General features: G+C 32.0%; 41 protein-coding genes (1 of these 41 running past the window's edge). 11 read left to right on the top strand and 30 right to left on the bottom strand.

The window, feature by feature from the left end:
- The 4 genes from Q4Q40_RS15195 to pdxA form a co-directional block, all read right to left on the bottom strand.
- Window positions 1-307: the 5' end (the start) of a beta-ketoacyl-ACP synthase III gene (locus Q4Q40_RS15195; RefSeq protein WP_303302754.1), read on the bottom strand. Its footprint begins 695 nt before the window's first position; 307 of the gene's 1,002 nt are visible here — the first part of the coding sequence; the start codon lies at window positions 305-307; its stop codon lies beyond the left edge, outside the window.
- Between the two features lie 179 nt (window positions 308-486).
- Complete coding sequence (gene rpmF / locus Q4Q40_RS15190; RefSeq protein ID WP_303302753.1) at window positions 487-687, bottom strand: 50S ribosomal protein L32; 201 nt, start codon at window positions 685-687, stop codon at window positions 487-489.
- Between the two features lie 9 nt (window positions 688-696).
- On the bottom strand, window positions 697-1,233 hold the full coding sequence (locus Q4Q40_RS15185) for a YceD family protein (protein WP_303302752.1): 537 nt from the start codon (window positions 1,231-1,233) through the stop codon (window positions 697-699).
- Window positions 1,234-1,311: 78 nt separating this feature from the next.
- Window positions 1,312-2,352 carry a 4-hydroxythreonine-4-phosphate dehydrogenase PdxA gene (pdxA, locus tag Q4Q40_RS15180; RefSeq protein ID WP_303302959.1) on the bottom strand — a complete coding sequence of 347 codons (1,041 nt, stop codon included), beginning with the start codon at window positions 2,350-2,352 and terminating at the stop codon, window positions 1,312-1,314.
- A 110-nt stretch (window positions 2,353-2,462) separates the two neighbouring features.
- Between pdxA and Q4Q40_RS15175 the strand changes: the two genes are divergently transcribed.
- The gene (locus tag Q4Q40_RS15175; protein ID WP_303302751.1) at window positions 2,463-3,053 is read left to right on the top strand and encodes a riboflavin synthase; all 591 of its coding nucleotides are present in this window, start codon (window positions 2,463-2,465) and stop codon (window positions 3,051-3,053) included.
- A gap of 2 nt (window positions 3,054-3,055) precedes the next feature.
- Here Q4Q40_RS15175 and Q4Q40_RS15170 read toward each other — a convergent pair whose 3' ends face one another.
- A complete protein-coding gene (locus tag Q4Q40_RS15170) occupies window positions 3,056-3,262 on the bottom strand; it encodes a PID-CTERM protein-sorting domain-containing protein (RefSeq protein ID WP_303302750.1) in 207 nt (68 codons plus the stop codon).
- Between the two features lie 920 nt (window positions 3,263-4,182).
- Between Q4Q40_RS15170 and Q4Q40_RS15165 the strand changes: the two genes are divergently transcribed.
- Both Q4Q40_RS15165 and Q4Q40_RS15160 read left to right on the top strand, forming a co-directional pair.
- The gene (locus tag Q4Q40_RS15165) at window positions 4,183-4,590 is read left to right on the top strand and encodes a DUF134 domain-containing protein (RefSeq protein WP_303302749.1); all 408 of its coding nucleotides are present in this window, start codon (window positions 4,183-4,185) and stop codon (window positions 4,588-4,590) included.
- A gap of 110 nt (window positions 4,591-4,700) precedes the next feature.
- Window positions 4,701-6,773, top strand: coding sequence for a hypothetical protein (locus Q4Q40_RS15160; protein WP_303302748.1), 2,073 nt, complete (start codon window positions 4,701-4,703; stop codon window positions 6,771-6,773).
- 517 nt (window positions 6,774-7,290) lie between these two features.
- On the opposite strand, the gene pafA is transcribed toward Q4Q40_RS15160, so the two are convergent.
- From pafA to Q4Q40_RS15135, 5 genes are all read right to left on the bottom strand, one after another.
- The gene (gene pafA / locus Q4Q40_RS15155; protein ID WP_303302746.1) at window positions 7,291-8,928 is read right to left on the bottom strand and encodes an alkaline phosphatase PafA; all 1,638 of its coding nucleotides are present in this window, start codon (window positions 8,926-8,928) and stop codon (window positions 7,291-7,293) included.
- Window positions 8,929-8,940: 12 nt separating this feature from the next.
- A complete protein-coding gene (locus Q4Q40_RS15150) occupies window positions 8,941-10,629 on the bottom strand; it encodes a sialate O-acetylesterase (RefSeq protein WP_303302745.1) in 1,689 nt (562 codons plus the stop codon).
- Between the two features lie 211 nt (window positions 10,630-10,840).
- Complete coding sequence (locus Q4Q40_RS15145; RefSeq protein ID WP_303302743.1) at window positions 10,841-12,373, bottom strand: RagB/SusD family nutrient uptake outer membrane protein; 1,533 nt, start codon at window positions 12,371-12,373, stop codon at window positions 10,841-10,843.
- A 10-nt stretch (window positions 12,374-12,383) separates the two neighbouring features.
- Entirely contained in the window at window positions 12,384-15,782 is a 3,399-nt protein-coding gene (locus tag Q4Q40_RS15140) for a SusC/RagA family TonB-linked outer membrane protein (RefSeq protein WP_303302742.1), read from the bottom strand.
- Between the two features lie 249 nt (window positions 15,783-16,031).
- A complete protein-coding gene (locus Q4Q40_RS15135) occupies window positions 16,032-17,198 on the bottom strand; it encodes a FecR family protein (RefSeq protein WP_303302741.1) in 1,167 nt (388 codons plus the stop codon).
- Window positions 17,199-17,332: 134 nt separating this feature from the next.
- Between Q4Q40_RS15135 and Q4Q40_RS15130 the strand changes: the two genes are divergently transcribed.
- The gene (locus Q4Q40_RS15130) at window positions 17,333-17,926 is read left to right on the top strand and encodes an RNA polymerase sigma factor (protein WP_303302739.1); all 594 of its coding nucleotides are present in this window, start codon (window positions 17,333-17,335) and stop codon (window positions 17,924-17,926) included.
- Window positions 17,927-18,132: 206 nt separating this feature from the next.
- Here the strand turns inward: Q4Q40_RS15130 and nagB are convergent, their stop codons facing one another.
- From nagB to Q4Q40_RS15085, 9 genes are all read right to left on the bottom strand, one after another.
- The gene (gene nagB, locus Q4Q40_RS15125) at window positions 18,133-20,067 is read right to left on the bottom strand and encodes a glucosamine-6-phosphate deaminase (RefSeq protein ID WP_303302738.1); all 1,935 of its coding nucleotides are present in this window, start codon (window positions 20,065-20,067) and stop codon (window positions 18,133-18,135) included.
- Window positions 20,048-22,963, bottom strand: coding sequence for a serine hydrolase domain-containing protein (locus Q4Q40_RS15120; RefSeq protein WP_303302737.1), 2,916 nt, complete (start codon window positions 22,961-22,963; stop codon window positions 20,048-20,050). Before Q4Q40_RS15120 ends, nagB begins: the two co-directional genes overlap by 20 nt.
- A complete protein-coding gene (locus Q4Q40_RS15115) occupies window positions 22,941-23,978 on the bottom strand; it encodes a dipeptide epimerase (protein ID WP_303302736.1) in 1,038 nt (345 codons plus the stop codon). Before Q4Q40_RS15115 ends, Q4Q40_RS15120 begins: the two co-directional genes overlap by 23 nt.
- 1 nt (window position 23,979) lies before the next feature.
- A complete protein-coding gene (locus tag Q4Q40_RS15110; protein WP_303302735.1) occupies window positions 23,980-26,901 on the bottom strand; it encodes an FAD-binding and (Fe-S)-binding domain-containing protein in 2,922 nt (973 codons plus the stop codon).
- Window positions 26,885-27,721, bottom strand: coding sequence for an N-acetylmuramic acid 6-phosphate etherase (murQ, locus tag Q4Q40_RS15105; protein WP_303302734.1), 837 nt, complete (start codon window positions 27,719-27,721; stop codon window positions 26,885-26,887). The genes Q4Q40_RS15110 and murQ overlap by 17 nt, the downstream gene beginning before the upstream one ends.
- Window positions 27,711-29,174 carry a sodium:solute symporter gene (locus Q4Q40_RS15100; RefSeq protein ID WP_303302733.1) on the bottom strand — a complete coding sequence of 488 codons (1,464 nt, stop codon included), beginning with the start codon at window positions 29,172-29,174 and terminating at the stop codon, window positions 27,711-27,713. The genes murQ and Q4Q40_RS15100 overlap by 11 nt, the downstream gene beginning before the upstream one ends.
- A gap of 28 nt (window positions 29,175-29,202) precedes the next feature.
- Window positions 29,203-30,387, bottom strand: coding sequence for an exo-beta-N-acetylmuramidase NamZ family protein (locus tag Q4Q40_RS15095; protein ID WP_303302732.1), 1,185 nt, complete (start codon window positions 30,385-30,387; stop codon window positions 29,203-29,205).
- Window positions 30,388-30,659: 272 nt separating this feature from the next.
- Window positions 30,660-32,009 (bottom strand): RagB/SusD family nutrient uptake outer membrane protein, encoded by a 1,350-nt coding sequence (locus Q4Q40_RS15090; RefSeq protein ID WP_303302731.1) that lies wholly within the window; start codon window positions 32,007-32,009, stop codon window positions 30,660-30,662.
- 26 nt (window positions 32,010-32,035) lie between these two features.
- Entirely contained in the window at window positions 32,036-35,038 is a 3,003-nt protein-coding gene (locus tag Q4Q40_RS15085) for a SusC/RagA family TonB-linked outer membrane protein (protein WP_303302730.1), read from the bottom strand.
- Window positions 35,039-35,244: 206 nt separating this feature from the next.
- Between Q4Q40_RS15085 and Q4Q40_RS15080 the strand changes: the two genes are divergently transcribed.
- The 5 genes from Q4Q40_RS15080 (at window position 35,245) to Q4Q40_RS15060 (ending at window position 42,108) form a co-directional block, all read left to right on the top strand.
- Window positions 35,245-36,000: a DeoR/GlpR family DNA-binding transcription regulator gene (locus tag Q4Q40_RS15080; protein WP_303302729.1), complete on the top strand. Its 756-nt coding sequence runs from the start codon at window positions 35,245-35,247 to the stop codon at window positions 35,998-36,000.
- 85 nt (window positions 36,001-36,085) lie between these two features.
- Window positions 36,086-36,313, top strand: a complete 228-nt coding sequence (locus Q4Q40_RS15075) for a DUF4291 family protein (RefSeq protein ID WP_345027326.1) — start codon at window positions 36,086-36,088, stop codon at window positions 36,311-36,313.
- 68 nt (window positions 36,314-36,381) lie between these two features.
- Window positions 36,382-36,519 (top strand): hypothetical protein, encoded by a 138-nt coding sequence (locus tag Q4Q40_RS15070; protein WP_303302728.1) that lies wholly within the window; start codon window positions 36,382-36,384, stop codon window positions 36,517-36,519.
- Window positions 36,520-37,311: 792 nt separating this feature from the next.
- Window positions 37,312-40,464, top strand: a complete 3,153-nt coding sequence (locus tag Q4Q40_RS15065) for a SusC/RagA family TonB-linked outer membrane protein (protein ID WP_303302727.1) — start codon at window positions 37,312-37,314, stop codon at window positions 40,462-40,464.
- A 30-nt stretch (window positions 40,465-40,494) separates the two neighbouring features.
- The gene (locus Q4Q40_RS15060) at window positions 40,495-42,108 is read left to right on the top strand and encodes a RagB/SusD family nutrient uptake outer membrane protein (RefSeq protein WP_303302726.1); all 1,614 of its coding nucleotides are present in this window, start codon (window positions 40,495-40,497) and stop codon (window positions 42,106-42,108) included.
- A gap of 413 nt (window positions 42,109-42,521) precedes the next feature.
- On the opposite strand, the gene Q4Q40_RS15055 is transcribed toward Q4Q40_RS15060, so the two are convergent.
- The 6 genes from Q4Q40_RS15055 to Q4Q40_RS15030 all read right to left on the bottom strand — a co-directional run bounded on the left by Q4Q40_RS15055 (window position 42,522) and on the right by Q4Q40_RS15030 (window position 53,149).
- On the bottom strand, window positions 42,522-42,692 hold the full coding sequence (locus Q4Q40_RS15055) for a hypothetical protein (protein WP_303302725.1): 171 nt from the start codon (window positions 42,690-42,692) through the stop codon (window positions 42,522-42,524).
- Between the two features lie 184 nt (window positions 42,693-42,876).
- Window positions 42,877-45,687 (bottom strand): M16 family metallopeptidase, encoded by a 2,811-nt coding sequence (locus Q4Q40_RS15050; protein ID WP_303302724.1) that lies wholly within the window; start codon window positions 45,685-45,687, stop codon window positions 42,877-42,879.
- A gap of 217 nt (window positions 45,688-45,904) precedes the next feature.
- Window positions 45,905-47,074, bottom strand: coding sequence for a TlpA disulfide reductase family protein (locus Q4Q40_RS15045; protein WP_303302723.1), 1,170 nt, complete (start codon window positions 47,072-47,074; stop codon window positions 45,905-45,907).
- 55 nt (window positions 47,075-47,129) lie between these two features.
- Entirely contained in the window at window positions 47,130-48,491 is a 1,362-nt protein-coding gene (locus Q4Q40_RS15040) for a RagB/SusD family nutrient uptake outer membrane protein (RefSeq protein ID WP_303302722.1), read from the bottom strand.
- A 19-nt stretch (window positions 48,492-48,510) separates the two neighbouring features.
- Window positions 48,511-51,849: a SusC/RagA family TonB-linked outer membrane protein gene (locus Q4Q40_RS15035; RefSeq protein ID WP_303302721.1), complete on the bottom strand. Its 3,339-nt coding sequence runs from the start codon at window positions 51,847-51,849 to the stop codon at window positions 48,511-48,513.
- Window positions 51,850-52,003: 154 nt separating this feature from the next.
- On the bottom strand, window positions 52,004-53,149 hold the full coding sequence (locus tag Q4Q40_RS15030) for a FecR family protein (RefSeq protein ID WP_303302720.1): 1,146 nt from the start codon (window positions 53,147-53,149) through the stop codon (window positions 52,004-52,006).
- 130 nt (window positions 53,150-53,279) lie between these two features.
- Here Q4Q40_RS15030 and Q4Q40_RS15025 point away from each other — a divergent pair, with 130 nt between their 5' ends.
- Window positions 53,280-53,849: an RNA polymerase sigma factor gene (locus Q4Q40_RS15025; RefSeq protein ID WP_303302719.1), complete on the top strand. Its 570-nt coding sequence runs from the start codon at window positions 53,280-53,282 to the stop codon at window positions 53,847-53,849.
- Window positions 53,850-54,285: 436 nt separating this feature from the next.
- Here Q4Q40_RS15025 and Q4Q40_RS15020 read toward each other — a convergent pair whose 3' ends face one another.
- From Q4Q40_RS15020 to Q4Q40_RS15000, 5 genes are all read right to left on the bottom strand, one after another.
- Window positions 54,286-54,621, bottom strand: coding sequence for an avidin-fold protein (locus Q4Q40_RS15020; protein ID WP_303302717.1), 336 nt, complete (start codon window positions 54,619-54,621; stop codon window positions 54,286-54,288).
- Between the two features lie 91 nt (window positions 54,622-54,712).
- Window positions 54,713-55,054, bottom strand: a complete 342-nt coding sequence (locus Q4Q40_RS15015; RefSeq protein ID WP_303302716.1) for an OB-fold protein — start codon at window positions 55,052-55,054, stop codon at window positions 54,713-54,715.
- Window positions 55,055-56,240: 1,186 nt separating this feature from the next.
- Window positions 56,241-56,540 (bottom strand): type II toxin-antitoxin system RelE/ParE family toxin, encoded by a 300-nt coding sequence (locus Q4Q40_RS15010; RefSeq protein WP_303302715.1) that lies wholly within the window; start codon window positions 56,538-56,540, stop codon window positions 56,241-56,243.
- Complete coding sequence (locus Q4Q40_RS15005; protein ID WP_303302714.1) at window positions 56,533-56,784, bottom strand: type II toxin-antitoxin system ParD family antitoxin; 252 nt, start codon at window positions 56,782-56,784, stop codon at window positions 56,533-56,535. Before Q4Q40_RS15005 ends, Q4Q40_RS15010 begins: the two co-directional genes overlap by 8 nt.
- A 271-nt stretch (window positions 56,785-57,055) precedes the next feature.
- Entirely contained in the window at window positions 57,056-57,271 is a 216-nt protein-coding gene (locus Q4Q40_RS15000; protein WP_303302713.1) for a helix-turn-helix domain-containing protein, read from the bottom strand.
- Window positions 57,272-57,411: 140 nt separating this feature from the next.
- Between Q4Q40_RS15000 and Q4Q40_RS14995 the strand changes: the two genes are divergently transcribed.
- Window positions 57,412-57,615: a hypothetical protein gene (locus Q4Q40_RS14995; protein ID WP_303302712.1), complete on the top strand. Its 204-nt coding sequence runs from the start codon at window positions 57,412-57,414 to the stop codon at window positions 57,613-57,615.
- Window positions 57,616-57,671 lie beyond the last annotated feature (56 nt).

The following is a 57,671-nucleotide window of genomic DNA, read 5'->3' as shown; positions in this document are numbered from 1 at the left end:
CTATATTAGATGCCGTAAAAGCTGCAGTTGAAGCCGCTTTCATATCTGGTGTTGCAGTAGCAACAATAATAAGTTCTATATCTTTAGGGTCTATACCCTTTTTATCAATAAGATTTTGGGCTGCTTTAACAGCCAAATAAGAAGTGCCTTTTCCTTCGTCTTTAAGAATTCTACGTTCTTTAATTCCTGTACGAGAGGTAATCCACTCATCATTTGTGTCAACCATAGTCTCAAGAATTTGATTAGTTAACACATATTCTGGCACATATGCGCCTACAGCTGTAATTGCTGCTGAAATTTTACTCATAACTTTATAGTTAATTCGACCAAAAAATCATTAAAATTGGACAAAAAAGTTCTAATTTGGGTGAAAACTACTAAATTTTCGTTTAATAACACACTAATTAATTGTTTTTGTCTTAGAAAAAATACTTCATAAAAAAAAACGCCCACAGGTGAGCGTTTTATTATATGCATGCATAGTATTTATGCTACGTTTTCTACTTCTGAGTTGTCAATTAACACTTGACCTCTGTGATATAACTTTCCTTCAAACCAATGAGCTCTGTGATATAAGTGAGGCTCACCTGTTGTTGGACATGTAGCAATCTGTGGCGCAGTTGCTTTGTAATGAGTTCTTCTTTTATCTCTTCTTGTTTTTGAGATTTTTCTCTTAGGATGTGCCATTTTTTATATTTATTTATCCGTTAATAGTTTCTTTAATGTATTCCAACGAGGATCGATATCCTCTTTTTCTTTATCTTCTTTAAGCCTTGGGCTTAATTCTTCTAATTTTTTAAGTATGTCTGAATCTAAAGTTCCATCTTCAACTCCTGGATGTATTCTTTTAGTAGGTACAGCAAGTACAATTAATTCGTAAATGTATTGTTCTATACTAATTTCATAAGTTCCATGAGGAACTATAAGAATATCAATATACTCATCATTAAACTCATCACCAAAATTCACCACTAAATCAAACTCATTTTCTATAATTTGATTAAATGGCTCGTTTGTTACATCGCAATTAACATTAACCCATCCTGAAACTTCAAAATGTAATTCAAGTAGTGTCGCCTTTTTTTCTAGCACAACATTTACATTGATATTTACACCATTAAACTCTTCATACTCAAAATGTTCAAAGAACGCTTGTTCAATTTTGTACTCAAAAAGATGTTTCCCGATTTTTAACCCTACAAATGGAATTGTAAACTCTTTCAATGGCTTCATTCTCTCATCTATTTTGAGCCTGCAAATATATGAATTTTTATTTACGCGACATACTTATAAACATTTTTTTGTTTATATCTATTTCTTTATCTTCTTTAACGGATTTGAGGTAAGCACTTCATAATCAAATCTATTCTTAAATATCTGTATGGCAGTAAAAACAGCTTCCTTAAATGAGCTTGAATCTGCTTCTCCTTTTCCTGCTATTTCGTAAGCGGTACCATGATCTGGGGACGTTCTTACTTTGTTTAGCCCTGCTGTAAAATTAACACCCTGACCAAAAGATAGTGTTTTAAAAGGAATTAAACCTTGATCGTGATATGTTGCAATTATAGCATCGAAATTTTTATAATTACTAGATCCAAAAAAACTATCTGCAGCATAAGGACCATAAACTAATTTCCCTGCTTCTTTAATTTTTTTAAGTGTAGGTCTTAAAATAGCATCATCTTCACTACCTATTACACCATTATCACCAGTATGTGGATTAATGCCCAAAACAGCTATTTTAGGTTTATTTATTTTAAAATCTTTTTTAAGAGACTCATAAACTATATTTATTTTTTTCACAATTAAGTCCTCCGAAATATGCTCAACAATATCTTTTACTGGCACATGGTCTGTTAAGAGTCCAACTCTTAATGATTCGGTTACCATAAACATTAGGCTTTCTCCTTCTAGCTGTTGTGCTAAATAATCGGTATGTCCAGGAAACTTAAAGTCTTCCGACTGAATATTATGTTTATTTATAGGTGCTGTGACTAAAACATGAACATCATTGTTTTTTAATGCTTTTGTTGCTACCTCTAAAGATTTTATGGCATACGTTCCTATTTTAACATTCTCTTTTCCAAAATCTATCTTAACAGGTTCATTCCAACAATTAAATACATTAACTTTCCCTATAGCTAATTGATTTATATTATTAATATTATGGAAATTAATATTAGATTTAAAATGGGTTTTAAAAAAATTCATAGTTTTTGCAGAAGCAAAAATTACTGGTGTACAGAAATCTAAAATTCTAGCATCTTCAAATGTTTTTAAAACGATCTCACCTCCAATACCATTTAAATCTCCAATTGATATTCCTACTATTATATTTTCTGCTTTCATCATTAAAATAACAACTTTTGTTTGTAATTTTGATCTCATACCAAATAAGCACAATAACCTATCATATTTGTTTATTTGGTATCGCAAATTTAACCAAATAAACAGAGAATAATATGTTTACCGGAATTATTGAAGACATAGGTGTTGTTTCTAACTTAAAGGAAGAGCTAGATAACCTTCATATATCTATTAAAAGCAATATTACAAACGAACTAAAAATTGACCAGAGTGTTGCTCATAATGGCGTATGCTTAACAGTTGTACATATAGACAATGATGAATATACAGTTACCGCTATAAAAGAAACCTTAGACAAAACAAATCTTCATACTCTAAAAGCTAAAGATAAAGTGAATTTAGAGCGTGCCATGAAACTAGGAGACAGACTTGATGGGCATATCGTACAAGGTCATGTAGACCAAACGGCAACTTGTATTAATATTGAAGAAGCTAACGGTAGCTGGGTTTTTACCTTTACTTACGATTCTTCTCTTAATAATATTACAATAGAAAAAGGCTCTATAACTATTAATGGCACAAGTTTAACAGTTGTAAACTCAAAAAAAGACACTTTTAGCGTTGCCATTATACCTTATACATACAGTCACACAAATTTTAATACTTTTAAAATAGGCACTATAGTTAATTTAGAATTTGATGTTTTAGGAAAGTATGTCGCTAAACTAGTAGAACTGAATAAGTGAAATTAATGATTATTCTTAGTCAATAATTTTCTTACCCCATAAAACATAGCGAAAACAACACCAAACAATACACCTCCATCAATAGGTAATCCTGGCGGTACAGGTGGTGGTCCTGGCGGAGCAGGAGCAGGAAGATCTTGAGCAAAGCACACTAAACTTATTAATACAAATAAGACCGAGGCTAATATTCTTTTGTTTTGTACTTTCATTGGGCAACAAATGTATTAAAAAAAGTGAGGACACAAAAAAAACATGTCATTATTTACAAAAAAACACCCACAAAACGTTATGAAATACCGTTGAAATGCTTTTTTTGACTTATAGCTAGATAATGTTCACTAATTACTTCTTAATAAAAAAAATCTCTTTTTTCTTATTTTTCGGAACAAATATATATCATTTAGTTAGAAAAAAATAAATTAAAATGTAAGCGACACATATTGAATATTTTATTGATTATAAAGAACCAAATATTTAATTACAACCCTGCAATAACTATTCTTTTTATAAAAAACCTACAAGCTTGACGAGCTCACATATTATTTAAGTAAAAATGTTAATGTTTTCGTTCCAACTAAATACTTAACTGCACAATAAAATGAAATTCACTCGAATTTGACAAATTTTATTCAAAATGTACAACAGTATTATTCATATTTTTATAATAATAAATTCATGAATCTCGCGTTTTCTCGAGAATGAGAATTTCAACAGAAACCACAATACAAGACAAAGCTCCAAGGAATTCTTTTCGATTAAAATAAGAAAAATATAAATCAAAAAAATTGTATTATGAACGCAGGTTCATTATTTTTACACAAAATATAAATCATGAAAACTTCATTGCTTTTAAAATCTTCTTTTTTAGTTTCATTAATACTATTTACTGTGGTACGTATTGCCTTATCGGAAAAATATTTTTAGGACTTTCAATGATTCTATTTCTTATTTTCACAAATATAAAATGTATTAAACCTAGACCCCACTAAATACTAAAAAAAGTTCAGCACAAGAAGCGAGACTAGCCAGCTTAACGGCATAGGCAAGTTCAACTTAAAATTTTGAACGTGTCTTACAGACTTATCAAAATTGAGTCTTTCTAATAAAAGAATTATTTAAAAAATTATAAATGCCACGACCGAAAAAGAAGAGAAAAGTTAATAATCCACCCAAAATGTATGGCTTTAAACCATTTGGAATTGCATTTTGTGACACAGAGCATATTATCATGCAATATGACGAATATGAAACGGTTAAATTAGTTATTTACAACGACCTTCAGCAAGACGTAGCAGCAGATAGGATGGAGATTTCACGACCTACGCTTACTAGGGTTTATAATAGTGCCTTAAAAAAAATAGCGCAAGCCTTTGTGGAAGGTAAATCGATTTTAATCAAAGGTGGCCATTTTGAGTTTGGAAAAGATTGGTATAAGTGTAAAAGCTGTTTTAAACTAATTTCGAGTATTGGAAATCAAACAAAATGTGATGATTGTCCTGCTCATAATATGGATAAACTAATAAATTTAAATGAATAAGTTATGCCAAATTTAGATCCAAAAACCAGCACAGCGTACGTTAAATAGTCATCCAAAATTATCCCCATTACTAACCTTCGTTCCGATGAACGTTTTAAATTAAAATACCCATGGAAAATAATACACTTATTGAAGATCAATATAAAAGAACAAGCTTATTTAGAAAAGAAAATGTTAATTATCTCGTCAGAGTTTTAAAAAGATTTAATACAGCTCCCAAGATAAATAACATAAATATTACGACTTCTAATACCGAACCTGATTTATTTAAAATTGTTCCCAACAAATCAATTAAAATAGGTTCGTCATTTTTAGATAAGCCTGTTTTAGCTTTAATTTATCTAAGATATGGTATTGAATGGCAACTTTGGTATAAAGCTTTAGGTGAAGAAAAAGCTGACACTATCTTATGTGATCTAGCAGCTCTTAAGGTTACTCAAGTATTTTACAAATTATTACAAAAAAAGGATAAAGAAAAATTAAAATCTCTTGATTATTTTTTAATTGATATAATCAAAAAAAATGAAGATTTAAATATTGAATCTTTATCAAAACATAAAGAACTACAATCTTTTCATGGATTAAATAGTTCAAACAAAATATTTAAAGAATCTTGGAAACCAATTCTTGAAAACTTAGCAAAACCAACAGAAGACTTATTGATGTCGGGTGGGGATCTTAGATTGAATATCGACGAATTTGAATTGTTAAATAAATATGGCTGCCGTCCATTTCCAAGACCCGAAGCATATACTTTTGCCTCATCAACCGCAACAAGCATATCAAATTTTGCTTTTGATAAAACAGACAAAACTAGAACTATATTAATTCAAAACAGCTTAAAAAAAGGTTTCAAAAATACTATCCTTGAATTTTCAGAATCGCTAAAAAACAACCTTCGGAAAATCCTTAAAATAAATCATGAATGTCAAATAATTTTTTCACCATCGGGTACTGATTCTGCACTTCAAATAGCAGCCATGACTCAGATTGTTTCTGATAAAGAAATTACGCATGTTTTAGTGGCTTCTGATGAAACAGGTAGTGGTGTTCCTGCAGCATTAAAAGGGTGTCATTTTGAAAATACAACGGCTTTGAATTATCCAATTAAAAAAGGGGATAAAATTGAAGGGTTTAGGGATGTTGACTTGATTAAAATTCCTCTAAGAGATGAAAATGGTGAATTAAAATCATCATTTCAATTAGATACAGAGGTTTTTAATGCCATTTCAAAAACGAATGAATTAGGAAGACATATCGTGTTACATGCCATGGATCAATCGAAATTAGGCTATCAATCACCTAGTGAGGAAATGATACAAAATTTGAAAAAAATTGACGGTTTATCAATACAAATTGTTGTAGATGGGTCACAACTTAGGTTAGATCCAAAAGACATACAAAATTATTTAAACAAAGGATATATTGTTACTATAACTGGAAGTAAATACTTTACAGGCCCTCCTTATTCGGGCGCACTAATTTTACCTAAAAGTGTTAGTAAATCAATTAATTCCCTAAAAAAGACTTTGCCAGAAGGCTTAACCAATTACTACAATCATTCAGATTGGCCAACATCTTGGTTCTGTTCAAAAGATTTATCTGATGGGTTTAATTATGGCTCATATATGCGCTGGAACGCTGCTATAACTGAAATGGACAGGTATTACAAAACACCCATTTTATATAGAAATTTAGGCATTGAAATGTTTTGCAATTTTGTTGAAGATTCTATTAAAGATTCCACTTTTTTAGAACCTCTTTTTGAAAATGAAACAAAAATTAATACTTATAACAGCGAAGCATTCGGGCTTAGAAATATTCGAACCATTTTCCCTTTCTTTATTCTTAAAAATAATAACGCGTTAACTGTTGATAATGTGAAAAAACTCTACGTATTGTTAAATTCTGATATATCTGATAAGTTTGAAGGATCTTCTTTTGAAACCATTAGGCTTGCTGCCCAAAAATGTCATACAGGACAAGCAGTTAATGTGAAATATGGTAATGATTTTCAAAGTGCTGTATTAAGAATTAGTTTGGGTGCCAGAGTTATTTCCGAAAGTTGGGTTAATAGAGATATTAGCATCTATTTTAGAAACATAGAAACACAAATGAATCAGGTTACTGTAATTATAAAAAAGATAGAATTGATTCTAAGTAATCCTGAGTTGTTGGATTAAATAAGGGTTTAAAATGATATAGATGTATAATTTTTAGCTTCTTTGAAAGATTGAGACCCTAATCAAGTACTTTTGATCCATTAAAGATCTTATAAACAGAAGATAATATTCCCAAGGCGCAGAGTATTTTGCAACGCAACGCTTTGATAGAACAGGCAATCGAAGATTACATACGCATACAGCTAATGGGTTGTTATATTCGGATTTTAGAACACCATCATTGGATTATGAAGATTTAATTACACTCACAACCTGAGTTCGACGTAAGGAAAATGAAGTTGTTTTTTTTGTAAAATACTACCTACAAGACACTTATATTAATAAAGTGAATTTTAGATATCTGAAACAGATTCAAATCTATTAGTTTCAAACTAAAAACCAATATTAAGCTCATAAAATCTAAAATGCTGTGATGTCAAAGACTTCTTCTTCAAAAATGAGTTGCAACTAAAATTTTAATAATTATTCTTTTATTTTAAAATTCATTGTAATTAATCAATAAATATTTCAATCTATTTTATTTTTGAAACAACTCTTCAATGGGGCTCCTATTACTTGTATTTGGCAATGGAATATTTAATAACATGGAAAGCGTTGGTGCAATTTGAGTGATGACATGTTTTTTAATAGTTTCTCCTTTTTGTATTTTATCTCCGTACCATAATAAAGGAACATGTGTATCGCTTGTATACATACTACCGTGTGTTGTTCCATAAGGCCTTTCTACCATCCATCCTGAATGAAAATGCATTAAAATATCCCCTGAGTTTTCCAAATAAAAACTATTATTAATTAAGGATTTCGTGTTATTTTCGTAAGAATTACTACGAAGTAAATTGGGAGTAAAAACCGCTTTAATACCTACTATAGTTTTTAAAAAAGAAGCCGCTTTTTTAATTACCAATTCTTTAGTGCCTGTCTTTTTATTAAAATAAATCTGTGTTTTATCTATAAAAGCGATATAATCAGATTCTCCAAATTCTTCAGACAAATAAGCATTAAGCGCTTTTTTTATCTTCATTGGATCATAAAACATCCCAGGTAACCTTGCCTGTTCTAAAAAATAAGGATTATCACTAGACCCATGATCTGCGGTTAAAAACAGGGTATAGTTTCCCTTCCCCACTTCTTCATCTAAAGTCTTTAAAAGTGTTCCTATTTCGCGATCCATTCTAACATAGGTATCTTCTAATTCTTTTGATCTAATCCCAAAATAATGACCTACATAGTCTGTAGCAGAATAACTTATTGTTAAAAAATCTGTTTCTTCTCCTTGTCCTAAACGCTCGCTTTTAATAGCTTTCAATGCTAATTCCGTTATTAATGTGTTACCATAGGGTACTTCTGTAAGTAACTTAAAATTACCATTACTTTTTCGAAGTTTTTTTAAATGATATGGAAATGTAGCAGTTTCTTTATCTTCATAAATTTTCTCAAAAGACACATTATCGGCTCCACTATGTGTATAATTCTCAATTGGCAAATAAGGTTTCCAAGTAAGATTTAATAAGGAGTCTGCTTTATGATAATTATTAAATGCTATTAACCACTCTGGAAGTTGCTTTACATAATATGTACTAGACACAAAATTTCCATTTTCAGGATTATACCAATAAGCAGCATCTGCCAAATGACCTGCTGGAAAAATGGCACCTCGATCTTTGAGTGATATGCCTATAACTTTAGACCTACCGCTACTAAATAACTTTAATTCATCTGTAATGGTGGTCGTTTTTATTTTTTTGGGAGACCTATTTCCTCTTGAAGGATTAACTGTTTGTTTTTTATTAGAATCAACAAGTTTTACGGTTGTGTCTTCCGCACAATACATCGTTTTTTTCAACACTCTATTATACCACTCATTACTTACTATACCATGATTTGCTGGTGTTGTTCCTGTATAAATAGAAGCGTGACCTGGCCCAGTAGCCGTTGGTATATAATTATAATGAATATTTTTCACATTAAACCCATCCCTCAATAGTCTTTTAAAACCCTCCTCTGTATAATTATCTTGAAAGCGGTATAAATATTCTGCTCGCATTTGATCTATTACAATCCCAACTATTAATTTTGGTTTACGTTCCTGTTGTGCGACTAATGTCTTAAGACAAAGGATATGTATTACAAAAATGATCTTAAATAGTATTCGCATTTTATTAAAGTATTAATTATGTAATCCTTTTGACCTTAAATATTCTAACACGATTTCTGGTCTATCTGTTTGAATGATAGAAGTTCCTTGGTCTAACACCCAACTCAAATGAGTATCTGGATTGTCTACTATTTTCTCATCTGTATGACCTGCACTATGAAAAGGCTCTAGGGTATTCATCCATAACCATAAGCCTTTACTTTTTGCATTAGGTATCATTTGTAGCAAAGTATCTTGTTCTGTTAATGCCCTAGTTTGTAGGATAACCGATTGGGTCTTTTTTAAAAAGGTATCTAAGTACTTTTTAGGGTATTTTGTGTCGTGCTTTATTTTAGGCATATAGAGTACACTATCTATTAAATTACCCGAAAGTTTTTGCAGTTTTTTATACGGGTAATAGCTACTAAAAATGGCTTGGTCTAAAGTTTTTGTTTTTTTAAGAATCTCATATACTAAGGGTATATGATCTTCTCCTTTATCAATATTGATAAGAATTTTTCCTTTTACTTTTTCAAGCGCCTCCTCAAGTGTTGGTATTTTGCTTCCAGTTAGATCGTCCAATCCGTCTTTCAATCTACATTTCGTCAAGGATTTATAAGTTATATTCTTAACTAAACCCAAACAATTCGTTGTTCTATCTAAAGTTTTATCATGCATTAATATTGGAATACTATCTGCTGTTACTGCAATATCAATTTCAACAATATCAACCCCCATATCTATAGCCATTTCGATTGCTTGCAAAGAATTCTCTGTTCCATGGCGCCAATCTCCTCTATGAGCAGCCACCATCACATAGTTGTTTGTTGGTTTAAGCAACATTTCTTTTAATGCCTTAAAAGAACTTGCCATCGTAGCCGTTAGAATTTTATGCTTTGGAAGGTTTTTAATTTCTAAATATTTTCTAGCATAACGTAATCCTAACAAGCGTTGAGATTTACTATCAAAATGATGTTCGTCAAAATTTGTAAGACCATCGGAAGAAACAAGAAAAGCATTCGGAACTGTTGTTTCTATTTTGGAAATCTCATTACGAATATTTAAATATTCTGGATTCCAGAGTCCTAGTTGTCCGCAGATTATTGGAAGTTTTGGACTGTTTAAATCATTCCTATAATCAGTTACAAGCAGATTTAATTTTTTAAGATAGTCTTTATAATTATTACGATTAGACTCTCCTTGATGCCAAATAATGGCTTCTAATGTTCCGGAAGGCACCTTTTTTTGTGCTTTCTGAATACGTTCTATCGTTTTTTTGTAATACGCTGTAGTATCTCCTTTCATAAAATGTTCTATGGCTGTTCCTCCTCTAGCATTCACTACAAGTAAAATAGTATCTCTTGGATACGCATTGTGTATGGCTTTCGCAAAAGAATACGCAGGCCCTAGTCTTTGCCTATACGCCTCTTTTTTTACATTTGAATAAAGGTTTAAAGGGTTGCGTGCCCGTATAAACTTTTCTTGATCATCCAAAACATAGACATTGGGAATGTCTTTAAAATCTATTTCTTCAATGGCAGCTCTTCCTGCCATATTAGATTGCCCTGCAAAAATGAATATTTTTTTTTGCGCATCTGCATTTTGCTGTAGAAATAAAGCAGCTAAAACAATAATTTTAACTAGTAAACTCTTTGAAAACAGATCTGTTTTTATAGAATAATCCATCATTTTATTTAGGTTTTCAATTAAGATAAATATCATTTTTTTATTGGTATTGTTAATACCTAATCATGATAAAAAAAGCTGTCTAAAAAGTGATGAACTTTCATTTAGAGCAAAGGAATAATCTTATTTATCTAAAAATCAAAACATTGAAATTTTAAAAGATTCTTCATGCCATTCAGAATGACACTTTTCAAACAGCCTCTTGTAAAAAACTAATTCAGCAAACTACTATAACAATTCTTAAAATTTAATACCCTGGGTTTTGTGGCAATAAATTTGGATTTGCTTCTATTTCCGTTTGGGGAATAGGTAATAATTCATTCCTGTTTACTGTAAAGCCTCTATCTACGGTAGCATTTTCTTCTACAATAGCATTAATTGTATTTTCGGCTATACCAAGTGTAATTAAATCAAACCAACGTTGACCTTCAAAAGCTAATTCTACTCTACGTTCATGAATTATTTCATCTTTAAGAGCACTTTGCGAAAGACCTGATAAAGCAGGTAATCCAGCTCTATCTCTTACTAAGTTCAATGGTGTATGACCATCGCCACCTGTTTCGTTCAAAGCTTCTGCTTCCATTAATAATATATCAGCATATCGTAATACAGGCACATCTAATGTTCCTTCATTAAAACTTGAAGTAAAATCGGTTGTACAAAACTTATTTACAAATAAATTTGTAGCTGTACCAGGTGAATTAGAACTTACAAAACCTCCTGTATCGGTTCCGTCATAAGTTAATCCATTAAAAGTAAGTCCCTCGTGCATAATATTTACACTTAACCTAGGGTCTCTACCCACATAAGTATCATCAATTGGGTTATAATCTGAACCATCTGCATAATCATAAGCATCTGCAAAATTTTGATGAATATGCATAAATAATGCCCCAGCATCCCATGAAAATTCTTCTTTATAAGAGGTTGAGAGATCGATAGAGCTAAATTTTACTGAAAAAATAAATTCAGAATTACCCTCATTAGCTTCTGTAAATAACGATTTATAATCATTATCAGGTGTGTCTGTATCTACTAAACTATGCCCGCCATTTATTGCGGCCGATTTTGCAGCATTTATTGCCGTAAGAGCATTTGCCCAAGTTTGGTTACCTATTCTTGCTTCGTATAGCATTACTTTTGCGTGAAAACCTAAAACGGCTTGTTTAGTTAGCCTTCCGTCTGAAGATACAGCGTTTAAAAGTGCTGCAGTAGCTGCGAATTCGTCTAATACAAAATCAATAACTGTATTACGATCCGTTCTACTTATTTGTAATGCTTCCTCTCTAGACATAGTAGTTAATGTAAAAGGGACATCTCCAAATAAGTACACTAACTTCATATAAGCTAGTGCTCTTAAGGCTCTAGCTTCGGCCTTAGCAGCAATTAAGTCTTCGTCATCTGGCGCTATACCCTCTATAAGATCTGCATTATCTAATAACAGATTAGCCCTTTGAATTACTACATAGCCATCTTGATACATGTCTATAAATGATGAAGCGACTTGTAGTTGCGAACCAGCAGCAAAAGCAAACATATCAGGTGTAAAATTAGAAACAACGATACAATTATCACTTATACCATCTAACTGCAATTGTTTACCATACACACCATTAAGTTGCAAGGCATCATAAATACCGTGCAATCCAGCATTCAAATTTTCTCCAGAAATATAAAAATTTTCAGAAGCAATCGAATTTAAGGGTTCTAATTCTAAACTATCACATGAGATATTCGTGATGCATAAAAATAATATGCATGTTTTTATAAATAATTTCATAATATAATTTTTAAAATTTTAAATTAAGTCCAAGTGTAATAACCTTTGATTGAGGCATAGTTGCTGCAAAATGATTTGTAAATGCATTTCTCTCTGGGTCTAAATCATCAAGATTTGACTTTGTCCATAAATTTTGCCCACTTACATAAAGTCTTAAATAATCAATTGAAAATTTTTCTAATATTTCCTCTGGTAATGTGTATCCTATAACAATATTTTTCAATCGTAAATAAGACCTATCAATAATCCAATTAGACGTTTGTGCTAGACCACCAACACCTTCTATAGTATTTCCGTTCCAACCTTCTCGGTCAACAAATATTCTTGGCACCGTATTACTACGGTTTTCTTCTGTCCAACCACCTAACCAATATTCTCTTAAACCTGAATGTCCAAAATTACCTGTATATCTATTTACTAACGAATTTGCAGTACCAATACCTTGGAACAATACTCCTAAATCCCATCTTTTATATTCAAAATCTAAGTTAAAACCATATAGCCATTCTGGGTTTGGATTACCAATAACAACCATATCGTCCTCGTTGATTGCGCCGTCATTGTTTTGATCTGTATATTTGATATCACCAGCACGTGGTTCATTATTTCCTAACCAGCTAGTATCAAGAGGGTCAACTAAATCGCCATTAGTATCAAAATCTTCTACTTGATAGATTCCTCCAAATTCATGACCGAAAAAAGAATTAATAGGCTCTCCACGAATTAACCAACCTTGACCAACACGTCTTCTATCATCTTCACTAGATAAACTAGGGTCAATTTCAAGAACTTTATTTTTAACATGTGTTACATTTCCACCTATTGAGATTTTTAAATCACCAATGTTGTGGTATGTATTAAGTGATATATCGAATCCTTTATTTTCTATGGAAGCTGCATTAATAGATATATCGGAATCTACACCACTGGTAAGTGGGTTTGCAAGGTCTGTTAAAATACCTAGACTCTTTTTTATATAATAATCTGCTTCCAAAGACACTTTTCCACCAAAAAACTTAACATCAAAACCAATATCATTCACAGTAGTTTCTTCCCATGCCAAATCTGGGTTCCCTAATTTAGTTAATGCAGCCCCAGAAACACCATCATAATCGGTACCTAAAACTACTTCAGATGCATACGGATATAAATTAGAACTTTGAACTCCTAATTTTCCCCAAGAACCTCTTAGTTTTAAATGGCTAACAAAATCTCCTTTCCAAAAATCTTCTTTTGAAAGTACATAACCTACAGATACTCCAGGAAAAGTTGCCCATCTGCTCTCTGAACCAAATCTTGAAGACCCATCTCGTCTTACATTTGCTTCTAATAAATATTTGTCTTTGTAATTATAATTTAACCTACCAAAAACAGACTGTAATGCCCATTCACCACCGTAATTTGTAATATCTACCGCTTCGGTTCCATTTCCTATTCTAACTAAAGATGTAGACCCAAACCCTTTTTCGAATGTCGCTATTCTTCTAACGGTTGATGTTTCTTGATTAGCACCAATAAGAAAATTAAAATTATGATCTCCTATAGATTTTTCATAAGTAGCTTGTAACCAATTGGTATAATTAAGTATAGTAGACTCTCTTGCTATTAAAACACTACCTGCCTCACGAGTAGCTGAAAGATTACCAAATCTATCATATTGTTCATGCTCTAAACGAATATCCTCATGTGATTCTTGTTGAAAGTTTATTGCAGATGTATATCTAACTTTAAGCCCTTCTAAAGGTGCGTATTCTACAAAAGCGTTACCTAAAAACTCATTACCATCTATATTTACCCATTGGTTATCTATTAATGCCTGTGGGTTATGACGTTGTGATCTTGATGACTCGCCACCTGTACCACCATACCTTCCAAACTCATCATAAACGAATGCGTTTGGCGCACTTACATTAAGTATGGTAAATAAAAAGCTTCCTTTATTTCCGTCACCTGAATATGTAGGAACAACCCCTTGACCTTCTGCTGATGATATACCACGACTAGTACTAGTTGCTGGAGCATCATTTTTTGGAGCTTGTCTATTATCAGTATTTACATAAGATAATGACGTACCGACTTTAATTTTATCACTTACTTTAACGTCTAAATTTAATCGCGTGTTTAGTCGTTTTAAATAGTAATCGCCTTCTAAATAACTATTTTGATCTAAATAACTTGTAGACCAACGGTATTTAACATTTTCTGAGCCTCCAGAAACAGCAACATCATGATTTTGTACAGAACCCGTATTAACGTAATCTCCAAGCCAATCTTTAGATCCTAAAGCTGCAATCTCATCTATTAATTCTGGTGTAAAAGGGTGAGTTCTTCCAGAATATTCGGCAGCTTTAACATATGTTTCTAAATATGTTTTAGTATCTGTTACCGTATTAGCTAAAACTGTTGGAGAGGTTACACCATAGTATGTATTATAAGTTACAGAAGGTGCTCCAATGGCCCCTCTTTTTGTCGTAATTAACACAACGCCATTTGCAGCTCTTGTTCCATAAATAGACGCAGATGCCGCATCCTTCAATACATTTATAGATTCAATATCATTTGAATTAACACTATTCAATGGTCCCTCTATACCATCAATTAAAACTAATGGATCTGAGTCGTTTAAAGTACCTATACCTCTAATATTAACAGTAGCGGTATCTGCACCAGGTTCTCCTGAATTGGTATTTATAAACACCCCCGAAGCGACTCCTTGTAATGCCTGTGAACCCTGTGTAATTGGTCTTTTATTTATATCATCGCCTTTTACACTTACTACAGATCCCGTAAGGTTTACTTTCTTTTGTGAACCATAACCAACAACAACTATTTCGTCTAATTTAGCAGAATCTTCACTTAAAGCGGCATTAATTGTTGTTTGTCCATTTACAGGAACTTCGCTTGTTAAAAAGCCTAAGTATGAAATAACGAGTATCGATTTTTTATTAGCTACAGTAATCGAAAAATTTCCATCAAAATCGGTTTGTGAGCCGTTTGTTGTTCCTTTTTCTATGATGTTTGCTCCTGGTAATGGTTGTCCATTGGCATCTTTAACTGTTCCTTTTAGGTTATAACCTTGTTGGACAATGACTTTTCTTTTAGGTTTTTCTTTTATTAAAATAGCATTATTAGCAGTTACCGTAATGTCTAGATTTTCCAGCGATAAGCTTTTTTTCAACAACTTATTGGTACTTATAATGCCTTTTTTTAATTCTACCTTGGGAAGGTTATTAAATATGCCTTCTTCGTAAAAAAATTTATAATCCGTTTGATCCATGATTAAGTCAAACACCTCATCAACTGTTAATGTTCGTGATTCTTCTATCTTAATTTTAGAATTTTGTGATACAACATTATCAGGTATTAAAGCAAAAACAGAAGTGAAACATAAGAAAATGAATGTTCTCATAATGATCATTAAAAACCGCTTTCTGAATAGAAAACAGAGACTAGTTAATTTAATTTCCATAAATTTGTGTGTTATTTAGTTAGTTAAAACATTTTAATTAATTTGATAATAATACCAAGGGGGTAGAGCTTTAGACTTTAGACGGTTAAACTTTATCCTCTTTTTGTTTGTTCTTTTATTGCATAGGCTATAATTTTTGAGTTAATAAATTAGTTTTTGATTCCTTTCTGAGATTAAATAAAATCTTACTTATTTTAGTATTATAGTTTTATCTATTATTTCGTAATTATTTATTGTATTGGATTTCATAATTAATAAAATTTGATCAATACTCTGATTTTTATCTAAATAGCCTTTAAATTTTATTGATTCTAAATCTTTATTTTCAAAAATTATATCAACATCATACCACCTTGAAATCACTTTCATGATGTCTTTTAATGGTTTTCCTTTAAAACTGAAAATGCCATCTTTCCATGAAATTTCGGTATTTACATCTACTTTATAAACCGTAATACTATTATTTTTTAGATCAAAATTTGATTGTTGATTAGGTACTAAATATTGTTTTGAAGTCCCGCTATTTACGACTACTTTACCCTCAACTAACGTCGTGTATATATTCGTTTCATCTTTATAAGCTTTTATATTAAACGCTGTTCCCAAAACTTCTATTTCTTGAGATTGATTTAATACTTTAAATTTTGCACCTTTATGATTTGTACTAGGAGATACATCAAAATAGGCTTCACCATAAACGAGTTGAACTTCACGAGTCACACCATCAATAAATGATACTGGATATTTAAGTTGAGATTCTGAATTTAACCAAACTTCTGTTCCGTCTGCCATAACCATATGAAATTCACCTCCTCTTGGAATGGTTAAATAGTTATATACAATCTCATTCGTTTTTTTATTGCCAGCCTTGTATATTATTTCTTCTCCATTGCTATTAGCATTTTGTGTTTGGTAAGTACTTCCTTTTTCCAATGCCACAACAGTACCATCACCTAGAGTTAAAGTTGCTTTGTCTGTTCCAGGTACAATAGTATTAGTATCTACAATTACTGGGGTGGACTCAACAGGTATATCGGATAAATTATTTTTAAATAAATAAGCTGAAACCATTATTCCAACTACTACAGCTGCAGCTGCATATTTGTAAATTGGTTGTCTTCTTAGTCTATAAACTAATGTTTTTTCTTTTTTTATTCTCAAAAGGAGTTGTTCAAGTGCCTTTTTTGTATCTGGATTGTTCATACTATGTATTATTGCATAGTGTGATTGTATATAATCTTTAAAGGCTATTTTATTTGCAGGGGTTTTAATCCATTCAGAAAGCGTATCCAAATCACTTACCGTTGCCGATTGCGTTATATACTTTATTACTATTTTTTCAATTTTTGGAGTCATTTTTAATACCTTAACTTTACATATATTACAAGGCAGAATGAAACAACCCTTGCTTTTTTTACATTTTTTTGCTTTTTTTATTATTATTTTATCATATTTACGTGCTGATAAATTAGAATTTACAGTTTTTCACTATGTCTTTTCCATATATTAATAATGTAGAATTCATCGAAAGCCTTAAAAAAGGAAATGAGAATGCCTACACTTATTTGGTTAAGACTTACCACAAACCTCTTTTTATTTATGCGTTAAGTCTAACAAATGACCATGCTCAATCTGAGGATATTGTACAAACCGTTTTTCTAAAGTCTTGGGAATTTAGAAAACGATTGAATCCTGATTATTCAATAAAAAGCTTTTTGTATAAGACTACTTATAATGAATTTATTAATCAGTACCATCAAACAAGAGCTATTTCTAATCTAGAAAAAGTTTATATTGAAGCTATTGATGAAACGGTTGATAGTAGTAATTCGGAATTATTAGAACAAAAAATTGCATTAGTTACTGAGGGTATTAAAAATTTGCCAAAAAAATGTAAAGAAACTTTTTTGTTAAGTAGAAAAGACGGCCTTACCAATATGGAAATATCTGATTACCTTAATATTTCCATAAAAACGGTTGAAGGACATATTACTAAAGCATTTTCTATATTACGAAAAACAGCCTCTGGTAAAATAGAAGGGATCTTATTTTTTCTGTATAGGAAAAGACACGTTAATACCTAATAATAAGCTAATTACACACTGTCTGATTTAAATTGGTTTATTCTGATATGTATTTTGTTCGAAGGTATGAAACGTAGCTTTTGATGAAGTACCTCATCTTTATGAGATGTCTCATCACTCATGACTTGCTCTGTCGACATTGACAAAACACCTCTTATCAATAACATAAATATTATTTATCTGTTTTAGTTTACATCGAGTTCACGTTAATTAAAATGATACCGCTTAAAAGCTTCAATCGCTGCATAATCTGCTAAACCAAGATCATTATATTTTTTTGCTGTTAATCTATTTCTATCTTCTACACGTACCCAAAACTCTCTGGAATCGTCACCTTGAAACATCACCCCATCTTTTTGTGATTGGTGATAAAAAATAGCGTGTCTTTTTTTCAATACTTGGTCTGGACTCATAGGAACGGCCATTTCTATTTGATAAGATTCCCATTCATGCCATGCGCCACGGTATAACCAAACCCTGCAATCGTCCATATATTTGTTGTGTTTTAATTTTTCTAAGGTTTCAAATAAAGCATCTAAACATACTTTGTGTGTACCATGGGGGTCTGCCAAATCTCCTGCCGCATAAATTTGGTGTGGTTTTATAGCCTCTATTAAGCGACACATAATATCTATGTCGTCTTGCGACAAATTATTCTTTTTAACGGTACCAGTTTCATAAAACGGAAGGTCTAAAAAATGAACATTAGCATCATCTAAGCCCAAATATCTAGTAGCTGCCAGTGATTCACTTCGTCTTATTAATCCTTTTAACCTTCTTACTTCATGTGAATCAACATTATTTCCTGTTTTATTATTTAAGTTATCAATAATAGCATGCGATGCTTTACAATCTGGGGTGAGAGACATAGATATTTCGGCAAACTTTAAAGCTTCTTCGTCTGAAACCGCAATATTCCCAGAAGTTTGGTAAGCAATATGTACATCGTGCCCTTGTTCAACAAGTCTATCAAAAGTACCACCCATCGAAATAACATCATCATCTGGGTGCGGACTAAAAATAATAACTCTTTTTTTAGGAATATTTGCACGTTCTGGTCTATTAGAATCATCTGAATTTGGTTTTCCTCCCGGCCAACCAGTAATGGTATGTTGTAGTTTATTAAACATTTTAATGTTTAAATCATATGCAGTACCTTCTTCTGCTAAAAGGGCAGACATCCCATGATCATTATAATCTTTATCTGTTAATTTAAGAAAAGGTTTATTCGTTAATTCACTTAGCCAAACAACTGCTTTTAATTTAAGAGCTTCTGTCCACAAACACGATGTTACTATCCATGGTGTTTTTATTCTGGTTAATTCTGTAGAGGCTCCTTTATCTAAAACAAAAGTTGTATTGTTATGCTCTTGTAAATATGTTGCAGGCACATGTGATGTGATCTCACCTTCAATGGTTTTTTTAAGGATGTTTGCTTTACTAATTCCCCAACCTAACAGCACAATTCTTTTTGCACTTCTTACTGTACCTACACCCATAGTAATCGCTTTTCTAGGAACATTATCTATTCCTAAAAATGCTGGTGCAGCATCAACACGAGTGATGTGATCTAAGGTTATATTTCTTGTGCCTGAATTAAAATGAGACCCAGGTTCGTTAAATCCAATATGCCCTGTTCTACCAATGCCTAGTAATTCAAAATCGAGTCCTCCAAGCGCCTTAATTTTCATTTCATAATCTATACAATATTCATATAGGTCTTCACTGCTTACACTTCCATTGGGTATATTAATATTTTCTGGTAAAATATCTACATGATTAAAAAGATGTTCATGCATGAAGTAATAATAACTTTGAATATTATTCTTATCCATTGGATAATATTCGTCCAAATTAAAAGTAATAACATTGGCAAAGCTTAAGCTTTCTTCTTTATGTATTCTAATAAGTTCTTCATAAACTTTTATAGGTGAAGACCCTGTGGCTAGCCCTAAAATACAGTTTGCATTAGATTTTTGTTTGTCTTTAATTAAATCTGCTATTTCTCTAGCAACTGTTAAAGAGCCCTCGGTTGAAGAATTAAAAATAACATTATGAATTTTTTCAAAACGTGTTTCTTCAAATTGTCCAGCAGGTTTGTATTTAATTTCCATTTTATATTTATTCTTCAATTGCTTCATAAATTAAATCCAGGATATCTGTTCTTATATTTCTCTCTCCTAACTTATTGTTAGCCATGGTTGGATATACTCGGTTTGATAAAAAAACATATAAAAGGCCAGTTTCAGGATCTGCCCAAGTATAGGTTCCTGTAAAACCACTATGACCAAAGCTATTTGCAGATGCGTATTTACTAGTCACTTTGTCTTCTAATTTTAATTGAGGCTTATCGAAACCAAGCCCTCTTCGAATACTATCTCTTTCATAATACCTATGATTAAATTTGTGAATGGTTTTTGATTCAAAATACCTTTTACCGCCATAGTACCCCCCTTGTAAATACATTTGCATCATTTTAGCAACATCGTTTGAATTTCCAAAAAGGCCTGCATTGCCACTTACCCCATTCATCATAGCTGCTCCCATATCATGAACATGACCATGAAGCGTTTGATTTCTAAAATAATTGTCTATTTCAGAAGGAACAATTTCAGATGGATTGAACTTATTTAGTGGATTATAGGTTAGCGTTGTTGCTCCTAATGGTTTGTAGAATTCCTCATTATCAAGAGCATCCATTTTTTTATTGAAGGTGGTTTCTATATATTTTTTAAATAAATAGAAAACCAAACCACTGTATTTATAACCTACTTCTGTTCGCTGTGGTGCCTCTGCTATTTTTTTATAGATGGAATCTGTGTATGAATTAATTAAATATAAATCTTCAGCCACTTTTATTGAAAAATCTTTGCTTTTAATGGTACTATAGTATTCTTTTAAAGGTGTTTTAGCAATGATATCGATCGTTTCTAAATAATAAGGAATCCATGGCTTTATTCTTCCAGTATGTGATAATGCTTCTTTGGTAGTAATCGTATCTTTATTGGTCGCTTTTAAATAGGGTAATATTTCACCAAGTGTGGTATTCAAATTAAAGAGCCCCATTTCTTCGCTTTTCATGATTAATGGAAGTCCTCCTAATATTTTGGTAACCGAAGCCAAATCATAAAGATCTGTCAATCTTACTTTTTGTTTTTTATTATAGGTATGGTAACCAAAACTTTTATGGTAGATTACTTTTCCATAACGTGCAACTAAAACCTGACCTCCAGGAGCCATTGAAGAATCTACTACCTTTTTTGTTACAGTATCTATTTTTGCTAATAATTTACTACTCATGCCCACATCTTCTGGAATAGAATAGGAAAGTCTTAATAAACCAGGAGTTGTTATACCAGTGCCTTCTGGAAATATATTTTTAATGGAAACGGGTAGTTTTCCTTTAATTTCTAATGCTCCAAAAATCATTTGTGCAGAAATCTCTTGCGACACTTTACTATTTTGATAGGATACTACAACAGCATCAATAGTACTAAAATCATCAATATCCAAAAGCGCATATGGGCTTGCAAAAACATCTAATATCACTTTGTGGTTTTTAGAAATTTCTTGCAACCAGATTAATTCATCCTCAGACATTTTAAAACGTTTCCAAGGGGTTTCGTTTGATTTATGATACCCTACAATTACAGTATGATACGGTTTTAATTTCTGAAGTAAGTCCGTTAAGTTGTCTTCAGAAATAACATCAACTTGTGTGTACTTATTCAATGTATTTGTAAAGTTAAAATGATTGGAATCTCCCAGTTTAACATAGGCTATCTTGGTTTTAGATAAATCATGAATAGGAAGTGTTGCATCATCATTTTTTACAAGGGTTATGGCTTCTTCCATTAAAGATCTATATAACAGTTTATCTGTTGAAGTAATAATATCATCTTTAATACCCTCCTCTTTTATTGGAACAAAATTATTTAAACCCACATAGTATTTAGCCAACAATATTTTTCGAACAGATTGATTTAAACGTGCTTCATTAAATATATTATTTTCAAGTGCCGTTTTTATTTTTTTTACAGCTTCCTTTATATCCTCAGGAATGAGCAAAATATCATTTCCTGCAAGAAAAGCAGCTAAATCAATAGCACCAGGTTCGGCATAATTAGCAGCGCCTTTCATATTTAAAGCATCAGTAAAAATTAAACCCTTAAAATTCATTTTATTTTTTAAAAGCTCTGTAACTACTTTATACGAAATAGATGTTGGAACGCCTTCTTTTGGTTCTAAGGATGGTACATTTAAGTGAGCAATCATAACACTTGCTAAATCTGAATCGAATAGTTGCTTGTAAGGATACAATTCTATGGACTCTAACCGTTTTAAATCAAAGTCTAGAAAAGGCAGTGTTTTGTGAGAATCTGTTGAAGTATCTCCATGCCCAGGAAAATGTTTTGCATTTGCTAAAACCCCTGCGCTCTGCATGCCTTTAGTAAAAGCAATTGCTTTTTCTGTGACATTGTATTTGTTTTCTCCAAAAGATCGGCTTCCTATAATTGGATTTTTAGGATTTGTATTAATATCAACAACAGGAGCAAAATTAATATGAATACCAACCCGTTTGCAATGCGTTCCAAGTTGTTTACCAAATAACTCAATTAATGTATTGTTTTCTACGGCTCCCAAAGTCATATTCCAAGGGTAACGAAACGTATTTTTTAATCTCATATTTAAACCCCACTCGCCATCAAAGCCTATAAGTAAAGGAATTTTAGACTTTGACTGGTATTGATTTGTTAGTTTTACTTGTTTTTCAGGAGTCCCTTGCATAAAAATAAGACCGCCAATATGATATTGTTTTATCATTTTTTTAATAAAATTCTGATGCTTTTTATCTTTATTGGAATAGGCTTGAACCATAAAAAGCTGACCTATTTTTTGGTCTATGGTTAGGTTTTTCATGATACTATCCACCCACTTTTTTTGATTTTCTACATCTGTAGTAAGTAATGGTTCTTCTTGTTGTGCGTAGCCTGCAAGACATACCAAAAAAGTACTAGCTATAATTAGTTTCTTCATTTTCATTTAATTTTACTCCTGTTCCATTTATATTCGGAAACTGCACGTTTCCATGTTCTATTTTCACACCTTTAGCAGTGTCATTTTTTAATAATAATACCCCATCCATATCCACATAATCTAACATAGGTGTTAGATGTGCAATGGCTGAAATGCCAACTGAAGACTCCGTCATACAACCAACCATGGTTTTCAATCCTAACAATTTAGCTTTGGCTATCATTCTTTTAGCAGGTGTTAAACCACCACATTTCATTAGTTTTATATTAACTCCATGAAAATGGTTGTGGCATTTATTGATATCTGTTTCTACAATACAGCTTTCATCAGCAATAATTGGTAAGCAGGAACCTTTAAATACTTTTTTAGCATCTTTCCAGTTAGTTGCTGGTAGAGGTTGCTCAATGAATTCAACGCCCAGTTTTTTAAATTCATATGAGTACTTTATGGTTTCATCTACAGTCCATCCACAATTCGCATCAATTCTAAATATTGAATTGGTATGCTTTCTTAATTCGGTAACTATTTCAAGATCTCTTTTAGTTCCTAATTTAATTTTATAAATGGGCCAAGGTGTTTCATTCATTTTAGCGACCATATTTTCGATAGAATCAATTCCAATAGTATAATTTGTTTGGGGTAATTTTTCCAATTTTAATCCCCAATATTCATAGAGTTTAACGCCTTTAATTTTTGTATACAAATCATGATATGCTTCATCTAAGGCACATAATAAAAACATGTTTTTATCAAAATGTGGCAATAAATAGTTCCAATATGCTTTAGGTGTTCTTCCTGAAGAAACTTCAACAATTTCGCGTTTTTCAATAAGTTCTTGCACCAATTGTTTGGCCGTTTTATTATAGTATACGTTTTCTGTTGCTTCTCCATAGCCAGAAAAACCATGTTCTTGAAGCTCAACTATTACAGAGGGAATAACCGTTCTGGTGGCTCCTCTTGAGATTGTAAAAGGATGTTTTAACTGTAAATTATATGTTCGTATTATTAATTTCAATTTAAATCAATGCTTCTTTTAAAATTGTAACGGGATGTTTTGAATTTCGATTGGTTCCGTCTTTTATTTGGTGCCTGCAACTTGTTCCCGAAGCTACAATAATCGTATCTTTTTTCATCTTTCTTATTTTTGGAAATAATGTGGTTTCACCAATTTCCATGCTTATATCGTAATGTTCTTTTTCGTATCCAAAAGACCCAGCCATTCCACAACATCCAGAAGTAATAATTGTAACATCATAGTTTTTAGGAATAGAAAGCATTTTAAATGTAGATTCTATAGTACTTAAGGTTTTTTGATGGCAATGTCCATGTATTTTCAATGTCTTTTTTTCCTCTTTAAAACGATTGGCCGTTATATGTTTTTTTTGCAACTCCATGCTTATAAATTCTTCTATTGTAAATACATTTTCTGCTATTTTTTTTGCCGCAACTTTATCATCAGACAATCTTAAATATTCATCTCTAAACGTTAATATGGCTGATGGTTCAATACCAACTAAAGGGGTTTTGTTTGTGATCAATTCTTTAAAAAAAGCAACATTAAAATTTGCTGTTTTTTTGGCTTTATCAAGTAATCCTTTGGAAATAAAACTACGCCCACTTTCTTCATGCTTCGTTATATGTACTTTGTAGCCCAATTTTGTTAATAATTCTATAGCATCTATACCGATGTTCACATCATAATAATTAGTAAACTCATCAATAAACAGATATAATTCTCCATGTATATTTTTTTGATTTAACAACTGTTTTTTGTTTTTGCTATACCAATGATATACTGTTATTTTTGACAACTTAGGCACATGCCTTTGAGAAGCAATTCCTATTATTTTTTTTGATATACTTGCATTTAATAAAAGATTTGTTAAAGTAGGGAAATAGCTGTTTATTTTATTCCATTTAACATTATTCGCAAACATTTTTGTTCTAAAAGGAATGCTATTTTTTTTATAATACTGATGTAAAAATTCGGCTTTTAAAATAGCGACATCTACATTACTTGGGCATTCGCTAGCACATGCTTTACAACTTAAGCAAAGGTCAAAGACATCTTTAAGCTCCTCATGATTGAATTTATTAGGTTTGGTGGAGTTGGTTAAAAACTCTCGCAAGGCATTGGTTCGTGCTCTTGTTGTATCTTTTTCATTTCTTGTTGCTCTATAACTTGGACACATTGTTCCTCCTGCCGAAGGTAATTTTCTGCAATCGCCAGAACCATTACATTTTTCGGTGGCTCTTAAAATACCCAAACTGTCTGAGAAGTCTAAAAGCGTATTTATTTGTGGTTCTTCTCTATCTGCTTCATACCTCAGGTTTTCATCCATTAAATAAGGCGCTACTATTTTTCCTTTGTTAAAAATGTTATTAGGATCAAAAATATGTTTCACTTTTTTTAAAAGTTCATAATTCTTAGCTCCTATCATAAGAGGTATAAATTCCGCTCTCACAATACCATCACCATGTTCACCACTAAAGGAACCGCCATATTTTTTTACTAATTTTGCTGTCTGGCTTGTAATGTCTCTAAATAAAATAACATCCTTTTTTTTCTTTAAATTCAAAATAGGACGTAGATGCAATTCTCCAGCACCAGCATGTGCATAATACACTACTTTTTGCCCAAATGCTTCCATTAATTTAGTGAATTCTGAAATATAATTCGGCAAATCTTTTATTTCTACAGCTGTATCTTCAATACAAGGAACCGCTTTATTATCCCCAACAATGTTTCCTAATAATCCTAAACCTGCTTTTCTGAGGTTGTGTGCTTTATTAATATCATTATTTAATAATTTAGGATATGCGTAACCCCAATTATGTTCTTTTAATTCATCAATTAACTTGTTGGCTAATTGATTCGTATTTTCAGTGGAATGGGTGCAGATTTCAAGCATTAAAACGGCTTGAGGGTCTGCTTCAATAAAAAACCTGTTTTTAATTTGCTCTCTGTTATTTTTAGTGCAATCTAAAATGGTTTTATCCATTAATTCACAAGTATATAAGTTATACTTCATCGCTGTTGGAATTGCTTCCATACTTTCTTGGATGCTATTAAAATGAACAGCAATCATCATTTTTTCAGAAGGCGGCAACCTGTCTAATTGTAGAGTTATTTCAGTAGTAAACGCTAAGGTGCCTTCGCTTCCACATAATAATTTTGCTATATTAATTTGTTCACTAGAATGATCAAATAGTTCTGTTTGAAGCAAGGTATCAATAGCATACCCTGTATTTCTTCTATGGATACCAGATTTAGGGAATTCCTTAAGAATTTCTTTTTGAACCTCAGCAGGTGATAATTCTTGGTACAACTTATTATAAATCGCCCCTTCTAAAGTGTTTTTCTCTGTTTTTTCTATAAATTCTTTTTTAGAGATTGCATGAAATACAGCTTCTGAACCATCACTTAAAAGGGTCTTTAATCCCAAAACTTTATCGCGGGTTACTCCATATTGTATCGATGTGGTACCTGAAGAATTATTACCTATCATCCCACCAATCATACAACGATTACTTGTAGAGGTGTTAGGGCCAAAGAACAATCCATGGGGTTTTAAAAACGCATTTAATTCATCTCGTATAACACCTGGTTGAACTTTTATGGTTCTCTTTTCTTTATTGAAATCTAGAATTTTGGTGAAGTGTTTTGAAATATCAACCACAATACCATGCCCTACGCATTGACCAGCCAAAGAGGTTCCAGCTGCTCTTGGAATAAGTGTTAAACGATACTTATTAGCAAAGTCTATTAATAATTTAATGTCGTTATTGCTTTTTGGTAAAGCTACTGCCGAAGGATACATGCGATATGCTGAAGCATCGGTGGCATAAATTGACAAATGTAACTTATCGGTAAAAATATCACCCGAAAAATTTTCTTGTAAATTTTTATAGAGTAACGCGTTAGTTTGAATTTTCATTAGTAGACTTAGCTTTATAAATATCAAGTATTTTTTTTACGCTTTTATGTTCACTTAATAGTTTATTTGCCAGCTCTTCTTCAATTTTTAGTTCGTCAACTATCATTTTCACACCTCTGTTTACAAGCTTTTTATTTGATAATTGCATATTTACCATTTTATTGCCTTTTACTTTGCCAAGTTTTATCATCACAGTCGTAGAGATCATGTTAAGTGCTAGTTTTTGTGCTGTACCAGCTTTCATTCTAGTACTTCCGGTAACAAATTCTGGTCCCACAACCAATTCGATCGGGTACTCAACTTCAAGAGATAAAGGGCTTTTATTATTACAAACAATACAAGCTGTTGTTATATTATTTTCTCGTGCTTTACGAACACCTCCAATAACATAAGGAGTTCCTCCCGAGGCAGCTATTCCAATAACCACATCATTTTTATTTATATCATACTCCATTAAATCTAGCCAGGCTTGATATAAATTGTCTTCGGCATTTTCAACCGCTTTTCTTAAAGCAGAATCTCCACCTGCGATAAGACCGATAATCCAATCGTCGGTAACGCCAAAAGTTGGTGGGCATTCAGAAGCGTCTAAAACACCTAATCGCCCACTAGTTCCAGCTCCAATATAAAAAAGTCTTCCATTATTCTTCATTTTTGAAACAATAACATCTATCAATATTTCCAATTTTGGAATTGATTCTCCTACTATATTTGCGACAGTTCTATCTTCCTTATTTATGTTTTTAAGCAAATCCTGAGTACTCATTTTTTCTAAATCATTGTAATGAGAAGCTTGTTCGGTTGTTGATTTATTTTCCATCAATAATTAGTTTTTGAGTTATTATTAAACTTAAAATAGTAAGTAGTGCATTTACGAATATATTCATAAATCCAAGGTCAAAATTAAAGTTAACAATTAAGTAATCATTTAAGTAATACGTTGCTATGGGTGCAGTAATGCATAGTATGGGTACGGACTTATCATGTATTTTTATTTTAGTAAAAATGCCTAATAAATAAAGCCCTAGTAATGGTCCATAGGTGTAACCTGCTACCTTAAAAATAGTAGAGATAACATCGCCTTTACTATTTGAAAATAACATAATAATTATAAACACTATGACAGAAAAACCAAAAAGAACTCTATTTTTAATGTTTGTTTTTTGGCTACCACTTTTATCTTCAATATCTAAAAAATCATGAGTGAATGAAGTTGTTAATGCTGTTAATGCAGAATCTATGCTTGAAAAGGCAGCTGCAGTAATACCTAAAATAAAAGTAATACTTGCAAATAAACCAAAATGATTTAAAGATAAAATAGGAAAGAGTGTGTCTGTATTTACAAATTCACCGTTTACCTTCTCTAAAGTAATGCCATTTTTTTCAGCATAAATATATAAGACAACTCCTAATCCTAAAAATAAGAATTGTGTTATTGCTAGAATAAGGCTAAATACTAATGCATTTTTTTGAGCATCCCTTTTATTCTTACATGTTAGTGTTTTTTGCATTATATTTTGATCTAAGCCCATCATAGCGATCGCTATTAGCATCCCAGATATTATTTGTTTAAAAAAATTGTTCTTAGAATTAAAATCCCAATTAAATAACTTAAAATATTGGTGATCTTTAATACTTGTTATCGTTTCGGAAAAAGATAATCCTAAAGAGTTTTTAACAATTACAATGGCTACAATGGCCGCAAAAATTAAAAAGGTTGTTTGCAGCGTATCTGTCCAAACAATTGTTTTTATTCCTGATTTATTTGTGTATATCCACACAAGAAAAATGATAATCATTACGGTAACAGGAAAAGGAATGTTATAACTATCAAATAATGCATACTGTAATATTTTAGCAGCCAATAAGAGTCTTAATGCCGCTCCAAAAGATTGGGATATTAAAAAAAACAAGGATCCTGTTTTGTATGAGTAATTCCCAAATCTAGAAGATAAGTATGTATAAATAGATACTAATTTTAGTTTGTAGTAAATGGGAATTAACACCAATACAATAAAAATGTATCCTAAAACATTCCCTATAACAAACTGAAAATAATAGAAAAAATTATTACTTACCATGCCAGGAATAGAGACAAATGTGACGCCCGATAATGCGGCACCAACCATCCCATAAGCTACGAGAGGCCAAGGAGATTTTCTATCTCCTGTGTAAAATGTATTATCGCTGGTATCTTTTGAAGTAAGATATGATATTACCATAAGCACGGCAAAATAAATTGCTATGATCGAAAAGATTACTATCGGATTCATAAATACAATATAAAATTGTTATGTGCTTTTAATATATTTTTACAGCGTTAAATTGTTCCTTATAAGCCTCTAAATTTTCGAAATCATCAAGGGCTTCTGTGGAATCATTATTTTCTATCCAATGTCTTAATTTCTCTGTTCCATTAATAATATCGATAGGGTTTTGCTTGTAATTATATTCATAAGGCGGTTTTTTCCATTCAAAATCGTCTCCTAATAGATGGTATAGTTCTCGTAAAATAAATTGCCCTACGCGCCAAGGCCTGAAAGCTGCTTTATTGGTTACATGAATTTGAAAGCCGCCGCAAACAGTATTTCCATGTTTTTGAAAGGTAGGTAGGAAGGTTATGGGTCTTAAAACAAAACCCTCGAGTTTTGATTTTTTTATACTTTGGGACATGTGATTCTCATAAAAAGAATAGGGTTCTATTTTTGGGTGCCCTACAATTTCTAATGGCTGTGATGTACCACGCCCTTCACTTAAAAGTGTGCCTTCATAAAAAACAGTCGCTGCAAAAGTTAAAGCACTTTCTGCTCTTGCAAGATTCGGCGAAGGTAAAAGCCACGGCAATTTCGTGTCTTCAAAAAACATGTCTCTTTTCCAATGTTGCATTTTTATTATTTCGAAGTTTGTTTTTCCTTTAGCCCATAAATTTTGATGCATTAACCCCACTTCCCCAATAGTCATTCCATGACGTATCGGAATTGGGTGACGGCCAACAAATGATTCAAATTCTGGTTCTACAAGATTTCCCTCGATATCAATGCCGTTAATGGGATTGGGGCGGTCTAGTACAATAATTTGGATATCCTTATCAACACATTTTTCAAGCAATAGTGTAAGCGTATAGATGTATGTGTATATTCTGCAGCCTACATCTTGCAAATCAATAAAAAAGTGATCAATATTTTCTAACATCTCGTCTGTAGGAATGCGTGTTTCTGAATAAAGGGAGTAGACAGGTATGTTAAAATGTGGATGTATATAATGATTTGTTTCAACCATATTGTCTTGCACATCTGTTGAAAAACCATGCTGTGGCCCAAACATTTTTATAAATCTTGAACCAAATATTTCTTTAAATTTTACTGCTGCGTGTGTAAATGTGGAATCGATAGATGCATTATGGCATAATAATGCTACGTTTCCTTTATATTTATTTTGATGCGTTTTATCCCTTAGGAAAACATCCAAGCCTGTTTGAACTTTCATGATTTAATAACGTTTATTTTTTAATACGTATTTCTGAATATATTGAAGTGATTTTTTAGTATCCTTAATTAAAAATTAAATTTAGGATTTAATAATTAGTATTGTATGTAACACCAATAAGCATCAAAACGTCGCATATAACTGTTTATTTTTCACTTATATGAAACAAAAAATAATTCAAATTATTTATTATACACCATTTTTGAAATTTAAGTTGGTGTAAGAGCAGTATTACTACTACTCTTACACACAAACTTAAAAAAACTAATATTTTAGATGGATGGATCTGAAGGTGTATTTTGATTATTTTCTCTTTCTATACTTGGATAGGGGTAAAAGTTCCTATTCCTTTCGTTAGTCGTATTGGCTGCAGAAGGCACTACAAAATCAGGATGAAATCTTTTACTATCCTCGTGCCTCATGCCTGTTAAAAAGAGCTCAATAGATCTGTTCTTATATATTTCTTCCAAAATGTCTACCTGACTTGCAGCATTACCCGTCCAGGCAGGAAGGTCAGCGTTAACACCAAGAGGATCATCATTTTTTTGTCTTACTAAATCTAATTGAATAACGGCATTACTCAATTGATCTTGTCTCGCATAGGCTTCTGCCTTGTTTAACATCATTTCACCAGGAAGATAGATTGGAATAGATGTTGTACTCGTAGCAAAAAAGCCAAGCATTTCACTTAAAGCCTGACCGCCAGCATCGGCATTTGCATTTCCAGCGCCTGCACCTAGATAAAAATCAATCCGACCATCTCCTACTTCAGGAATATACATCCCTAGTAATCCAAAATTAGTTTGTGGGTTTAGATCTTCTGAGTTAACGGTTCTATTCCAAATAGGGTTTTGATTATTAGCATCAAAGACCCACATTGAATTAATTGGAAGACTAATATCATCTAATACGGTATCTGCAGCAGTAATAGCTTCTGTATAATTACCTGCTAACAAATGATATCTAGAAAGGAATGCATTAATTGTTTTTTGTAAATTAATGTCATTCCAAAGAACACTTGATTTAAAATCATCAGACATAGCTGTAGCAGATAATACATCAAGCGCATCTTCTAGTAACGCAATGCATTCAGCTAGTACCGTTGCCCGATCACTAAAAGGTGCTTGTCCATCTAGAGCATTATCTATTGGAACTTGCTCGAACATCTGAATTAATGATCCCAGACACATGGCCTTAAATAAATTCCCATAAGCCAAAAGCCCTGCTTTAGTCCCATCGGTAAGCTCTACGGTATTAGCACCATTAATTAATGATTCTGCCATTCCTTTGGCACGTAAAAGATTCACCCAAGGGTTTGTAATACCACCACTTTCACTAGGTAATTCGGCGCCTCCTTTAGCGAGTTCATTAATGTTTAAAAACGTATTGGTTACTCCCAGCTCTCTTGTAGTAATTCCTGGGGCTTCTATGACTTGCCTCAATGCAGTTACTGAGTAGTATTGTCTAATTCCAGTAGCTAATGCAAAGAGACCTTCCTTTGTTTGCAGAACAACCTCCTCAATAGGATTGTTTGGATTTTCAAAATCAGTTTCGCATGCTGTAAATAAACAACTACCTATAAGCAAAACACTTACGATTGTATATATTTTTATATTTTTCATATTTTAAAATTTATTGATTTTGATACTTAAAAAGTAGCTGTTACACCAAATTTAATGACACTAGGTATTGGGACTAACCCCATAACACCACCTCTGGAGCCATTGTTTTGTGCATCCATATTTACTTCTGGATCATATCCTGAGAAATTATCTATAGAAAACAAATTACGCCCCGTTAAGCTTAATTTAATATTGCTAACACCTTCAAAAGGTCTATTTAATAAATATGAAGCTGATATTTCACGAAGCTTAACATAAGACCCGTCTTCAATATAAGATTCAGCAATACCAAATTTAGCCGCTCCAGTTCCACGAACTTCGTCTCCTCTTAATTCACTAGCTGTAGCACTTCCACCACCAAAATTATAGAACATACGGGTATCCCAGCTTAAAATATCATTACCTTGAACAGCATCAAGTTGAATTCTGAATGAAAAGTTTTTGTATCTAAACTCATTAGTTAAAGAAGCTATAAAATCTGGATTTGGATCTCCAATAACCTTGCTTAAATTAGCACCACTTGGTTGTCCTGATGCGTCTCTTTCTGGAACGGGGTTTCCATTTACATCGAAAGACCCTTTTTCTCTTTGAGGAAGACCTCCTGAAGTTAAAAGTAAACTTCCATCCGAATTTCTTGCATAATACCCTTGGTAAAAAACACCTAAAGGATTACCATTTTTAGCAACAGAAAACCCAAAATTCCCAATTCCAAATTGCTCTCCTTCTATATCATTTACTTCGTTTTTATTTGTGGAGTATGTTCCAGTAATAGACCAACTAAAATCTTTTGTTTGAATTGGTGTGGCTGTAATTAATGCCTCAAAACCTCTGTTAGTCATCGTTCCAATATTTTCGATCCTTGTGCCTGAGCCGGTTGAAGGAGATAATATTCTTTCTAATAAAAGATCTGTTATATCTTGTTTATAATAAGTAAGCTCAATTCCTATCTTATTATTAAACAATCCCATGTCAATACCGAATTCCAATTCAGATTGTCTTTCAGGTTTTAAATCAGGATTCCCAAGTAGGGTGGGAGCAACAACGCCAGAATTCCCATCAATACTTCCTGGCGAATAACGTGTAAACCGATCGAAAGCTTTAATACCAGTAAGATTACCTCCTTCTCCCCAAGCTGCTCTAAACTTAAAACTATTGATGGTACTTCCAAAACTATTTTCCCAAAAATCTTCATCAGAAACTAAGTAAGACATACTAGCTTTTGGAAAAAATTGCGTTCTTTCCTTTGGAGCAAATACTGAAGCCCCATCAAGTCTAATCGCACCAGTTATAAAAAGCTTATTACTAAAACCAAAAGTTTGTTGTAAAAAGCCTCCCCAAAATGTTACTTCACTTCTTAATTCCCTAGTGGAGATAGAAGCTGCACCATCTGTAGTTTCTATACCTACTGCCAATCCTGTTCCTGAAATTGAACGTTCTAAAATCTTCTCTGATTGCCAAGAGCCCCCAATTGCTGTTGTAGATTTTATATACTCTCCTATCTTTTTATCATAAGAAGCATTTAAATCACTATTTACTAGCTTGTTACTAATTGTAGAGGTACTAGCACTACCTAATAAAACCGTATTGGTGCCAATAGGAACATACGTACTACCTATAGATTCAGCATTGTCATAACCAAGAGTGTAGTTTATTTTAAGACCATCTGCTGGTTTTAGATTAACTTGCACATCACTAATAATTCTATTATTATTTTGATGAAAATCAAAAGTATCAATATATTCTAAAATGTTTGGATAAAAGGTCAGATTAGGATAATTTCCATCCACATCACGATTTGGATCAATGATATTATTTGTAAATAATATAGTTGGTAATGGTCCAAATTCATAACCTCCATTAGGCAGATCTTGACTTCTGCTTGTAGAAAAATAGGTTCCTATAGAAGTAGACGCCCAATCATTAATGACTTGATTAATTCTTACTCTTCCTGCCTCTCTTTCAAAATCAGTGCTTTTGAGAATTCCATCATTCTTTAAATAAGAAAATGAAGCAAAGTAGTTTGTATCGTCTTTTCCTCCCGCAATCGAAACATAATTATCGGTTCCTGTTGAATTTTCAAATACCATATCTTGATAATCGTACCTTGTTACAGGCACTTTATCAAGAACCGTAATATCACTTGATGCCCAGTCAAAAGGTTCCTGATTAAAATCACGTTTCTTTCTTAGTGAATTAAAATTCACACTACTAGATAATGTAATTACAGGTTTTCCTGATTTCCCTTTTTTTGTAAAAATCTGTACAACACCATTACCAGCTCTGGCGCCATATAACGCTGCAGCTGCAGATCCTTTTATTATCTCAATTCTATCTATATCTTGTGGATTAATATCTGAAAGTCGGTTTTGCATCACACTGGTTACATTCAAAACATTAGTAGAATTGTTATTAACAAATACCCCATCAATAATATATAATGGATCCGAACTACCATTAACTGTACTTGCACTTCTTAACCGAACACTAATACCCCCAGCAGGATCACCTGAGTTTTGTGTAACTTGAATTCCAGCCAACTTTCCAGAAAGACCAGCAGTTATATCTACCGAGCCAGATTGAGCAATATCTAATCCTTCAACAGTTGAAATAGTGTTTCCAAGTTGTTTTTTTGCTGTTAATGCCCCTACTCCAGTAATCACAACAGCATCAAGCCCTAAAATATCTGTGGTCATAATAACATCGGTTACAACTTCCGTTTGAGCACCAAGCGTTAGTGTGACTTCTTTTGTAGTTAAACCTAATGATCTAAAAACAAGTACATAACTACGGGCGTTTAGATTTGCTTGCAACTTATAGCTACCATCAAAATCAGTAATTGCCCCATGGCTTGTGTTTTTAATCTGAACAGTCACCCCAAGCACTGGTTGTCCCAAATCATCAACGACATTACCTTGTAGTTTATAGTCTGTCTGACCATGAATTGTAAATCCAAATAACATAAACACTAACAAACTGTTTATGAATTGAACTCTCTTAAAGCATGAGAAGCTTTCATTTGTTTTTTTCATGAGATTTTGTTTAAAAGTTAGTTGTTTGACACAAATATATAGCAATAAAATTATTTTGCAATAAATAACAGCAAATAAATATTGCTTTCACATGCTTTTCATCTATAAAACAGCAATTTTTGATTTGTTTTGCAGCTTAATTGCGCGATATTAGAGTATTTTTTTATATTGCGAACGCTTAAAATTAACATACAAATACTTTATAATTGAATAAAAAACAACGACAACAAATTATTCTAAACGAAGTACATATTCATAATAGAGTGCTTTTAACCGATTTGGCCGGGATTTTAAAAGTATCCATTGATACAGCGAGAAGAGATATTACTGAACTAGATGGTTTACAAAAATTAAAAAAAGTACATGGTGGTGCAGTATCCAATGGATTTAATATCTATTCGGGAAGAAATAGAGAAGTTTACGAGTTAGGAAGCAAAACAATCATCGCTCAAAAAGGAATATCTTTACTTAACAAAGGAGATATCGTTTTAATTAGTGGAGGATCCACTAATTTAGAGTTAATCAAACTAATTCCTAAAAATTTAAATCTAACATTTTTTACGCCTAGCTTGCCTATGGCAATAGAGTTACTTAATAATATTTCAGAGCATGAAGACGTCATTTTTATTGGAGGAAAACTATCAAGAAAGTCTCAATTAGCAACTGGTGGTAGTTCTATTAATATTTTATCAGAGATTAAAGCAGATATTTGTTTTCTAGGAACAAGTTATTTAGATGTAAACGAGGGAATCACAGCAATCGATTGGGAGATTGCCCAGGTGAAAAAAGCGATGATTAAGGCTTCGAAAAAGCTTGTATCATTAACTATATCTGAAAAACTTAACACATCTAACAGATATAAAATATGTGATATTAATGATCTAGATGTTCTGATTACAGAACTGGATCCAAGTTCTACAATCTTAGATAAATACTCTCTACAAGGCGTAAAAATTCTTTAAGAGTCTAATTTATTATATAATTTTTATTTACGTCCCAATCAGAAATAGCTGATTTTATTTTCAGTGGTAACTCTGCTCTTCTTCCATTTACCTTAATCCCAATATAAAGAGATGTGGTGCAAAGTTGGAGAGAAGAGCCATTCAATTAGGAATACGAAATAAAAAGATTGAAAAATATGCCAAAAACGACATATTACAAATTGAAAATATATCTGAGTTTGTAAAAGAACAGCATCAATATGTCCTTAGCAAGGAATTAGATAAATTGATGATTCCTCAAGATAAAAATGTCATAATTCAAATATTATATTAATTAGATTGTCACTCTATTATACATATATAAAAATGTAACCTAGGAATAAAATAAATAATCGAATTATAATGATCTCAAAATCGAGAGACTTTGCAGAGCGGAGTATTGACGATATTGAGCATTTACCCGAAGAAGATAAAAAGCCACACTATATCGCTATAATGTGGCTTATCTTTTTATTGCTTACTCAATACGGCACTCGTTAAAGACGAAGCGCTAGTGCACACTAGAACTATTGGGCATGGAAAAAATTTCTGCACTAACGGGGTTATTTGAGTTAGTCATCAAATTAAAATAATTTGGATTTATGAAAAGCACATTTTACCGATGTGCTTTTCTAACGGAGGTTATTTGGGTGTTACCATAAAATTGTCCTTCTAATACAAAATTAAATCCCTTAGCGATAAATTTTGTGTCATATATTTATTTCTCCGAAAAAGTCCCTGACTTAGGTGGTACATCAATCAATCCAGCGCAAAAAAGTGGAAAAAGGCTACAGTCGTTTATTGGTATTATGATATTGCTGTATTTCCAACAAGACACATATATAAGTAGCCCTACCCCCCTTTAACTTTGGCATAAGTTTCATTCATGCCTCATCTTTTTATAAATGCACAACGTGTTAATCTAATATTTTCTGTTTTAACAACTAGTATTAATACAAATTACATTACTAAAAACCAATTAAATACATGATTGCTTAGTCGTTTTATTTAAAAACTTCAAACTTTTATCACTGCAGTAGATAGCAGGTCTAAGCAAATAATTTTAAGGTTCATAATAACAGTTAGTACACAATAATAGTGGAGAATTAAATTTTAAGATATACATAATTTAGACTATCAAATTTTAAGATTCACATAAGGTTGATTGTAGGTTTCCAATGGTATTTATCATTTTGATAAAAATCAATATGTAAGGTTTAGATTTCATTGCTATTTATTGTTTCGATAGCTTATTATTAGGAACTTTAAAACAACTAATTCAAAAATTTTTATATGAAAAACACAACGAAATTTAGTGGAATTATAACGCTATTTTTAGCGTTTGCTGTGCAACTAACATTTGCACAAGAAAAGACAATTTCTGGTATAGTCTCAGACGATTCTGGCTTACCTCTTCCAGGAGCAACAATCTTAATTAAAGGTACAGCTACTGGTATTACAACAGATTTTGATGGAAAATATTCAATTAAAGCTAATCTAGGAGCTACTCTTGTATTTAGCTTTATTGGATACATAACCTACGAAACTAAAATTACAAATTCAAATTCAATCGATGTAACATTAAACGAAGATGTTTCTACATTAGAAGAAGTTGTTATTGTCGCTTTTGGTACTACAACAAAAGAAGCATTTACGGGGTCGGCTAGTGTTATTAAATCGGAAAGTTTCGAAACAAGACCTTTAACATCACCAATAGCCGCTATTGAAGGAAATGCTACAGGTGTGCAATTTATTTCTGCATCTGGACAACCAGGGTCTTCACCAAGTATTGTTATTAGAGGTGTTGGAACACTAAGTGGATCGACAGATCCTTTATATATAGTAGATGGCGTATCTTTTCAAGGAGGTTTAAACACTTTAAATCAAGACGATATAGAGTCCTTAACAGTACTTAAAGATGCTGCTTCAACCTCTCTTTATGGTTCTCGGGCAGCAAATGGAGTTGTTATTATTACAACTAAAAAAGGAAAAAAAGAAAATGCTATTAAAGTGAGTGCTTCTAGCCAATTTGGAATTATAACAAAGGCCATTGATGAATATGACGCTGTTGGACCTGGTGATTACTACGAACTAATGTGGCAAGCTTACAAAAACTCTTTGGGAGGAGATGAAGCTGCAGCTATAGAAGCTTCTTCTACCATTTTTAACCGTTTAGGAAGAAACCCTTTTAATGTTGCAAATGATCAAATAGTAGGAATAGATGGCAAGTTGAATCCAGATGCCCAAATTATAGCTCAAGATTTAGATTGGTATGATGCTCTTGAAAGAACAGGAACAAGACAAAACCATTCTATTAACGTATCAGGAGGTGGAGACAAACACTCAGCATTTTTTTCAGTATCTAATTTAGATGAAAAAGGATACGTAATTGAAAGTTCTTATAAGAGAACTACAGCCCGGTTAAATACCGTTTTTAATGCGACCGGTTGGTTATCTATGGGAGGTGGTGCATACTTCACATCAGAAACAACAACAGGTTCTCCTTCAAGAGGCAGCTCTGCCGCTAATGTTTTTGCCTTTGCAAAAAATATGGGGTCTATTTACTCTCCATACTTACTAGACCCAAATACAGGAGCATATCTTTATGACGAGACTGGAGCCATTCGATGGGATAGAGGAGAAAGTGATGCTACATTAGGCATACTCTCTAGACCTACAGACGTTGGAAGAAATGCCCTGGAAGAAGCCATTTTAAATAACGAACTCACAAAAAGAAATAAGTATGGTTTTAGATACAATACTGATTTCTCCATAATTGAAGGTTTAAAAGTAAGCTTTTTATACGGTCAAGATATTCAAGACAGTGTAAACCAAAGTTATGAAAATGCCCTTGTTGGAGATGGATCTCCAACAGCTAGGTTTCAAGATGCTAGATTTAAAAGAACTGTGGAAAACTTCAATCAATTAATTAATTACAACACAACTTTTGGGAAGCACAATTTAGATATCACTTTGGGTCATGAAAGTTTTAGTAGAAATTTTTCAGAAAACAGCGCTTTTAAAAGCACAGAAACCATCGCTGGTATTTATGAGCTAGACAATTTTTCTGAAGTTCTATCTGCAGATGGTAGTAGTACAGACTACAATCTTGAAGGTTATTTAGGAAGACTTAATTACGACTTTGATAGTCGCTATTACCTAAGCACATCTGCAAGAAGAGACGGCTCTTCTGTTTTCACAAACAGTAAATGGGGTACATTTTACTCTATTGGGGGCTCTTGGAGAATTAGCCAAGAAAATTTTATGGATAATGTATCTTTTGTAAATAATTTAAAATTAAGAGCATCTTATGGAGGTGTAGGAAATGATCAATTAGAAAATAGTGATGGAAGTTTAAATTATTATATCTCTCAACCGCTATATGCCATCTATTCAAACGCTGGAACTCCAGGATTACGATGGGATACTACAGGTAATTCTGAATTACAATGGGAAACCTCAGAAAGCTTTGATATTGCTTTAGAATATGGCCTATTTAACAATCGCTTAACGGGTGCATTTGAATTTTATAAAAAAATATCATCTGATCTACTTTATAATGTACCAATACCAGGATCTGAAGGTCAAACTGTAGCACCTGACAATGTTGGAGATTTGTACAACCAAGGTTTTGAAGTTGGAATAAATGCTCTAATTATTCAATCTGATAACTTTTCTTGGAATTTGGGAATACAAGCCTCAACACTTAAAAATGAAATTACATACCTCCCTGCTCCATTTATTGATGGCTCTAAACGTTGGGAAGCAGGGCGCTCAAGATATGACTATTACATATATGATTATGCAGGTGTAGACCCAAGCAATGGCGATGCTTTATTTTACATGTATGAAGAAATTGATGACGAAGTTGGTGTAGCTGTATTAAATGCAAATGGAACCCACGCAACAACAAACAATTTTGAAGAAGCAGGAAAAGGCTATGTTGATGCTACCTCAATACCCGATATTATAGGAGCTGTATCAAACGCCTTTAAATATAAAAATTTAGATCTTAGCTTTTTATTTACTTACCAAATTGGAGGCGATATTTTAGATTATGGGTACGCCAATATGATGCATGAAGGGGCTTATGGAGAATCATTACATCCAGATGCGCTTAACGCATGGCAAAACCCTGGAGATATAACAGATGTTCCTAGGTTAGAAAATGGTGAATCAGATTTATCTCCTTCTTTATCATCTAGATGGTTAACAGACGCCTCATATATAGCACTAAAAAACACGAATATATCTTATAGCTTAGATAAGGACGTTTCTCAAAAATTCGGTATCGATCAATTAAAGTTATTCTTATCTGGAGAAAACTTATTGCTTTTTACTAAAAGAAATGGTTTAAATCCACAATATAACCTTTCTGGAACACCATCGGGTAATGATTATAACCCAAGTAGAGTAATCTCAGTTGGTGTTAATCTTTCTTTTTAAATTAATATTATTAAATTAAAACAATATAAAATGATACAAAAAAAAATCATATTACTACTTGCTTTGTCAATAGTTATTTTTGTTTCCTGCTCAGAGGAGTATCTTGAAAATATCCCCACAGATTCAATATCAGAAGAGGCAGCACTTTCTAGTGAAGAAAGTATGGCACTTGTAATTAACGGTTTGCACAGAATGATGTATGCCCAAAATGTATTAGAAGGAGGCTCATCAAGTCGATCTGGAGAAAGTCACTTCATTCCCTCTTTGGATGCTATAGGCGGAAATATTATTCACTCGTCTCCTGGTAATGGTTGGATGACAGCCGATTTACAATGGCAAAACCACACATTAGCATCTTCGACAACTGCGTTTAATTTCTGGTTTCAACGCTACCACTTTATAAGTGTATCAAATGCTATAATTAATACATCTGCAGAAAAAGAGTTTCCAGAAACTGAAAACCTAAATAACGTATTAGGTCAAGCTTATGCCTACAGAGCATGGTCCTATTGGAGATTAGTTACAACATTTTCTAAAGGTTATATTATTGGAGATCCATCAACAGATGCTGGTGTACCTTTAATACTAGATTCGGGAGCACCTTATGATAGTGCCCCTAGAGGAACCGTTGAAGCAGTATATACTCAAATAGAAAAAGATATTGATATAGCTATTAGTTACTTACTTAAAGCAAGCACACATAATAACAAATCCCACATATCTATAAATGCAGCCTATGGTATAAAAGCTCGTGTTGCTTTATCTAAAGGAGACTGGGAAAATGCCGCTAAATATGCCCCACTTGCAAGAGATGGATACCCGCTTCTAAACGAAACCGATTGGCTTTCTGGATTTAATACCAATGAGTTATCTGAAGTTATATGGGGTGGTTACGTAATAGATACAGAAACAAATTACTACCAATCGTATTTTTACTATATAGCGTTTGCTTTTAACGGTAGTCAAAACAGAAGTAATCCAAAGCTTATAAGTAAAGAATTATACGATAAAATTCCTACGACAGATTATAGAAATCAAGCCTGGTTGCCACAAGCACCAAATACAAACCCTGCCGCTTCTAATGATCAAGGCGGAAGTTATGAAACCGATTCTAATTATAACAATGAAAATGATTTCTGGGATGCTTGGGAAGAAATTATCATTAAATATGGAGCAACAACTGGACATAATACACACCCTTATATGAATGTAAAATTCAAACAAAAAACCCCTGGGGGTATCGATCCTGATGATGTTATTTATATGCGTTCAGCTGAAATGGTTTTAATAGAAGCAGAAGCAAAAGCGATGATGGCAGATATAACTGGGGCACAAGACGCACTTGATGTTTTAGGATCAGAAAGAGACAGTGCTTTCGACAAAACAGTTTTTGATACTCAAACAAAGTTAATGGATGAGATTAAATGGCAAAGAAGAGTTGAACTATGGGGTGAAGGATTTAGCTATCATGATCAAATTAGATGGGATGAAGGGCTTAACCAAACAAATTCTGGTGCATCAGAGGTTTTATACAAAAATGGTTTTATAGTGGATAAACCTTCTGTAAATGACGAATGGATATTCAAGATTCCCCAATCTGAAATTGATGCGAACCCAAACATTACAGAGGCTCATCAAAACTAGATAATTAATTTTAACGTGAATCTTGGGTAAGAAAATTTATGTCAGTTAGAATGATTTTTGCAAAAAATCGTATCGAAAACCAATAAATTTTCGATATATCCCGAAGCAAGTTCGGGACACTCGAAGTGACATCTTGAACTCTTAAATCAAGATTCACGTTAATTTTAATAAAAACTTAATCATGAAAAAAATGGTATTAAGATATAGGTAACAGGCACTCTAGACATCGTTTTTAATGGATATGGATCTGAAAATAGTATACCCGATAGCTCGGATTTATATCTTAAATTCGTGATTCTTTATCTCAAATATAGCCCATTATATAAGGCTATCACTCCACTACAAAAGCCTTCTTTTATTTTATTACGGGCACGGAAAACATTGCGCTAGCGGGGGGGGACTGATGAATAGCATTATTTATTTTTCTTTATACTTTTTCTCTTTTGTTTCCTTGCTTCTTTTTCTTTTAAGAACTTCATAATTTCATCTTCTTTTATATTTGCTACTCTTTTAAAAAAATCAGATACAGACATTTCCTTTTTTAAGTTAACTGGCATTGCCTTTAAAAGTAAAACTTGTGGCAATAGATCCTTCTTCTGGAACTGACTGTGAATATAAATGAAGGTTTATACTCACAGTAGTAACTAATTGGTTCTCTCTAGCTAAAAAATTCAGAAACAGTTGTTGACCATTTTACAGACTTTAGAATTTGGACTTACGAAAAGCTAAAAGGGCAAAATAAAAATGACTTTATTCATATAAGTAAATTCATTGTTTTGGTTTGAATACAACTTCGTATGATTTTCCTCCATCAAGTATTTGCTTTGCTATTTTTTGAATGTCTTTTTTAGACATTTTATTCACAATCTTTTCAAAGTTTTTAGGGTCGTTAATGTTCTCGTTATATCTAAAGTAAGATGTAAGTACTTGCATATCATACCAGTTTTTATCTTTTGCTTGTTTGCGTTCTTTTATAAAATTTGTTCTTATTTTATTTAAATCGTCATCTTTAATGTCCCCTTTAACTATTTTTTGTAACTCAGCATTCACAACATCTACTAATTTATCGGCCATATCTGGATTACAATCAAAACGAAAAGATACGTAAGCTTGCGATTTTGGTTCTCTAAAAAAACGAGCATTCGCTTTTGGGCTATAAGCTCCCCCTTCAGATTCTCTTACGGTTTCTGTAACTCGTAATTGTAATATGTCGCCTAAAGTATTGGTATAAACAACGTTGCTTTTTGTATATGGCATTTCCTTTTTGTAAACAATATTTACAGAGACCTTTGGGACTTCCATGGTTAAATAAATAGCTTTATCTATCGTATTTGATACCCATTCTGAACCGTTGTCTTTATAATTTTCTTTTATATTTTTAGTTGGTAAACTAGCGATATAAGTTTCTAAAAGAGGCTTTAATTGGCTCTCTTTAACATCGCCTACGATAAAAAACTCAAAGTCTGAAGCATCAGAAAAACGGTCTTTATATATGGTTTTTATCTTTTCAAATGAAATATCGTTAACATAATCTTGGTTAAAAATCCGCTTTTTCGGGTTGTTTTTACCATATAAAGCTATGGTTAAACTATCTTTCATTTTTTCGGCTAAGTCTTTGCTTCTTTTAATAACATGATTGTTTATATTACTTTCTAAAACTTTAAACGCTTGCTCGTCAAAACGTGGTTTTACAAAATAAACATGTGCTAATTGTAACATTGTTTCAACATCTTTTGTATTTGATCTACCAGAGAGTGTTTCGTTTATATTACCTAAACGTATTCTAACAATTGCTGTTTTTCCTGCCAATACTTTTTGTAAATCGATTGTTGTAAAATCACCCAATCCAGACATTTGAATTAAGTTATCTACTAAACTTGCTGATGGTAAATCTTCATCTTTTAAAAGCGAGGTACCCCCATAGCTAATGGCATTCAAAGATACTTTGTCTTTTTCTTTATTAACAAATTTGTAATGTACTTTAATACCATTACTTAAAGTATATGTAGTGGCGCCTATTTCTTTATTTGTTTTGGTTTTCTCAATGGTTCCTGCTTTAATATTTAGGTCTGATACTAACGTTTTTCCTTCTAATACTTCAGAGTATGGCTCTAAAGCTGCATCGTTTTCAACACCTGTAATAATTTGTTTAACGTCTTCTTCTGTTAAATTTTCTTGACCTTCAACACCTGTTACATTTATATACCTGCTTTTTTTTGCATATAACATTTTTATAGTATTATGAAGCTCTTCTTGAGTTATAGCACTCAATATTTGTTTTGCGATATCGTATTCTTTTTCTACATCTGTAATGGTACTATTGTTCAAAAAGTTATTTTGAATAGATTTTTCAATTTGTTTATGACTCATATCGCTTTTCTTAGCAATTTGATTTTCGTAAGAGCTTGACATTTTTGCAATAGCTCTATCTATTTCTGATTGTAAGTAACCATGCTTAACTGCTCTTAAAACCTCGGTTAAAACCTCTTTAAAGGCTTCTTTTTGTTGATTTGGTTTAGGTGAAATCCTCATGTTAAACGCATTAAAAGTTCTAGACATTGACCCATAGCTAATTCCAGCTCCTAAAAAACTAGCTTCTGGATTTTGCGCTTTTTCTAAAATTCTTACAGATAACATTCTGGTTGCCATAGATTCTAATAACGACCGCTTTAAATCAGCAACTGTTTCTGTCTCTAACGATTTTTTCTGACGAATAGCAAAACTAATATTAGCCGTAGATACTTCGGGGTCTTTACCTAAGCTATACATCATGGTGTCATTATCTGGAATATCAATTACAAAACGTTCTTTTGGGTTATCAACCGCTGGGATTTTTGAAAACTTTTCTATGATTTTTTGTTCTATTTCGTTAACATCTAAATCACCAATAATTGCAATAGCTTGCAAATCGGTTCTATACCAATCGTGATAAAAATCGCGAAGGGCTTTGTAATCAAAATTCTCTACAACACTCATTAAACCTATAGGTAATCTATTGGCATATTTTGAATGGTTAAATGCTATAGGTAAACTCGTTTTAAACAAACGCATTTTCCCATTTTGGCGCGCACGCCATTCTTCCTTTATTACGCCACGTTCTGCATCTATTTCTTCATCTGTTAACAATAAATAGTTTGACCAATCTTTTAATACTGTTAAGCAGGTATCTACCAAACCTTCTTTTGTTGGAATGTTATTTAAATTGTAAACAGTTTCATCGAATCCTGTATAAGCATTGATATCTTTCCCAAATACAGCTCCATATTTTTGAAGCGTATTTAAGATACCCTTACCTGGAAAACTCTCGGTACCATTAAACGCCATATGCTCCAAAAAATGTGCTAACCCTTGTTGGTTTTCATTCTCTAAAATTGAACCCACGTTTTGAATAATATAATAACTGGCAGCAGCTTTTACTATATCTGTATTTTTAATATAATATGTTAAACCATTAGGTAAAACACCTTTTCTTATAGTTTCATCTACAGGTAAAGGCGCATTATAATTAATAGCTTGTGCTAAACCTCTGGTTGTTAATAAGACAAAAAAGATAATTGATAAAATTAAAGTGCGTTTCATGTAAATTTCTCTATTTTATAGATTAGAATAAATTAGGATTTCGTAGGGTTATATAACTCCTTTTTGACTGTTTTAATAATTAAGGACTGTTTTAAACAGTCCTTAATATCTATAAATCTTCTTTATTTAGAAATATAAAAGAGTGACTAACTCAAATTATTTATATAGCAAAGACAAAAAACAGGACATACCCTCATTAAGAATGTGTTAAAGCTTTTTATTTTTTAAATATTTGGGATAATTTCTCTTCTAATATATAGCCTTTTAAATTTATTGCTATAATTTTTCCTTTGGGATCAATTAGAAGGTTTTTAGGGATAGAATGAACATTGTATAATCTAGCCACTTCATTTTCAAAACCTTTTAAATCTGACACATGCGACCAAGGAAGGTTTTCTTGTTTAATGGCTTTTAACCATGCTTCTCTTTTTTTATCTAACGATACGGCTAATATTTCAAACCCTTTATCGTGGTATTTTTTATAAGCGGTAACTAAGTTAGGGTTTTCGGCTCTACATGGCGCACACCAGGAAGCCCAAAAATCTAACAGTAAATATTTTCCTCTAAAATCAGATAATTTTATGGGATTTCCCTTTTCATTATTTTGAGTAAAATCTATGGCAAACGCTCCTATATCAAGACGTTTTTTATTTAGGTTTTCTAAAAATTTCAGCCCTAATCTACTATGACGTAACTCTGGAGGAAAAGTTTCAAAAAAGGGTTTTAGCGCTCCTTCTTCAAACCCTCTTTGTTCTAAATCATTTAGTAATTTTAAACTAAGATATGAATTAGGTTTTTGTTTTATAAAATCAAATATAAGCGAATCTTTATACCTTCTTCTTTTATTACTTATCTCTTTTTTTCGTGTTTTTAATTCCTTCTTTTTTTCATCAGACACTTCTTCTTTAATAGATTCATTTACATGATTATAATCATCATCATATTTTGTTGGACTATTAATTATTTTGTTATATGCTTTAAATTCGGTATTTAATTTTGAACCCGTAATAACAGCATCTTCTCTCGTAATATAGTCATTTTTGGAATCTTTAATACTAACATGAATATTTCCTTTTTCAAGGTACATACCTAATATACCACTCCAGTTTTTTAGATCTTTGAGACCAGTACCTTTTTTGTCTATAACTAAGAAAATTTGACTTGGCTCTGGCATTTCTCCCTTAATGTGAAATATGCCATTTTTCAAACTAACAGAATCTATAATATTATCGTTAATTCTTATTAGTGATTTTGTTAAATATATCTTGGCTTTAGGATTACTTAAATTATTTATTTTTACAGTTAAGTTAAAGTTTTCATCTTTATTTTTTTTACTACAACTCCACAGAGTTATTAATATAAGCGCAAGTATAATATTTTTTTTCATAATCATATATATAATTATTTATGGATTGTTTTTTACTTTTAATACTGAAGTTTTACTATAAATTAGGGTTTCTTTCTAAATCATCAAAGGGAATAGGGTAAAGTGCTGCTTGAGAAACCCACCCTGTTTTATTAGCCCCAAAAATAGCATCAGCTTGCCCTGTTCTTTTAACATCCAGCCAGCGATGTCCCCATTCTCCAAAAAGCTCTCTCGTTCTTTCTGTATAAATCTCTTGTAACATTGTAACTTTAGTTGTTGCAGTTGTGCCCAACAGACCAGCTCTTGAACGAATTGTATTTAAATCTGATTCAGCACTATTCAATCCTATAACGTTATCTTGTTGTGCTCTTGCTTCAGCTCGTATTAAATACATTTCTGCCAATCTTAGTATGTTGGTTGCTTCTGTAGTCTCTGGCCCTCTTGTATTTGAATAGGTTTTATATTTATAAACCCCATTTAAGGTAGGTGTCAACCATTCAGCTCTTCTTCCATCATCAGATGAAATATTGTCTGCTATAAACGAGGTTAATCTATATGTTGGTGCCGCCACTGTAGAGCCTGTTAAATTCACAAAAGTATATCTATTGACAGAAGAATTAGCCAATTGTATAATACTCTCGCGAGAAGTAGCAAAAAAGGCTTCAGTTAAAGATTCTAATTCATAGAAACCCGAATTGATAACAGCACTTGCTTGAGTTTCTGCATCAGCCCAATTTTCTTGATATAGCCTTACTCGTGCTAATAAGGCCGTTGCAGCCCATTTATTTGCTCGAATTCTTTCTCCTGCCGTTGTATAAAGGTCACTGCTTAATTTATTCTGTGCATCTAGCAAATCTTCTTCAATTTGAGCATAAATTTGAGCGACTGATGATCTAGGGAGCAATCTAACAACATCATAATCAACAACTAAACTAAGGGGGACATCTCCCCATAAGTTTGTCAAATAAAAATAACAAAATGCTCTCATAAATTTGGCTTCTCCTACCAATTGATTTTTTGTGTCTTCCGATAAATTGGTTGACTCAGATACATTTAAAACCAAATTATTACATTGGTAGATTATATTATAAAAACCCCGCCAGATATTTGAAATAGTACTACTATTTGAAGCTATTACATTTGTTGCAAACATGGTTTCTTCTACATTATAACTAAGTTTCTCTAATTCATCTGAAGATAATCCAACAAATTTAAACATAGAAGTTATTGCTGAACTACTGCTTGAATATGCATAAATACCTCTCATAGCAGCCTGTGCACTACCTTCATTTTCAAATACCTTATCCGTATTTATTAAATCTGGTGGTAAATCTAAATCTACAAACTCTTCACAACTAGTATAACTAATTAATATTAAGATAATAACAAGTATATTTTTGGTCGAATAAAACGATATTCTATTGTTTTTTAATTTCATAATGAGTATTTTTTAGATATTAAAAGCTAATTTGAGCACCCATAATAAAGGTACGTAATGGAGGCAACCTGTTTAATGTAGCTGTTTCTGGATCTCCAATCTTGTATGACGTAAAAGTTAATAGATTTTGCCCCTGTGCATAAAAACGAAAAGCACTCACTCCTAGCCCTTTCAACATGTTTTCAGGAAGATCGTATGATAAAGACACATTTTTTAAACGTATAAAAGAAACATCTGTGTAATGAAGGTCTGAAAAATACGCTGGTGCATGGCCTCCATTTAAATTATAAAGATCAAAAAATGAAGCAGATGTTGTGAATTTTTGAATATCTGTAACATCTCCTATATTTTGCCAACGATCTAAAACAACATCAGGATAATTTTTTCCTACTGCACCTACTGGGCTGGTAAAAGATGTATAGGAGCTAAGCCAGTTTCTACCCATCTGTTTTCTATACTGAAATAAAAAATCTAGAGTAATACTTTTAAATGAAATAGCGTTTTGAAGTCCTCCATAGAATTCAGGATCTGTATTAAGCTGCGGTTTTAAATCACCATCAGAAACAAGATCAAACGTACCATTATCGTTGTAATCTTGTAACAAATATAAACCAGTATCAGGATCAACCCCTATAACATGTCCTGCAATAACAGTATTAAGAGACTGTCCTATTACATAAGAATTAATATATGATGACTCTTCAAAGTTTGGAAACTTTAACAGTTTATTACTTGGAATTGTTATGTTAAAGTTAGTACTCCATCTAAAATTTTTGTTTTCAATATTTATAGAAGTTAATTGTAATTCTACACCCTGATTTTGTACAATAACACCATTTAAATTATTAACTACACTGTTATAACCTGTTACTCCTGGTAAAAGATAGCTAACCAAAGGATCGGAAGAATTGTTTCGATACCATGATGGTGAAAATTGTAAACGATCTTTAAACAAATTTAAATCTATTGCCACCTCTGTTTTAATATTCCTTTCCCAATGTAGATCAGGATTAAACAAAGAAGTAGGTTTAAGTGCCACCTCACCGTTATAGCTAGTACTACTCCCACCAGGCGAATAAACATCTTGATATTTATAATTTCCTATTTTATCATTTCCGGTTACACCATAACTAGCTCGAAGTTTTGCAAAACTTATAAAAGGAATTGCCTTCATAAAAGTTTCATTACTTAATAACCAAGCAGCACCAATAGCTCCAAAATTCGAAAATCGAAAATCTGGTCCAAATCGGCTAGAACCATCTCTTCGTCCTGTTAAATTTAAAATATATTTATCGTTGAAATTATAATTGATACGCCCAAAAAAAGCAGCATATGTGTATTCTGAAAAATTACCAGATGGAGCACGACCAACCATATCTGTAGTAACAACAGCTAGCGATCCTATTTGATCATCATTTTCATAACCATTTATAAAAATGCTATACCCTTCATGTTCTTGACTTTGGAGTGAGCCCCCAATTAACGCATTTAAGGTTCCTTTTCCAATAGATTTACTGTACCCTAATTGAGGTTCGAAAATCCAACTTTTAAAGGTACTGTATCCAAACAGATAAGTACCATCGGCTCCTGTTCTATCAAGGGGGTTTACCGATGTTGATGGTTTAATTGTATTTTCATCAGACGTTATAAAATTATACCCAATACTGTTCTTTAAAGTTAAACTAGGTAATATTTTATATGATAGTACTGCATTTGTATTAAGCGTTGTTGTTCTAGCTTCGTATTTTTCTAAAGTATAGACTAGTGGATTATTAGATTTATACCCGCCTTCGTTCCAAGCTAAATCACCATTATCTTCATACAGTTTATAGTTAGGTGGTAAAGTTAATCCGAATGAAAGGTCTGATGATGTACTAGTATTAAGTGTAGACGTATAACTTGCAGAAAAATCACCTCTGAATTTATTATTAGGTGTAGTAGTAGTTACATTAAACCTACCTGATACTCTGTTATTTGGAAAACTTCCTGGTACTACCGTTGTTTGTTTATGGTAACCACCAGCCAGAATAAATTGGGTTAAATTACTACCGCCAGATAAAGAAGCCTGTACATCTGTGGTATACGCTGTTCCTCCTATTAACTGCTTAGCAAGGTTATTATCCCTTAAAGTATCATACTGTACCAAATCGTAAACTTTATTCCTATTAGAAAGACTCGTACTATTTGCTAATGTTTCTAGATCTAATCCGTCATTTAACAAAGCCTCTTTACGCATAGCCACATATTCTTTAGTAGTGAGCATATCTGGTAAAGGAGCTACACTAGCTCCATTTGAAACATTTAAACTAAATTTTGGTTTCCCTTTTTTACCTTTTTTTGTTGTAATTAAAATAACACCACTCGCACCTCGACTTCCGTAAATAGCAGTCGCATCTGCATCTTTTAAAACCTCTATACTTTCAATATCAGCTATATTCAAACTATATAAGGGACTTAAACCACTAAGTGTAGATGCACTTATGGCAGAACCCAGTTGATTAATATATTCATTCCCGCTCGCTATTGGAACATTATCTACAATATACAAGGGCTCGTCTGACGCTCCGTTAATTTTATCAATTTGTGTTCTCCCACGAATTTGAACTTCAAAAGCAGCTCCTGGATTACCACTAGATTGAGTAATTTCCATACCCGGAATTCGACCTTGAAGAGCAGCCATTGGGTCTGTAACGGGAGATTTACTTAGTTCTTTGCTTGATATTTTACTAATATTTCCTGTTTTTAATCTCTCTGTAGTTGAATAATAACCTGCATTAATTGTTACTTCTTCCAATTCATCAATACTTTCATTAAGAGTAATATTAATAATTGTTTGGTTTCCAATAGTTACTTCTTGAGTTTCAAAACCTAAAGAGGAAAAGACTAAAACATTTCCAGAATCATGAGCATTTATAGCATATTTTCCATCAAAATCAGTAGCTGTTCCGTTGTAAGTACCTTTTACTAATACAGTAACTCCAGCTATAGGAACACCTGCCTTATCTGTAACTAAACCAGAAATTTTATATTGCTGAATTGCACTTAAAAAAGATTTTTCTTTAATAAGTATGGTATTGTCCTTTGTTACAATGAAATTAAAATCGTTACTTTCAATACTTAACCGTAAAAGCTTGTTTGCTTGGATTACACCCTTTTTTAGATCTACTTTAGGAAAATCTTTAAATAAATCTGATCTGTAAATAAATGAATAATCCGTTTGTTGGTTAATCATCTTAAAAACGTCATCTACTGTTATCGTTTTATCGATATCAATGGTAACTTTTGAATTCTGTGATAGGACTTCTTTAGATGAGAAACTAAAAACGGTGGTGCAAAACAAGAATATAAAAGTTCTCATAAAGAATGTTAAAAGCCTCTTTCGTTTTAGAAAAAGCGGCATTGTAAATTTAATTTCCATAAATTTGTTTGGTGTTAGTTAATAAAATAATTAATACTTCAAAGGGGAAATGAAAGCTTGTGTTTTAGCGATTCAACTTTCTTTCCCTTTCTTTTTATCTAAGAACTACTGTCTTATTATTGATTTCATAATCGATATTGTTCATATTTTTAATTATTGATAGTATATCTACTATACTCTGCTTCTTTTTAAGGCCTCCATTGAATGTTACGTTTTCTAAGTTTTTATTTTTAAATACAACTTCAATATCGTACCATCTTGATAAAACTTTCATGATATCTTTTAAAGGCATATTTTCAAAACTAAACACACCATCTTTCCAAGAAATTTCTTTATAAACATCAATTAAAGACACTGTTATTTTGTTGTTTTCTAGATTTACGCTTGATTGTTGGTTTGGAGTTAAAATTTTATTAATCCCTTTACAATTAATTTCAACTTTACCTTCGACTAATGTTGTCTTAATAGTATTCTCATCTTTATAGGCTTTTATATTAAATTCCGTTCCTATAACTCTAACTTCTTGATTACTATTAAGCACTTTAAAATCTGCTCCTTTGTGCTGTGAACTAGAAGAAACATCAAAATAAGCTTCTCCATAAATTAACTCAATACTTCTAGTTTTTCCTTCAACAAAACTTACGGGATATTTTATCTGAGAATCTGAATTCAACCAAACTTGAGTACCATCCGATAGAATGACATGATATTGCCCCCCTCGTGGAATAGTTAAATAATTAAAAGCAATTTCTTTTTTAGCAGCATTAGTTGTACTATACACTATACCTTCTCCATTGCTTGAAACGTTATTTGCAATATAACTTTCACCTTTTTCTAAAGGAACATTAGTACCATCTTCTAAAGTTAAAATAGCTTTATCAGTACCTATTTCAATGTTATTATTTAAAGTAACAGGTGTATTATATTGTGGTATTTTTTCACCATTAAAAAAATAAACCAAAGAGAGTAAAAATACAACAGAAGCAGCAACGCCGTAGCCAATAAATCGTCTCTTAAATAAAGGGAGCACCTTATTTCGTTTTTTCTCAGTACTATTCCATACTTTATTAAAAGCGGTATCAACATCAATAGTATTATAAAGGTTGTTTAAATTAAAATCGTCTTGAATGTAGGCTCTGAATTTCTCTTGATTTTTAAGGCTTCTCAACCATTCACGTAGTTTAGTCAGTTCTATTTCAGAAATAGAATTAGTTAAATATTTTAAAATTAAATTTTTCAATTTTTAATTTTTTTTTGATGATATATTCAGTTGACGTAATCGTTTCATAAAAACCCTTAAAAAAATTAACACTTTTTTAAATTTTTTTTTTACAATATATATTTACACTTTTGTATACCAAATTAATTTAATGCAAGATTTAAAGCTTATAAACGCTATTAAACATGATGATGAAAATGCTTTTGAAGTATTATTTAAAAAGTATTATGCGAATCTTGTTAATTATATCAATGTATATACTTACCACAAATCAACATCAGAAGACATCGTACAACAATTGTTTATAACGCTTTGGACTAAAAGAAAAGAGCTTAACATAACAAAATCCGTAAAGGGTTATTTATATACTGTTGCCCAAAGAGACTACTTAGACTACTATAGAAGTTTAAAACGTAAAGACACGTTTTTTGATGAACTAAAGGAAATAGCGGTTAGGAATTCTATTGATGAGGATGAAGACATAGTTAATAGAAAGATTAAAAGATTAAAAGAGATTATAGATACACTGCCTCCTAAATGTAAAGAAATTTTAGAACTGAATAAACTGTCGGGGCTTAAATATCAAGAAATAGCAAAACACTTAGGTATTTCTGTAAAAACTGTTGAGTCTCAAATGCGTATTGCCTATCAAAGAATAAGGGAAGGTTTTGAAAACGATTTATCTATTTTGTTCTTTTTGAAAGAGTTTATTAGTATTTAAAGTTAATAATATATCCATTTTTTAAACAAAATTTTATATGATAATGATGTGATCATATTAATTAGATTGTCACGCTATTAAACAATATTACTGGCACGGAAAACACCCTTAAATTCTTGATTATCAATCTCAAACATAGCCCCATTATATGAAACTATCACCTCACTAAAAAAGTTTTCTTTATTTTATTATGGGCACGGAAAACATTTCCGCGCTAGCGGATATTTACGATATTGAGCATTTATTCGAAGAAGATAAAAAATATATTTTTTATATAATTGACAGCCTTGTTAATGCCGTTAAGCTTAAAAGTATTTAAACTAAAAAACCTCACTATACGCTATAATGTGGCTTATCTTTTTATTGCTTACTCAATACGGTACTCGTCAAAGACGAAGCACTAGAGCATACAAGGACTAGCTGGCGTAGCCAGTTTTTATTCAATTTCTATATATTCTGATTTTCCACCAGATAAATCTCCATTCAACCAATTCCAGTTAAATTCCAATTTAAGTTTTCCATTTTGTGTTTTTGAAATCTTACCTTTTGATTCTCCCGCTTTCAATTCTCCCTCGTTTGTTAAGCATTGATACAAAAGTTCAATTTTTGAATCTTGAGTTTGCTTTCCAACTATAAATCCTTCAAGTATTGAACCTCCTTTATATTTTCCAGTAATTGTAGTTCCACTCTGGAAGTAGTGAAAAATCGTTTCATCAGATGATAATCCACTTTTATTTTCAGTAGTCACAAATTTTTTGTCATTCAGATTCATTAGAGTTCTTGTTTTTAATTGGCTACAACGTTTTGGCTAAGCTGCCTTTTAATGCAGTTTAGGTTTTGTTGTTAGCAGTAGTTATTTAATTCTACTTCATGATAATCGTAAAGCCAAAATTTGAAATAATTTCTCCATTGATTTTAATGAAGTCACCATAAGTCTTTTCTTTAATGATTCCTTCAACTGTGGTAGGGATTCCTTCAATTAACAGGTCTTTTTTATCACCCCAAGCCCCTTTAAAATATGCACCTAATTGTAGCCGAATACCTTCTGGTGATTTAAATAATAGCATTGGAATTCCAGTATGAGATTCTCCAATAAAAAAGAGTTCACCAGTTATCTTCACTTTCTTTCCAGAATATTTACCGTTCGCATCCTGTTCATTAACGGCATATTCATTTAACAGATTATCTGAATTTATTTCAATCATGGCTATTATATTATTGCTAATGATTTGTGTATGATTTGTTGTGTGAAAATCCAAAGGGATTTTCAGATTAAGAAACGAAAATAGCAAAAGTGCGATGATAATCTTGGCATTTCAAAGCAATCATTGATCAAATTAGTTGATTCTAATAAGACATGAGAATAGCTTTTTATTTTAACTTTAAATATGTTTGTTGACATTTTCTAATTATTGTGTAGCGTTTTATTTTATAAGTGTTTTAATGGTAGCTACCTGAATAGTCATCTTTGTCTAAGTCATAATATGCAAATACAGAGTTCCCTCTCCATCCAACTGCTTTAATTTTTCTAATTCTATTTTCAGAAACAATATTTATTTCTCGATAAAAAATTCCAATCCAAGTTCGTCTTTTGTCTTTTGGTATCAAGTCAATATTTTTGTTGTATAAAATTCTTTTAGATTTTCCTTTGGTATCGATTTGATTGTTGAGTAAGCCAAATCAGTTTCATGCATAATTATACTTGCGGTCAAAATATATGTCGGAAAAATAGAGGTCGAAATGATTACAAATACAATACTTAATTTTAAACCATAGAAATTGAAATATTTTAAAAAGAAAAAGAGTCCAAGTCCTATTGCTCCGTAAATAAGCAAATATGTGATGATTTCAAAATCCATTTCCAAAGCAATTGAAGTCATGATGAGCATAATAATTAAATAAATCCCAAAGTATTTTAGAAACTTCCTCATGTTTGTATTATTTTCTCTATGCTACACACCGGTCTTGTGTATGATTTCGTTGCGTGGTTTAAGCACTAAAGTTAGCAAATAAATCACAGATAGAAAGTCCGCGAGGACTTTCGTAAGTAGGTTCTAACTCAATGTCATTAAGTTAAGACTAAAATGTCAGTCTGAGCGCAGTCGAAGACCTTATAAGCCTTAGTTTTTAAAAGCATTTCGACTGTGCTACCAATGTGACAAAACAGAACAAATCCCCTTAACTTAATGACATTGGGTTCTAACTAGTAATAAATTATACATTTTGTGACTGTTGCACAACTCAAAATTTTTAGGAAATCATGTGTTTTAATTTTCAAACAATTATTAAGCTACTGATTATCAATGTTCATTATTTTTAAAGTTCTCAGAAATAACCTAATTCAGTCAAAAAAAGTAGTTGTGCAACAGCCACCGTTGTTGTGTGCAGTTTTTATTCGGTTATTCTTTTCCTTAAATCCATTCTTTCGTGTAATATTCTCGTAATTTCCACATAATTTTTGTCCAATGTTCTATAGAATATTACGTATCTATTTGCTTTCATTCCGAGAAGTTGCTTTGATATCCCTTCGTAGTTTTTTCCTAAATCTGGATTTTCTGCAATTTCTTCACAGTTAGAAATCAGTCCATCATAATATTTGTCTGCTTGTTTTTCAGACCAAACCTCAAATGTATACTCCCAAATTTTAGATAAATCCTCAACAGCTTTGTTAGTCAGTTTATATTCAGCCATTCAAGTGTTTTTTCGCTTTCAAAGATTCCAAATGCTTCTTTGGGTCAAAATCGTGAGCAATTCCGCTATCGATTCCTTCTTGAATTGCGTTTTTTAGAGCAATAACTTTACTTTCTTCTTCTTCTAAAAGTCTTAGTCCAGCGCGTATAACTTCACTAACGTTTTTAAATCTTCCTTCATTTATTCTACTTTGAACGAATTGGTCAAAATAATTTCCGAGTGATATAGATGTATTTTTGCTCATTTGACATAAATTTACTCAAATTTACCAAAAATTGGTATAAAAGCAAAATTCACCTCAAATTGCAACCTAAAAAAGTGTAAACTATGTCCCTTTAACTTTGTAAACTATGTGCCTTTACCATACCTAATTACACATAACGTTTAGTATAAGATTAGTTGCGTGGTTAAGTAACTAAATTAGTAAACTAGGACTTGCCAAAGGAAAATTCCTGCGGAATTTTCCAAGTATGCCTGAACTAGCAATTAATTTTATACCCTGTTGTATGCCGTTTTTATTGTTTTAATTTCAAATCCTTAAAAATTTCTTTAAACATTTCTCCAGGGTCTATGTCAATAGCCAACGCAATTAAAAATAACTCATCAGCTCTCAATTTAGTCGATTTGTTTGAAGTCAATTGCGATAACCGAGCTTGACTGATTCCAGTTCGTCTGGAAACCATAGCTCTATTCACAGATTTTTTGGTTAAATAAAGTCCTAAAGAAGTCATATAATCTTTCGAATTTGTTAAGATAAATTTAGCCTTATTATATAAAACTTTAGAAAATCTATATTTTTATTTTGAATTTAAATAGATAATCAATAGATTTGTTTAGAAATTCTAAAGAATTATTTATAAAGTATAATGATATGAGCAAAAGATATACCAAAGCCGATTTAGAGCAAATTGTTTACAAACAGTTAGAAAATTTAAATGCAATGCACGATTTATTGGGAATTATGAAATACCAAAATGATTTGATTCATAATATTAATCAAACATTAAGAGAAGAAATCGGTCAATTCAAAAAACAACAGGTGATGTATCCGACTAGAAGAAAAATAAAATCATAAATTTTATATGGCTAGGTTCTCTGTAATTGCGCACTTATAGATTGTTATGTAGCGTT

Origin of the sequence: Flavivirga jejuensis (assembly GCF_030540765.1) — a bacterium.
GTDB lineage: Bacteria > Bacteroidota > Bacteroidia > Flavobacteriales > Flavobacteriaceae > Flavivirga > Flavivirga jejuensis.
The sequence above is the reverse complement of the archived record's forward strand: the minus strand, read 5'-3'. Positions and strand labels throughout refer to the sequence as shown.

Coding starts and splice junctions, on each gene's coding strand:
- rpmF (WP_303302753.1), bottom strand. CDS start 687: ATGGCACATCCTAAGAGAAAAATCTCAAAAACAAGAAGAGATAAAAGA.
- Q4Q40_RS15185 (WP_303302752.1), bottom strand. CDS start 1,233: ATGAAGCCATTGAAAGAGTTTACAATTCCATTTGTAGGGTTAAAAATC.
- pdxA (WP_303302959.1), bottom strand. CDS start 2,352: ATGATGAAAGCAGAAAATATAATAGTAGGAATATCAATTGGAGATTTA.
- Q4Q40_RS15175 (WP_303302751.1), top strand. CDS start 2,463: ATGTTTACCGGAATTATTGAAGACATAGGTGTTGTTTCTAACTTAAAG.
- Q4Q40_RS15170 (WP_303302750.1), bottom strand. CDS start 3,262: ATGAAAGTACAAAACAAAAGAATATTAGCCTCGGTCTTATTTGTATTA.
- Q4Q40_RS15165 (WP_303302749.1), top strand. CDS start 4,183: ATGCCACGACCGAAAAAGAAGAGAAAAGTTAATAATCCACCCAAAATG.
- Q4Q40_RS15160 (WP_303302748.1), top strand. CDS start 4,701: ATGGAAAATAATACACTTATTGAAGATCAATATAAAAGAACAAGCTTA.
- pafA (WP_303302746.1), bottom strand. CDS start 8,928: ATGCGAATACTATTTAAGATCATTTTTGTAATACATATCCTTTGTCTT.
- Q4Q40_RS15150 (WP_303302745.1), bottom strand. CDS start 10,629: ATGATATTTATCTTAATTGAAAACCTAAATAAAATGATGGATTATTCT.
- Q4Q40_RS15145 (WP_303302743.1), bottom strand. CDS start 12,373: ATGAAATTATTTATAAAAACATGCATATTATTTTTATGCATCACGAAT.
- Q4Q40_RS15140 (WP_303302742.1), bottom strand. CDS start 15,782: ATGAGAACATTCATTTTCTTATGTTTCACTTCTGTTTTTGCTTTAATA.
- Q4Q40_RS15135 (WP_303302741.1), bottom strand. CDS start 17,198: ATGACTCCAAAAATTGAAAAAATAGTAATAAAGTATATAACGCAATCG.
- Q4Q40_RS15130 (WP_303302739.1), top strand. CDS start 17,333: ATGTCTTTTCCATATATTAATAATGTAGAATTCATCGAAAGCCTTAAA.
- nagB (WP_303302738.1), bottom strand. CDS start 20,067: ATGAAGCAATTGAAGAATAAATATAAAATGGAAATTAAATACAAACCT.
- Q4Q40_RS15120 (WP_303302737.1), bottom strand. CDS start 22,963: ATGAAGAAACTAATTATAGCTAGTACTTTTTTGGTATGTCTTGCAGGC.
- Q4Q40_RS15110 (WP_303302735.1), bottom strand. CDS start 26,901: ATGAAAATTCAAACTAACGCGTTACTCTATAAAAATTTACAAGAAAAT.
- murQ (WP_303302734.1), bottom strand. CDS start 27,721: ATGGAAAATAAATCAACAACCGAACAAGCTTCTCATTACAATGATTTA.
- Q4Q40_RS15100 (WP_303302733.1), bottom strand. CDS start 29,174: ATGAATCCGATAGTAATCTTTTCGATCATAGCAATTTATTTTGCCGTG.
- Q4Q40_RS15095 (WP_303302732.1), bottom strand. CDS start 30,387: ATGAAAGTTCAAACAGGCTTGGATGTTTTCCTAAGGGATAAAACGCAT.
- Q4Q40_RS15090 (WP_303302731.1), bottom strand. CDS start 32,009: ATGAAAAATATAAAAATATATACAATCGTAAGTGTTTTGCTTATAGGT.
- Q4Q40_RS15085 (WP_303302730.1), bottom strand. CDS start 35,038: ATGAAAAAAACAAATGAAAGCTTCTCATGCTTTAAGAGAGTTCAATTC.
- Q4Q40_RS15070 (WP_303302728.1), top strand. CDS start 36,382: ATGATCTCAAAATCGAGAGACTTTGCAGAGCGGAGTATTGACGATATT.
- Q4Q40_RS15065 (WP_303302727.1), top strand. CDS start 37,312: ATGAAAAACACAACGAAATTTAGTGGAATTATAACGCTATTTTTAGCG.
- Q4Q40_RS15060 (WP_303302726.1), top strand. CDS start 40,495: ATGATACAAAAAAAAATCATATTACTACTTGCTTTGTCAATAGTTATT.
- Q4Q40_RS15050 (WP_303302724.1), bottom strand. CDS start 45,687: ATGAAACGCACTTTAATTTTATCAATTATCTTTTTTGTCTTATTAACA.
- Q4Q40_RS15045 (WP_303302723.1), bottom strand. CDS start 47,074: ATGAAAAAAAATATTATACTTGCGCTTATATTAATAACTCTGTGGAGT.
- Q4Q40_RS15040 (WP_303302722.1), bottom strand. CDS start 48,491: ATGAAATTAAAAAACAATAGAATATCGTTTTATTCGACCAAAAATATA.
- Q4Q40_RS15035 (WP_303302721.1), bottom strand. CDS start 51,849: ATGAGAACTTTTATATTCTTGTTTTGCACCACCGTTTTTAGTTTCTCA.
- Q4Q40_RS15025 (WP_303302719.1), top strand. CDS start 53,280: ATGCAAGATTTAAAGCTTATAAACGCTATTAAACATGATGATGAAAAT.
- Q4Q40_RS15020 (WP_303302717.1), bottom strand. CDS start 54,621: ATGAATCTGAATGACAAAAAATTTGTGACTACTGAAAATAAAAGTGGA.
- Q4Q40_RS15015 (WP_303302716.1), bottom strand. CDS start 55,054: ATGATTGAAATAAATTCAGATAATCTGTTAAATGAATATGCCGTTAAT.
- Q4Q40_RS15010 (WP_303302715.1), bottom strand. CDS start 56,540: ATGGCTGAATATAAACTGACTAACAAAGCTGTTGAGGATTTATCTAAA.
- Q4Q40_RS15005 (WP_303302714.1), bottom strand. CDS start 56,784: ATGAGCAAAAATACATCTATATCACTCGGAAATTATTTTGACCAATTC.
- Q4Q40_RS15000 (WP_303302713.1), bottom strand. CDS start 57,271: ATGACTTCTTTAGGACTTTATTTAACCAAAAAATCTGTGAATAGAGCT.
- Q4Q40_RS14995 (WP_303302712.1), top strand. CDS start 57,412: ATGAGCAAAAGATATACCAAAGCCGATTTAGAGCAAATTGTTTACAAA.